The sequence below is a fragment of the Rhodococcus cerastii genome (assembly GCF_033042195.1).
In the GTDB taxonomy this organism is placed as follows: Bacteria; Actinomycetota; Actinomycetes; order Mycobacteriales; family Mycobacteriaceae; genus Rhodococcoides.
Map to the genome: position 1 here is coordinate 1 of NZ_JAWLKF010000012.1, position 57671 is coordinate 57671.

Sequence of the window (57671 nt, forward strand, 5' to 3'; positions counted from 1 at the left end):
ACGACCCTGTGACTGAGATGCCTTTTACGCTTTGAGCTGGATATTCATGACTCAGAACAGCACGGGATCCAGATTAGTACTCTTCCGGCGCTTCCTCGGCGATCTGCTGAATTCTGATCCCTGCCTCGAAGAAGCTGCGTCGGTAACTTTCCGACAGGACCATGCCGGCGTAGTCGGTTGCCGATGCTCCGCATGCGTTCGCTGCGGTGACGTCGGTCAGTGTTCGACGCAGCCGTGCACCGCGGTGTCCACTGGCACCTGACCGGACAAGAACGCCCAGAACACTCGCGGGGTCGTGTGGGAGGTTGTCGATGATCAGCCCCTGCACGATGCCATACAGCTCGCGATAAACGGGATCGTGGAAATCGTTGGCCTGCAATGACGCTGCAATGCGGGCGGCCTCGTCGGTGTCCTGCAACCACATCAGTGCGCAGATGACCAGTGCTTCCGATGCCGTCTCCGGATGGTCCGTCAGATCAGCGTGATCGTCGTCGGTGGGTTCGACTGCTCTCAACGGGGTCATCTGTTCGCCTCGTTTCTCTTTGCGGGTCTGTTGCGGGAGAACTGGATTCGGTACTCCGGTGGCGCTGTGCTTGGTTATGCCGCGTTGGTCGTCATTGCGGAGGTGTGGGTCAGATGTAGAGAAGGTTCGGTGGTGCGGTGCCGTCGAACTGCTCGAGGCTGTCGAGGACGGCGTTGTAGTTCTCGGGCCTGCAGCTTCCGAGTCCGATGATGAGGGCACAGGTTCCGTCGAGTGTGACGAGGTAGGACGGCGGCGTTCCGTTGTCGGACGATGCGTGCTCGCGTGCGTCGAGGAGGGCGACACGGACGGCATCGGCGGCGGCGCGTTTCGCACCTTGGAGATTGGGTTCTGCTCCGGTTGCGGTAAGAATTTCGGGGTTGTCCTCGGGGTGTGTGGTGACGGTCCAGGTGATCATCGTTTGGTTCCTCGTCGCTCGTGCCGGCCAGCTGCTTCTAATCGAGCGTCACACGAGGTCCGTAACAAAGCGTTCGCTGCGGAGGCGGTCAGGCGAGGGTGTGGATAACTGTGGTGTCGAGTCAGCCTGTGGATAAACGACGTTCGGCCCCGGGGTTGGGGCCGAACGTGTGGTACTAGACGTCGTCGAAGACATCGAGGAGTTTGGCGGGGTCGCGACGGTAGCGGCTGCCGTCGAGAAATACTCCGACGGCAGCACGGTGAACGCGTCGGAGTTCGGCCATCAGGGTGTCGTACCCGATGCGGTCGGTGATGCGCCACGTGACAGGTCCCATGTGCAGGTCTACCCAGTGGATGGTGCGACGTTGTTCGGAGCTGTAGCGGTGGTGCGGCACTGCTGTGTGTTCGGGGCTGTCGAGCCACAAGACGGAGATCGCAGCGGCCCCGAATTCTGCGCCTGGTTGGGCGGGGTGGGGGGCTTGTCCATCGGCTCCGGCAAGTGCGGCCCGGACGGTGGCAAATCCGGTGATGACTGCGGATACTGTTTCGGCGCTGCGGAAGGTCATCATGACGTGACCTAGTGCGACGATCATCTGCGCTTCGTCGGTTGCTGCGGAGGTGGCGGTGATAGTGGCCTGTTGGGGTCCTGTGACCAGGACGGTTGTGTGGGTGACAATTCCGGTGGTTCGGGCGTTGTGTGCGGCGGTGGTCCGTCGTCCTGTGCTGGAAGTACTCTGCGGCATGTCGGGCTCTCTTTCTGTTGCGGGACCGGCTCCCCCGGCCCTTTCGCTCTGCCAATTTCTTTTGCCGTCATCTGGCTCGAAGAAGAGAAGGCGGCGCACTGGACCGGCGTCCTGGCCCTGATCCGGAAAGTTTTCAGCCGCAGGCGCTTTGAAAAGTTTTCGGAGCCCATCGGGCCGGAGCAAGGCGGAGTCAGGATTAGGTAAGACGGGTCAGGGTGTTGCATGCTCGACCGGAGCCAGATGTGCGAAGGAAATTGTTCTTTCGCAGTGCGAAGCGCAGCGGAGCTCTATCCGGAGACCGCCGGAGGTGGTCCCGGGGCAGCACACGTTTCGACGCAGACTGAGCCACCCGAGGCGACCACCTCCCAGCCATCGACAGCCTGGGGCGATTGCGCGGGAGCGACGGAGAGCAACAAAGCTCGATATCGCGGCAGCCCTTCTATTCTGCGGACATGCGGTCACGCTCGCTGGCTGGCGTGTCATCGAATTCGGCTTGCCCATCCGGGTGGCCCTCGCGGATCCCCGCGGTGACTTCTTCCCACTTCCGATATCGGCGCATCGCGGTCGATGCAACGGAGCCGTCCGTTTCTTTACCGATTCGTGCCCACGACCATTCGCGGTGTGCGTGTCGGAGCCGCGCTGTTTCCGCAACTTCCGGTGTGAGGTCGTCTACTTGCAGTCGAGGCGAGTCCGCCGTGTCGACGTGTTCTCCCCACGTGCCGTCTTCGCCCTCTGAGTGATCCCGGCTTGGGCTGGGGCCTTCGTGGCTGAAGTCGGTGTCTGTCCAGTCCCGCTCCGCTGTGGCAGCACTTGGAGCGAATTCCACTCTGACGGCTCCGCGAGGCGCACGAAGTATGACGGCCAGCACTTCGGTCATCGCAAGGAGCGCAATAGGTGCGATGGTGGCAATACCCGCCGAGACGACGGCCGGAAGCAAGGTCGCACTCAACACTGCGTGGTACGGGTTACCCGCAATCGACGCCGATGCGGCAACACGCAAGATCGTGACGACGAAGCGACGGCCCTTGATCGTGCGGTTGTCCGTGTGGTTGGACAGCGCTATGGCTGTCACGGTTGTCGAGACGATCGCCCCGTCCAACACGACTGGAATCACCCACGCTTCGCCGGGACCTATCCCAGCCCTCACCGCGAGATCCCGCAACACAGCGAAACTGAGCCAGAAGGACGCCCCGGCGATGCCAACTGTCAACGCAATGGCTGTTGCCAGGGCCCACTGCAAAATCGCTGGATGCAGCGCAACGACATCCGACGGCTTCGTTGTCAACGGGATTGCCGCTGAATGTGATCGGCTCATCGGATTCTCGGTCCTCGTGCGAGAGGGCCGGTTCGTTGCGGGAAGGGCGCACCGTCGTTGAATCTGTGGCGCAACAACTCCAAATACTCTTCGATCGCCGCATTGACGAGATCCGACGGGCCCCGCGGCGCGCCGGGTGTTGCGGACAGTGCTTCGGCTGCGTTGAGAAGATCGTCGACGGTGGACTGGTAGAGGTAGTACGAACGCTTCTGTTTTGCGTTGTCCGGTGACGGTTGCGCACCGGTCTCGGCCGCCGAAACGGTGTCGGGTGCGTGCTGCGTGTGCTCCGGCGGGTCGACCGGGCTCGACCCGGCGAGTGCGCTCTTCATACGTTCGGGGCGGCCCATCACAGGTGTCCCCTCGTGAGCAGCGAAAGTGTGTCGCGGTAGATCGTCGACAGGCTGCGAGATTGTGTTGTCCCCCAGTCGATCAGGCTGGTTTGGGCCTCCATCGAGTCCTTGATGACAACACGTTTGGGTACGGCATCGCCGAGAACGTTGATGCTCGCGGCGATCTCGATCAGTTGTTCTCGACCGCTGATTGTCGCGATCTCGTGAAGGTTGACGATCGCCCCGAGCATGTCGAGGTCCGGGTTGTAGCTGCGCTTGACTGCGTCGATGGTGCGCAGTAGCCGCGCGAGTCCATTCGCTGAGAACAGCGCGGACTGAGTCACGACGACGGCGGCGCGCGCTGCCACAAGGGCGTTGATGGTCAGCAGATCGAGGCTAGGTGGGCAGTCGATCAGGACCACGTCGTAGACGCCTCGCACGACGTCGATTGCGTCGCGAAGCCGCCGCTCTCGGCCGGCACCGGCGACGACCAATTGATCGCGGACATAGGCCAGGGACTCGTTTCCCGGCGACGTGGGTACCAGGTCTACGCCAGGCCAGATGGTGGGGACAACAGCATCGGCGATGGTCGCGTTCGACGACTCGGCGAGTACGTCGGCAACACCGACATCGTCGCTCTCGAGCTCGGTCCTGGTCAGGACTGTGCTGGCGTTGCCTTGCGGATCCACGTCGATAACGAGTGCTCGCTTCCCCGCTTGGGCAACGGCGTAGGCGAGGTGAAAGACGGTGGTGGTCTTACCCACGCCGCCCTTCTGGTTGCAGAACGCAAAGATGTCAGCGGGCATGGTGGGTCTCACTTTCCATGGATGAATGGGACGAACTGGCGGTATTGCGGGTATGGGACGTCATGCACGCCTTGGAACCGAGGGATGAGTCGCACCCTGTAAAAGGGTCGGGTGAATTACAGGTGAGGGGCGCGATGCGTGAGTCGCGTGCCATAGGCGAAAGACGCGCCATAGTGGCATGAGAAGCATTTACCAACAACACATCCCGAGCTTGACTCTCTACCTTTGCAGGCATTGGAGGTATGGCCACTGCGGGATGTATGACGCCCGTCGCCAGCGAGTCATCTGAGGCACTCTTTGCGGGTAATTCAGGTACGTCAGTTTTGCGGAACGCCGCCGCACCGCTAGCGGGAGCGGCCTGCACCGGCGAACTGCCGCGCTCGAGCTGAAGCAGCCAAATATGTTGCTCTGCTTGGATCTTCACGGAATCGACGTTCACAACGGATATGAGTAAGCGAGCGGCGTGGACTGAAAGATCGAGGCCTGCATGACGGTTCGTCATGCAGGATAACTTGGTCATGTCAGCATTGCAGATGGGTCGAGAACTCAATTGGTACCTCCATAGTGGTGACGTATGAAAGACAAGGGACTTCGTTCGTTCCCTCCGGACCCCCCATGGCCCCTGAGCCAATTTCCGCACCCACGTTGTCCGCTCCACGCCCGATAGCCCCGCGCCTCAGTGGGCGCGCGGCTAATCGGTATCGCCACCGGTTCGATGATCAGTCGAGCTGGTGGTGCCTCGGGGCCGGTCTCCGAGGATTTACAAAGGGTGCACAGGCCGGCGGCAGGCTGGTGTTACGTCGGGCTCTGCCAGAAAACGACGCTGCTGCGGCACATCAGGCCTTGCTAGGAAGTCCCGTAGCCAAGGCTTGTGCGGCACGAGCAGAAGAACTCGACCGCGCTGTCGCGGGTCAAAACATGCGTCATCGCCCGCTCGGCCCCTGACCTAAATCGAGGGCGGAGAACGGTGACTCGGCGAAATGTCTTGAATGACTTATCAAGACGCTCTATGATCGGTGGCGAAGCTCCTTCCTCACGGGTTGTGGTTTCGACGCCCTCGGCCTCGGTGCTGGTAACACTGAGATTTTCCGGGGGCGTTTCAGTTTCCTGAGGGACAGTTGGCTCTCGGCCTCACGCGACGCCTGAGCTGGCGTCGGATTGCGCCTCGAGACCTTCGATGTACTCATCGATGGCCGTATCCGGGATCAGCCGGCGCTTGCCGACCTTCACGCTCCGGATTTCTCCGGACGCGATCTTGTTGAAGAAGTTGGAACGTCCAAGTCCCGTGCAAGCCATAGCCTCCGGGACAGACAACAACCGTCTGGGCATCTTCAGCACCTCCACTGAATTGTGTAGTAGAGCCACATTCTGCAGGACATTTCTGGTCAGTCCACGTGGTTCCACCACAGAGTACCAAGTACGTAGCCATCCCACAACGGGGAGACATTCTCCGCTAGACTGCGTAACCATGACGCAGTCGTGGGCGGAATCGATCGTTGCCCGGGTCGCCTCGGAAGTGCGCCGACTTCGAGGTAAAGACCACTCCGCTCTGTCCGCAGCAAAGCTTGCCGACAGGACGGTTGACTTCGGGTGGGGGATCTCGCGATCTGTAGTCGCGGACTTGGAGACCGGACGAAAGAAGAGCTTGGACGTCTCGGAACTCTTGATTTTGGCTGCGGCACTGGGAGTCTCACCAGCACAACTGGTCTATCCGGACCTCCCCAAGGGAAGAGTCGAAGTACTCCCAGGGCTCCAGCAGGAGTCTCACGATGCCCTCCGCTGGTTCAGCGGGGAGGCTGGGCTGATGCGGCCGAGCTCCGAGTGGACCGAGGAGGAATCCGACGCTCCTTTCGAAATGTGGGTACGTGACACCTTCGACCCGAAGAACGATCGCGTTGGGATCACTCGTGAATGGCTTGATGCGTTGAAGGCGATGCGGCGTGCTCGGGTGCAGCTCCGAAGCGGCCTTTCCAAGAATGAATCAGCTGAGCACATCGAGTCGATGCAATATCTGTACGAGGATGCTCGACGGCGTTCGGAAGAGCTCTTTAGACGGATGACCGAACTGGGCATGAACACGCAGGACGAAGAGGATGGCTAGGCAGCAACTGCCGCCACAGATCAAGAAGATCTACGTCACCAATCGGTCTACAGGCAGTACCGAGTTGCGGTATCAAATGACCGTCGACGCTGGTGGTGCCGACGCCACCGGCACCCGGGCGTCGAAGCGAACGCAGTTGCGTCGTCGATTTCTTACGGAGAAGGACGCTCGCGCAGCCCTATCCAAGGTGCTCGAGGAAGTCTCGAAGGGGACATTCGTTCCCTCCTCGACCACCACGGTCGAGGAGGCTTGCGCTGAGTGGCTTGCCGGACGACGCGTACGAGAGTCCACTAAAGCCGCGTACACCCATGCCATTCAACCGCTGCGCGATACTTACGGCGCGCTAGCGGTGCAGAAGTTGACCAAAGGTCACTTGGACGCTCTGGTGAACGATCTGTTGGCCGGCCGCTCGGTCAAGCCCGATGGCCAACTGCGACGTCCGTGGAAGGCCACTTCGATCAATCCGATGCTCAACCTTGTAAGCGCAGTCCTCACCGGGCTGATGCGAGAAGGGCGATTGGTACGAGACGTTGCCGCGCTCGTCGACCGCGCGCCCCGTGTGCACGTCGAGATGCAGACATTCACGGAGGACGAAGTGCAACGCCTCCTGGAAGCATCGACGTGCGATCGGAACGGCCACGCTTGGCTGCTTGCTCTGAGCGGCCTCCGACGCGGTGAGCTGTGCGGGCTTCGATGGAACGATGTCGATCTTCACGCCGGCAGCCTGACAATCAACAACACGCGAGTCTCGGTCAATGGACGTGTCGTAGAGGGCCCTCCGAAGACAGAAAAGTCCAAGCGCACGCTTCCCCTCACACCAGCCCTAAAATCCGCACTCGAAACTGCACACCGCTTGCAGGGTGTGGAACGAAAGAGCTCGACCTACGTCGGCCCTGGCACCTACGTCGTGTCCGACGCTGTTGGGCGACCTTTCCATCCCGATACGGTCAGCGACTATTGGCGCAGGCTATGCACCAACAGCAAGGTGTCCGACATCCGCCTCCACGACGCCCGCCACACGTGTGGGACTCTGCTGCACCTTCAGGGTGTGCCGATTGCCGTCATCTCGGCATGGCTTGGGCACTCGGACAACGCATTCACAATGCGCACCTACGTCCATTCCCAGAACCATGCGCTACTGGGCGCAGCCGACACTTTGCAGTCACTCGTCCAGCGTCGCGACGAGCCATCCGACGATGCGCGTTGACCGGCGTTTGTCCGCAACCGTCCACATAGGAGCAGGCGGTCTCACCAGGCGCTGTTCCGGCGAGTTCTGCGGCACTTGTGACATTCTGTGACACTGAGCTCGCCTAATCGGCAATGAATCTCATTACTAGTAGCTCAAAAAGCCAGTTCAGAACCCTTTTTCAGTGGAGCCTCCTAACGGGATTGAACCGTTGACCGCTCGCTTACAAGGCGAGTGCTCTACCGCTGAGCTAAGGAGGCAGTGAAGCGAAGCCAGCATATCCGTTCATCGGACGCTCAGTAACAACAGGTACCTTGTCCGTGGATCACCCCAGCAACGTGTAAAGACGGTCATGACTTTCCTGCAAGACCTGACGGCTTCGCTGAGCCGTCTCACCGGTGAGCGTCGGGCCACCATCGATACGCCGACCGCAGCACCGTCGCCCCTTCGTCCGATCGATCTGACCGACGATGCGTCGGTTGCGGAGGTGCTGGACCTCGCGGTTCGCGTCGGCGAAGTGCTGTTGGCCTCGGGCACGGCAGCGATGGATACGGCGACTCAGGTGCAGTACATCGCCGCGACGTACGGCCTCGCGCGATGCGATGTCGATGTCACGTACAACTCGATCACCCTCAGTGCTCACCGGGGCCCGACGCGTCCTCCGGCGTCGACGATGCGCATCGTGCATTACCGCTCGATGGACTTCACGCGGCTGGCCGAGGTCGACCGTCTCATTCGCGCTGTGCGCGTGAAGATGGTGCCGCCGAGCGCGGCGCTCGAGCGGCTCGACGAGATCACCAAGGCTCCGCACCCGTACAACCGGTGGATTGCGACGCTGGCGTGGTCGGGCATGGCCGCTGCCATCAGTGTGTTGCTCGGCGGTGGCGCGTTGGTGGCTGTGGTCAGCTTCCTGACGACGATGGTGATCGACCGCATCGGACGCGTCCTCAACCGTGCGGGCCTGCCGTTCTTCTTCCAGCAGGTTGTCGGCGGCTTCGTGGCGGCGACACCGGCGATCACGCTCTACAACTTCCAGGACCAGCTGAACATCAGTATCTCGCCGTCGCAGATCATCGCGGCCGGGGTGATCGTGCTGCTCTCGGGGCTCTCGCTCGTCGGCTCGGTGCAGGATGCGATCACCGGTGCCCCGATCACGGCGGTGTCGAGATTCTTCGAAGTGTTGATGATGACGGGCGGCATCATCGCCGGCGTCGCGACGTCTCTGCGGTTGGCAGCGCTGATCGGCAGCGATCTGCCGCAGATCAGCAACCTGGCCCCACCGGACATCCTGCAGGTCCCCACCAAGGTGATCGCCGGCGCAGCAGCGTCGCTGTTCTATGCACTGGCCTGCTACGCCGAGCGTCGTGCGTTGACGGCTGCCTTCATGGGCGGCTTCGCGGGATCGCTGGTGTATCTGCTCTCGCAGACGCTCAATGTGGGACCGATCATCGCCTCGGCCATCGCTGCCACCGTCGTCGGATTCGCGGGTGGTCTGTTGGCTCGTCGTGCGCTGATTCCGCCGTTGATCGTCGCCGTCGCGGGCATCACTCCCCTGCTCCCCGGCCTGGCGCTGTACCGCGGTCTGTACGCGATCCTCAACGACCAGCTACTGCTCGGCATCAGCTCGTTGTTCGCCGCGTTCGGCGTCGGCTGCGGCCTGGCCGCCGGTGTGACTTTGGGTGAGTGGGGTGCCCGCACCCTGCGTCGACCACGCATCATCGCGCGCACGGAAGAACTACTGCGCCCGACGCTTCGCCGCACAGAAGAACCGCGCCGACCGACTGTTCGTCGGCGGCGCGGTACGAGTCCTTCGTAAGAGGCGGAGCTCAGGCCTCTGTGCTGGGGGTTCCCTCAGCGGATGCGCGTGCAGCAGCGTCGGCCTCCATGGCCTCACGCAGGCTGCGCGGACGCATGTCGGTCCAGTTCTTCTCGACGTACTCCAAGCACGCGGCGCGGGTGTCTTCACCGAAGACGACACGCCATCCCTGAGGGACCTCGGAGAACGTCGGCCACAGCGAATGCTGGTCTTCGTCGTTGACCAGCACGAAGAAGCGTCCGTCTTCGTCATCGAACGGGTTGGTACTCATCTCGCCTCACTCGTCGCGAACGTTTGGTTGGTAAGTCTGCACCGTGAGGTGCCACACGACCCTAGCAACGCAGGTCGAGCCGTGGTGCCGTCAGGCCTTCAAGAAGCCGAGCAGTTCCGCATTGACGGCCTCGGGGCGCTCGAGATATCCGTAGTGCCCGGCGTCCGCTATTTCGACGTACCGAGCACCGGGGATGGCGTCGGCCAGTTCCTTGCCCAAGTACGGCGGGATCATCCGATCGTCGGCGAATCCGACCGACAGGCACGGCACCGACACGCCGCGGTAAGCCGCAGTTCGATCGAAATCGTCCTCCATGCCCAGCTGAGCGCGCACGCCGGCGGACGGCGAGGAGGCGGAGAACTCGAACAGGTCGAGCCAGTCGCGTGCCCCGCGAGAATCACGCAACGTCGCAGGCGACAGGTTCATCACCGCTGTCACCGCAGCCGAATAGGTTCCCGGGAGCTCGACGCGCTTGTCGTACAAGGCTCGCTCGCCGTTGGCGAGAGTCTTCTGAAATTCGTCGACTCGGGCGTGGCCGGCGAGGAAGACCGCTTTGCGAACCAGGTCGGGCCTACTCAGAGCGAGCTCCTGCGCGACGCGTGAGCCCATCGACGTTCCGACGACGTAGGCCTTCTCGTCGCCGTTGCGAACGAGTTCGATCAGGCCGGCAGTATCGGCGACCATGTCCTCCATGGTGATGCCGTGCGTGCTCTCCGACGACGGAGCGATGCCGCGATTGTCGAAAGTGCACACCCGGTAACCCGCTGCTGTGAGAGCGGGCACCTGATGCAGCTCCCACACACGGCCCGGGCTACCGGTGCCCATGATCAGAACTACCAGGTCTCCACTGCCCTTGACCTGGTAGTTCAGGTCGATGCCGTTGATCTTGGCGATAGGCATACGTCTCCTTACTGCTGATTCGTCCGTCGGGGATCGTATCGTCCGACACCGACACGGGGTTACTCGAACAGCCAGTGGGTACCTGGTGTTACATGACTGACGAGAACGTAGCGGGCGAAGCACGCAAGGGATTGCTCGACGGATTCAAGGGCAAGGCCAAAGAGGTCGTGGGCGCGGTGACCGGCAACGACTCGTTGACGGCCGAGGGCCAATTACAGGCTGCTCAGGCTCGTGAACACAAGGAGGCCCAGGCCACGGAGCGGGTCGCCGAAGCGCAGGCCACCGAAGCCGCCGAGGAACTGGCCGACGTTCGCACGTCAGCCGAAAGCCGCCGAGAGGCCGCAGAGGAGAACGCCGCGGTCACCGAGGCGCAGGCAGATCGGGTGCGTGAGACGCAGGTGGTCGCGGCCGAGCAGAACAAGCGCGAGACCATAGCGCAGGAGCGCGCTGCCGCTGAGGTCGACGCGACCGCCGAGCAGATCGAGGCCGAAGAGGACCGGCGCATCGGGCAGGCTGCTGCGGACTCCGACGAAATGGTGGCCGCACAGAAGCACCAGGAGGCGCTTCGTCAGGCCGAGGCCGATCGCAAGAAGGCCGAAGAGCTCCGCAACCAGGCCTGAACCACTACTGCAAAACAGGAGTTTCGTTTCATGAGTGTCCTAGCCATACCGATGACCATTCTTCGCATCCAGTACAAGATCGCTCGAATTCCGTTGCAGCTCATCGAGACCAACGTGGTCGAGAAGATGAATGCGGAATCACCCGCGCGCCTGGTGTACGAGCACACGCTCGGTTCACTGGACCGTGCCGTCGGAAACCTGTTGGGAGACAAGGGACTCGCCGATCGCGGCGAAACCCTGGTCGACAGCACCGAGAACCGTGCCGAAGCAGCGCGCCTCGACGCCGAGGCTCGGGCCAAGAAGGCCGCAGCCAACGACGAACTGAAGGTGGCTCGCGAGACCGCCGAGAAGGATCGCCGCGCAGCCGACGCCGCCGCCCAGGAATCCGCACGTGACGCCCGCCAGGAGGCCGAGCAACGCAAGCGCGAGGCCGCTCAGGATGCCGAGCGTGAAGCCGCCGCCAAGAAGAAGAAGGCCGACGAGCAGGCCGCTGCCACCGCGAAGGCCGCAGAGGATCGCAAGAAGGCGCAGCAGGCTCAGGTCGACAAGCAGGAGAAGCCGGCCGCCGCGCCGTCCGAGGCCGAACTGGCCGAGGCCGCCGAGCGTTCCGACGAGGCCGCCGCCAAGAAGGACGAGGCGGAGCGCATCGAGAAGCTGTTCATCGCAGAGAAGAACAAGGACTGACTTCGGTACTGTCGGCGAATTACCGATCTCCGGCAGGACCTCACACCCTTTTTGCCGACTGCGCGCCCCTACTCGCATCAGAGCATGGGCGCGCAGTCGTCAATTGGGGCGCGCGCTCCCCGCCCACCACTTGATCAATCGAGGACGCGGGCGAGAAACGCAGTAATGTTGTCTTCGACTGCCGCGGTGCGGGTCTCGACATCGAAGTCTTCCTTGAATTGACGGCCCAACGCGGGAGTCTTCTTCTTTCGCGCGTAGAGCGAGCACGCGAGGTCCGAGCAGATGTAGGTACCCACCGTGTTGCCGCGCCTGCCGGATTCGCCTGCTTTCGCGGCAGCCATCAGCGAGACCCCACCATTCGCGTGTGTGGTGAGGCAGATGCTGCACATCTGCGCTGTGCGTGGCCCACCGACTTTGTAGCGCAACGAGATTCCACACAGTCGATCCGCGGAAGGAACGACGATGTAACTCCTCCCGGCAAGCTTGGGATCGACCCAACCGAAGAAGTCGAGATCACTCCACGGCACAGCGTCGAACATCTCGGGAAGGGAGAGCCTTCCAGCGTCCCCCTTGGACGAGTTGACGAACGACGACCTGATGTCGCGCTCGGAGATCGGTTCCATGTCACTGCCTCCAGTGCTGTAAGAGTGTGTCGATTCCGTCGAGGATGCGAGCCCAGGACTGCTGCGAGTCGGGCGCACTGTGACCGAACGAGCCCGACGCATCGAGGCTGGCATAGCCGTGAAACACACTGCCGAGCAATCGAACTGCGTGCACCTGATCCTCTTCACCGAGGTCGTACCCCCGGAGGATCGCTTTCATCATTGCCGAGTGACGCACTCCCGCACTCGCAAGAGCAGTCTCGTGATCGAGTGGAAACTGCGTCGCCGCATAGCGACCGGGGTGCTCCCGCGAATAGTCGAGATACGCGTTGGCGACGGCCACCAACGCGTCCTTGCCCGCTCGGCCTGCCAGCGCCTCGGACACCCGATCGGCCAGTTCCTCCAACGCCAGCAACGCGATCCCGACGTTCAACTCGTGCGCGTTCTTCAGGTGCGAATACAGGCTCGCCACTTTGACGTCGAAGCGTCTGGCCAGCTCACTGGCGGTGACGCGATCGAAGCCGACCTCATCGGCCAGATCCGCTCCTGCTGCCACGATGCGCTGCGCGGTCAATCCTGCGCGTGCCATAACGGCCTCCTCGTTCTTTCGAGGACACCGTATCCAAACCTAATAGCTATAGGCAAATTGCTAAAGCAATCAGCGACCCTGCCACGCCTCCCACAGCTGTGCGTATCGTCCACCGGCCGCGACCAGCTCCTCGTGCGGGCCCTGTTCCAGAATCTTCCCGTGTTCGAGGACCACCACGCGGTCGGCGGCAGCGGCCTGCGTCAGCCGATGCGCGACGATCAACGTGCTGCGCCCCCTGGTCGCTGCCTCGGCCGCAGCTTCGAGATCTCGCGCACCGGAACTGCCGGCCTCTGCGGTGGCCTCGTCCAACACTGCGACGGCCGGGTCGGCGAGAACCAAACGCGCCAAGGCCAATTGCTGCGACTGTGCCGCGGTCAACTGGCGTCCACCCTCGCCGACGGCGGTGTCGAGGCCGTTCTCGAGCGCCTCGACCCACGCCCACGCTCCGACGGTGCGTAGTGCGGCTTCGACGTCGTCACGACCGGCATCCGGGGCGGCAAGCAACACGTCGTCGATCAATCGGCCGGCGAACACGTGCACTTCCTGGCTGACTATCGCGACGTGTCGTCGCAGGCCCTCACTGCCCAGCGCATCGAGTGATGCGCCGCCGACCCGTACCGTCCCCGACGTCGACGCCATCGAGCCTGCCGCAATAGCTGCAATCGTGGATTTGCCTGCGCCGGTGGATCCGACGAGCGCGACGGTCTCCCCTGCGCGGACCCGCAGGTTCACTCCGTGCAGAACCTCGTGGCCGGACTCGTACTCGTGCCGCAGATCGGTGACGTCCAAGGTGGCATCGGACGGCACGGAACCGTCGCCGACGGGTCGCTCGTCGGGGATGTCGATGACGCCGACGAGCCGGGCCAACGAGGCTCCCGCAGACTGGATGTCGTCGAACGTGAACAGCAGGGTGCCGATCGGATTGAACAGTCGGTGGAACAGCAGCGCCGCAGCGGTCGTCTCACCGACGGTGACGTTATCGCCTCGCACCAGCAAGAATCCGGCCAACAGGATCACCGACAGTCCGACGCATTCGGCGCGATTGCTTCGAGATCCGAATCGGGTGAACAAGCGGAACACGTCGACGCCGATGTCGCGGGCCTTCGCGGATGCTCTGTCGATCTCGCTCAGGTGTGCCGACTCGAGTCCGTACGCACGAACGGTTTTCGCGCCCTGCATGCTGCTGACGAACGACTGCGCTCGCTCGCCCATCGCCACGCGCTCGGCCGCGTACTTCGGTGCCGAGCGCGGCAGATACCAGCGCAGCGCGAGGACGTACATCGGCAGCGCGACGAGCCCCGCCAGGCCGAGCCGCCAGTCGATGCCGAGCATCGTGATCATGCTCAGGCATACGAGCAGGAACGCACCGACGAGCTGCGGGATCACCTCACCGATCGACTTGGCCATCACCGCGACGTCGTCGCCCACCCGGGAGAGCAAGTCGCCCTTGCCCACTCGCTCGAGCGTGGCCACCGGCAGATGCAGCGCGCTGCGCACGACGGCCTCGCGCAGCGACGCCAGAATGCCCTCACCCAACGTGCTGATGAGATAGCCGCTGAAACCGGTGACGATGCCGCCGACAACCGCGGCCACCGAGATGACGACGACGACCCCGACGATCGTCGACGAGTCGGCCCCGTCGCGGACGCGGTCGACCAAGACCCCGAAGACATAGACCGGCACCAGCGACATCGCCGCTGCAAGTGCGCCGAGAAGCAGCGTGACCGCCGTGCGCGCCCGTCGTAGTTTCAGCTGTTCCAGCAACCACCGACCGGATCGGGCTCCGGTGGCGATCGGAAGAAGTTCGGGGGTGGTCATCGCAGCACCGCGTCCTTGTACTGCGCGTCCGAGGACGCGAGATCGTGGTGCGTTCCCTCGGCGACGACGCGGCCGTCGTCGACGACGAGAACGCGATGGGTCACCGACAGCAGCGCAGGGCTGGTGGTGATGAGGATCGTTGTCTGCGATGTTCTTTCGGTGTGCCGGAGCTCGGCGATGCCGCGGGCGATGGCGTGCTCGGTGACGGCGTCGACGGCGGTGGTGGGGTCGTGCAGTACCAGGACCGGGGCGTCGACCGACAGCGCTCGCGCCAACGCCACTCGCTGGCGTTGGCCGCCGGACAGGCTGGCTCCGCGGTCGGTGACGGCGTGATCGAGTCCGGCATCGTGCAATTCGACGACGTCGGTGGCCGCGGATGCCTGGAGCACTCGGTCGAGTTCGGCGTCGGGCCGCTCCCGCCCGGCGGTGACGTTGCTGCGGACGGTTCCGGCGAACAGGTCGGTGAGGTGCGGCTCGACGAGAACGGTCTCGCGGGCGCGTCGAAGATCGATCTCTCCCGCCGGAATGCCGCCGACGCGAACAGATCCGGTGTAGTCGGCGTCGGAGATCTGGCCGGACAGCAATGCAGCGAGCGCCTCCCCGTCCTGCGGCCGGTAGGCGACCACGCCGAGCATCTCGCCCGGTTCTGCCCGGAAGGTGAGGCCGTCGAGCGATCGGAACCGAACGCTGTCGACGCCGAGATCGGTCGCCGCGGGCACCGCGGATTCCGACTGCGGCAGAACGTGTTCCGCACCGAGCACCAGGGCCAGTCGGTCGGCCGATCCGCGCACCATCGCCACCACACCGGGAATCCTCGCCAATCCGGTCAGGGGTTCGATGACGAACTGCGCAAGGCCGATGACAGTGATCAACTCACCGACCGAAATTCGGCCCTGTAGCGCGAACCAGCCGGCGGTACCGGCGATCCCGACTGCCAGCAACGCGTTGACCGTTGCCGACAAGCCCTGATAGACGTTGTTCGCGCGAGCCAGCTTCAGAGTCGCCGCCAATGCCGTTCTGCTCGACGTCACGGATCGCTCGGTCGCGGCATTCTCGGCACCGATGCCACGCAGCGGCCGGACACCGCTGACCAGATCGGTGGCCATACCCGACACACCGGCGATCCGGGCCTGCTGGGCGGTGGCTGCGCGGGTGACCAGTGGAGCGAGGCGCTGCAGCGCGATCAAGATGACCGGGGTCCCGATCACGACGGCAAGGCCCAGGGGAACGTCGATGATCAACAACGCCACAGCCGATGCGACGACCGCGACGGCCGACGCGAAGACCCGGGCGATCAGATCGAGGATCCACGACTCCTTCTCGGCGTCGGACGTCGAGACCGTCAGCAACTCCCCCGCCGACAGCTCGGTACGTACACCCCGCGGATCGAGGACACGACCGGCGACCTCCACGCGCACCAGATGCGCCTCCCGCTCGATGGCGACGACGATGATGCGGGCACCGATCCGCCACGCATACGACAGGGTGACGAACAAGGCCGCCAGACCGACCAGCGAGACGATCATCGCCGTCACATCACCGGTGTCGATGGCCCGCGAGACGATGAGTCCGATCGCCACCGGGACCATCGTTTCGCACAGTTGATGCACTCCGAACAGCAGCGACGAGACGATCAGTCGGGTGCGATGGCGTCGGACGGTGCGTCGCAGAATCGCGGAGCCGGTGGCCGGAGAAGGCTCCTCCACCACTGTCCGAGCATGGCGGAGCGGCACAGAATCGGTCATTTGCTGCAGCCTATGGCATCGGCAAGTGGCGATGGGACGCCACATTTACATAGAGTCGGGACCAACGAACACCGTGTAAGCCCAGCAGAGAGTACGGAGAACACCATGCCTGCCAAGACTTCGACCGACAACGACATCGCCGACGAAGACATCGTCCCACTCGAGTACGAGACGGCCAGCCAGGCTCAGCGCGTCGTCGCGGCCTACGCAACCGATGCCGACGAATGCCGCATGTTGCTGTCGATGTTGGGTATAGATCCTGTTGTGAAGGGCGAAAGCGAGTAGCACCTTCGCAGGACTGGCTCCCCCAGAGATCTACAAGCGGATTGGACAGTTGTGGCTGACGCCTCGCAGGGTTCGGATTTTGTCGTCGTAGCCAACCGGTTGCCGGTCGATCTGGAAAAGCTTCCGGACGGAAGCACCCGATGGAAGCGAAGCCCCGGCGGGTTGGTCACCGCTCTCGAACCGATCCTGCGCGCCAACAAGGGTGCCTGGGTGGGGTGGGTCGGTGTCTCGGACGTCGACGTCGAGCCGTTCGTCGAGGACGGCCTGCAACTGCGTCCGGTCACGATCAGCGAGAAGGAATACACCCAGTACTACGAGGGCTTCTCCAACGCGACGCTGTGGCCGCTCTATCACGACGTGATCGTCAAGCCGGAGTACGACCGCGACTGGTGGAACGCCTACGTCGAAGTCAACCGCCGCTTCGCCGAGAAGACCTCCGAGGCTGCAGCACAGGGCGCGACGGTGTGGATCCAGGACTACCAGCTCCAGCTCGTTCCGAAGATGCTGCGGATGCTACGCCCCGACCTGACTATCGGGTTCTTCCTGCACATCCCGTTCCCGCCGATCGAGCTGTTCATGCAGATGCCGTGGCGCACCGAGATCGTCGAAGGACTGCTCGGTGCCGACCTCATCGGTTTCCATCTGTCCGGCGGCGCGCAGAACTTCCTCTACCTCGCCCGACGCCTCGCCGGGGGAACCACGTCCCGCGGAACCGTGGGAGTGCGGTCCAAGTTGGGCGTCGTGCAGGTCGGCTTCCGAACCGTGCGGGTCGGCGCGTTCCCGATCTCCATCGATTCCGGTGATCTCGACACCAAGTCTCGCTCCAAGGCCGTCCGTGATCGCGCGAAGCAACTGCGCAAGGATCTGGGCAACCCGAAGCGCATCATGCTCGGCGTCGATCGACTCGATTACACCAAGGGAATCGACGTTCGGCTCAACGCGTTTCGCGAACTGCTCGAAGAGGGCCGCGTCGATCCCGCCGAGAACGTCATCGTGCAGTTGGCGACACCCAGCCGGGAACGCGTCGAGAGCTACGTCGCCATGCGCGGCGAAATCGAGCAGCAAGTGGGCCGGATCAACGGCGAGTACGGCCAGGTGGGTCATCCCGTGGTGCACTATCTGCACCGGCCGATCCCCCGCGACGACCTGCTGGCCTACTTCGTCGCTGCCGACGTCATGCTGGTCACTCCGCTGCGTGACGGCATGAACCTCGTCGCCAAGGAGTACGTGGCCTGCCGCAGCGACCTCGGTGGCGCGCTGGTGCTCAGCGAATTCACCGGTGCCGCAGCAGAACTGCGCCAGGCGTACCTGTGCAACCCACACGACCTGGACAGCGTGAAGGACGCGATCATCGGCGCACTGGAGCAGGAACCCGAGGCAGGCAAACGCCACATGCGTGCCATGCGCAGGCAGGTGCTCGCGCACGACGTCGATCGCTGGGCCCGCTCCTTCCTGACCGCACTCGCAGCGCCGGCGGAGGGCACCAACCTCAGCCGATAAATCGCTTTCCCGATACCGTCGACGGCTGCTACTTTGCCGTCGACGGTTTTTTCGTGCATCGAGACAGTGAGGAGGTGGCATCGTGGCCACCCGGACATCGACGGACCCGAGCCCCCGTTCCTCCTCCCCCAAGGACCTCGCATGTCTCCACTCGACCACTACGGCCTCGATCAGCACTGGCTGACCGAATTCGAAAAGCTCTCCCAGAAAACAACTCTCGCCCGCGTCGTTCGCGTCGACCGAGGTGAATTCGACGCCGTCACCGACAGCGGCATCGTCCGCTGCACCGGCACCGGTATCTGCACCGGAGATTGGGTGACACTGGACTCGTTCAGGCTCGCCGCTACCCTCCCTCGCCGCACAGCCATCGAACGCGCCTCCGCCGGATCCACCTCCGACACACAGGTTCTCGGAGCCAACGTCGACACCGTCGTCGTCACGGTGGCGTCGGACACCGCCCTCGATCTCGGTCGCGTCGAGCGCTACATCACCCTGGTCTGGGGCAGCGGCGCCGTTCCCGTGGTCGCGATCACCAAGACCGACAGCGGTAGCGTCGCCGAGGAGTTGGTGCTGGCCGCCGCGCCGGGTGTGGAGGTGTGCACCACCAGCGCGGTCGACGGCAGCGGAATCGACTCACTGACAGCACATCTGCGCGGAACGGTCGCGTTGATCGGGCCGTCGGGATCCGGAAAGTCGACGCTCGGTAACGCGCTGCTGGGTGGTTCGGTTCTGGAAACCGGTGCCACTCGGTCGGCCGACGGCAAAGGCAGGCACACGACGGTGCGTCGAGAATTGGTGCCGATCCCGTCCTCTGCCCTGGTGCTGCTGGACACCCCGGGCTTGCGTTCGGTGGGCGTGCAAGGATCGGAAGACGCTGTGGCGAGCGCCTTCTCCGACGTCGACGAACTCGCCGCACTGTGCCGGTTCGGTGACTGCGCGCACGAACACGAACCCGGCTGTGCGGTGCTCGCCGCCGTCGACGCGGGCGAGCTCACCGAACGAAGGTTGGGCAACTACCGAAAACTGTTGCGCGAGAATGCCTGGGCGATGTCGAGGCAGGACGCCCGTGCTCGCAGCCAGAAGTTGCGGGAGTACAAGCAGATCTCGAAGTCGCTGCGCGTCAAGTACGCCATCGACGGCAGAAAGCGGTAGATCAGCTCTCGTCGAACAGTGAGGGACTGTCGGCCTCTGCCTCGGCCTGCCGGGCCGAACTCTCACCGTTCGACGCCTTCCGCACCACCTCGACCGTGGTGGTACGTACCGACAACCGATGACCGTCGTGATGCTCGAGCAACGCCAGACCCTGACGGATCTCGAGCACCTTCCACGGGCCTGCATGCCCGGACGCCTGAACCAGGTCGCCTGGTGCGATCTCGGAAGCCACTGTTGTTCTCCATTCACCGAGCAAGCAATTCGGAGTCGAGCAAGTCTGTGACACACACCCTATCGGGCGCGCCCTGCCCGCATCTCACTTGCTCGTCGAACAATTTAGGAGTACTCATGTAATAGTTATAGAAATACAAGCATTATCGCGGAGGTGAACGTGGCCGAGTTGACTCGACGACACCGGTATCTCGTGCTCGGCATCTGCTGCTTGAGTCTGTTTCTCGTCAGCACCGACAACACGATCGTCAACGTCGCGCTGCCGTCGATGCGCGCAGATCTGAATGCATCGGTATCGGGTCTGCAGTGGATCATCGACGCATACACGCTGGTCGTGGCATCACTGCTGATGCTCGGCGGCTCGATGGCCGACAAGTACGGCCGCAAGCGCTTCTTTCTGATCGGCACCGGAACGTTCGTCCTCGGCTCCCTGCTGTGCAGCGTCGCACCGTCGCTCGGTTGGCTCATCGCCTTCCGCATGCTGCAGGCCGTCGGCGGCTCGATGATGAATCCTGTCGCGATGTCGATCATCACCAACACCTTCACCGATCCGAAAGAACGTGCCGGAGCCATCGGAATGTGGGGTGCCGTCGTCGGAATCTCGATGTCGGCGGGCCCGGCGCTGGGCGGCATCCTCGTCACCGGTGCCGGCTGGCAGTCCATCTTCTGGATCAACGTCCCCGTCGGGATCTTCGCTCTGGCGATGACACTGAAATTCGTCCCGGAATCGAAGGCCGAGCACTCACGCAAGTTCGATCCGGCCGGCCAATTCCTCATCTTCGCGTTCCTCGTGTCCCTGGTGTTCACCATCATCGAAGGTCCCGCGAAGGGGTGGGGATCGCCGCTGATCGTGTTCACCGGTGCCGTCGCCGTCGGCTCTCTCGTCGGGCTGCTGGTGGTCGAGTCGCGAATCGAGGAACCGCTCATCCAACTGAAGTTCTTCCGGAGCGCGCCGTTCAGCGGAGCGACGGTGATCGCGGTGTGCGCGTTCGCTTCTCTCGGCGGATTCCTGTTCCTCAACACCCTCTACCTGCAGGACGTGCGCGGGTACTCACCACTGCACGCCGGTCTGTACACGCTGCCGATGGCGTTGATGACGCTGATCTTCGCGCCGATCTCCGGTCGCATCGTCGGCACCCTCGGAGCGCGTATCCCGCTGCTCATCGCCGGAATCGGCTTCGTGGCCTCGGCGCTGATGCTCACCCGACTGACTCCGACGACGTCGTTCGCGTGGCTTGCGGTGGCGTACGTGATTTTCGGAATATCCTTCGGCATGGTCAACGCCCCGATCACCAACACCGCGGTGTCCGGAATGCCGCGCAGTCAGGCCGGAGTGGCATCCGCCATCGCGTCGACGAGCAGGCAGGTGGGTCAATCACTCGGCGTGGCCGTCGTCGGATCCATCGTCACGGCGAGCATCGTCGGCGAGATCTCCGACGGCTTCACCGCCGCAGCAGTTCCGGCGTGGTTCGTCATCGCGGGTGCGGGCGTGGTCGTCACCGTGCTCGCCGTGGTCACCACCGGCAGGTGGGCCCGCTCGACCGCCGATCGAATCGACCAACCGGTGCTCGTATGACCGACTCGGAGGCAGCCCTCGTCTGGCGCGAGATGCGCGCGCTGATGCTCGAGAAGCACGACACCCGCCGAGCCGTCGCCGACGCCACCGGGATGAGCTTCCTGCGAGCCAAGCTGCTCACCAAGTTGCTCACGGGCGATCGGACGGTGACCGAGTTGGCCGAGATTCTTGCGTCCGATGCGCCGTACATATCCCTCAACGTTCGCGAGCTGGAGAAACGCGACTTGGTGATGCGCACCGAGGATCCCGACGATCGCCGACGCCGCATCATCGGACTCACCGATGCCGGACGCCGGCTCGCCGCGAAGGCCCGAGCGATCGCCGACGCCCCGCCGCCGGAATTCACGACGGTATCCGCCGAAGACCTGGCGCATCTACGACGGATTCTGCAGCTGCCCTGATTGCTGGGCTTCCCGCTTCAGCGGCGGATGGCGTCGAGTGGTGTGCCGATCTCGACGAGCGCGCGCACGGTCGCCGCTTCCATTCCCGGCGAGCCACAGACCAGAATCTGGCGATCCGGGAACGGCCCCTGCGTGGCGACGACGTCGGCCACACTGCCCTCCCAACAATGCTCGGGCTCGAAAAACTTTGCGCTGGAACCGATCTCGGCATGGATGCGGTCGTTCCATCGATCCGACGCCCACGGCTCGTGCAGTTGGTCGACGACAGGTACCACCGTCAACCACCGCAACTCCGCCGCCATCAACCACAGCATGTCACCGGCATACAGATCACGTGGCGACTTGCCGCCCACGAACAGCGTCACGTTCGGCGGCTGTGGGCGGCGAGTGAGGTCGAGCAGAATCGCGCGCAACGGAGCGAGGCCGGTGCCGCCCGCGATCATCACGACGTCGCGCCCCGAATCGTCGACATGCAGACTGCCCCGCGGATCGCTGATCTGCCACACATGACCGGGCCGCGTCTCGTTGACGATCGAACCGCTCACCCAACCGGCCGGAACGGCTCGAACATGGAATTCCAGCTTCCCGTCTCGCGAAGGCGGCAGCGCCGGTGAGTATCGCCGCGTCAGAGCAGCGTTCTGGGGAACCGTGACCGACACCGACTGGCCTGCCTGAAACGGCACAGCATCGCCTTCGAGTCTGATCACCGCAAGATCGTTCCGAAGGCGATGATACTGAACAACCGTCGAACTCCACGCCTGCATGTGAACCAGGATAGGGGCCGACGCGAAATACCTCGCACACACGCGCGGGGGTCGATGCCGTCGCCCCGGTCGAGGCCGGTCGAGGTGCGGGAGGTTCGCCGCCGACGCCGGTGGGAGGCCGGTCGACGCCGGGCGCCCCCGGTCGACGCCGCAAAAGCGCGCGCGTTTGCCGAACGCGCGCGAAATAGCGACCGATCGCCGGCGAATCCGCGCGCACCTGACGAACGCGCGCGCTTTTGCGAACAGTTGGGGGTGAACGGTGAAGGGCGAACCCTCGAATTCAGCGCTGGTGGCGCGGTTTCCAGACCACCAGGGCGTTGCGTTGAATCGGCACCAGGTCGCGGCGATAGCTGGCGTGCACGTTGGCCAGATCCTGAGCCAGCTCGGAGACCCGGGCCTGCAGTGCCTCGACCTGATTGGTCAGTTCGATGATGCGCTTGATGCCGGCGAGGTTGACGCCCTCGTCCTGCGAGAGTCGCTGCACTTCACGAAGCAGCGCGACGTCACGAGGTGAGTAGCGTCGACCGCCGCCGGTGGTGCGATGCGGGGTGACGAGCCCGAGCCGGTCGTAGGTACGCAGCGTCTGCGCGTGCATACCTGCCAACTGTGCCGCGACGGAGATCACGAAGACCTGGGCATCGGGATCAGCTTGCCCGCCACCGGCTTTCGCGGATCCGCCCTCGGGAGGGACCGACATCACACACCTGCCCACCCGGCCCGCGGGTCGAATCCGCTGGCCTTCTCGGCTTCCAGATAGTTCTTCAGAGCGTCGGTAGCAGCATCGTCCAGTTTCTGCGGGACGGCAACTTTGACGGTCACCATCAGGTCGCCGGTGCCGGACTTCTTCGGGATACCGCGGCCACGCACACGTAGCACTCGGCCGTCGACGGTGCCCGGTGGCACCTTCACTCCGACTCGCCCTTCGAGGGTGGGCACCGACAGCGTGGTGCCGAGCACCAGTTCTCCGTAGCTCACCGGAACGGTCACCGTCAGGTCGTCGCCTGTTCGGCCGAACACCTTGTCGGGCTTGACCCGAACGGTGACGAACAGGTCGCCGGACGGTGCTCCGCGCAAGCCGGCTTCGCCCTGACCGGCGAGCCGGACCTTCTGGCCGTCGCTGATGCCGGCCGGGACGCGCACGGTGATGGTGCGGGTGCGGTTCTGCACTCCGGTGCCGCGGCAGTCGACGCACGGGTCGTCGATGATGGATCCGGTACCGCGGCAGTCGTCGCACGGCTCACTGAAGCCGAACGCGCCTTGGTTTCTGTTGACGACACCCTGGCCGTTGCATTTGGGGCACACCCGCGGGCTGGTTCCGGGCTTCGCACCGCTGCCGTGGCAGGTGGTGCACGAGGACGGGCTGGTCAATCGCAGGGGGACCGTAACGCCCTGTGCCGCTTCACGGAACTGCAGCGAGGTCTCGGTTTCGACGTCACTACCGCGTCGGGGTCGATTGTTCTGCGGACGCTGCTGCGCGCCGCGGTTGAACAGGCCACCGAACAGGTCACCGATTCCGCCGTCGCCGCCGCCCTGGCCGAAGATGTCGCCGACGTCGAAGGTCTGTCCACCGCCGCCGAATCCGCCTGCGCCGGGCGAGAATCCACCTCCGCCACGGTTACCGAAACCACCGGAGGCGAACAGCTTTCGTGCTTCGTCGTATTCCTTGCGCTTGGCCGGGTCGGCGAGGACGGCGTGCGCCTCACTGACCGCCTTGAACTTGTTCTCGGCCGAGGCGTTACCGGGGTTGGCGTCGGGATGGTTGTCCCGGGCCAACTTTCGGTACGCCTTCTTGATCTCTTCTGCAGTCGCGCTGGAGGAAACGCCCAGCTCCTTGTAGAAGTCCTTCTCGATCCACTCCCGCTGGCTCACCGGGCGTTTCCTCCTCTCGCGCTATTTCTCTACTGCTCGTCGGACGCGGGTGCATCCGATTCTTGTGTTGCACTGTCCACGACGCCGACCATCGCGGTCCGCAGGACGCGCTCACCGAGCTTGTAGCCCGGACGCATCAGCGTTCCGACGACCGGACTGCTGCCGTCGCCCTCATGGGAGACGGCCTCGTGGATGGCCGGGTCGAAGGCGTCGCCCTCGGCTCCGAAAGTGGTCAGGCCGATGTTCGAGAACACCCCTGCCAACTTGTCTGCCACTGCCTTGAGCGGTCCGGTTTCGAGGTCGCCGTGCTGGCGGGCTCGCTCGAGGTCGTCCAGAACCGGAAGAAGCTGCGAGACGACGGACGCCTTCGCGTTCTCCGCTCCGGTCTGCTTCTCACGATCGGTGCGACGCCGGTAGTTGGCGTACTCCGCCGAGACGCGCTGCAGATCTGCGGTGAGCTCTGCAACCTGCGTGTCACGCGGGTCTTCCACTACGTCGCCGTCGACGGTCCCTTCGTCCACCGAGTCGGGCTGGGGCGCAGCCCCGGTGCCCACCAGGGGCTCCGGAACTGCGTCACCTTCCCGTACTTCACCGGTCTCGGGATCGATCTTTCGCTTGTCCACGAAAGTGACCGGTTCCTGCTCGGTGTTGTCCGACGTCACTTCTTGTCCGTGTCGTCGGCGGGCTCGTCGACAACCTCTGCGTCGACGACACCGTCGTCAGCGGCCTGCGCGCCACCCTCTGCGCCGCCCTGCTCCTTGGCCTGAGCCTCGTAGATGGCGGTGCCGAGAGCCTGCGACTCGGTCGAGAGCTTCTCCACGGCGGTCTTGACTGCCGAGATGTCGCTGCCCGCGAGAGCCGACTTGGCGTCGGCGATGGCGGTTTCGACGCGTCCCTTGAGCTCGGCGTCGACCTTGTCCTCGTTGTCCTTGACGAACTTCTCCGTCTGGTGGACGAGGGACTCGGCCTGGTTGCGGACCTCGGCCTCTTCGCGACGAGCCTTGTCCTCGTCTGCGTGAGCTTCCGCGTCGGCGACCATGCGGTCGATCTCTTCCTTGGACAGACCGGAGCCGTCCTGGATCTTGATCGTGTTTTCCTTGCCGGTGCCCTTGTCCTTGGCCGTGACGTGCACGATGCCGTTGGCGTCGATGTCGAAGGTGACCTCGATCTGCGGGACGCCGCGAGGAGCCGGGGGCAGCTCGGTCAGCTCGAAGGAGCCGAGAAGCTTGTTGTGCGAGGCGATCTCGCGCTCACCCTGGAAGACCTGGATCTGCACCGAAGGCTGATTGTCGTCAGCGGTGGTGAAGGTCTCGGACCGCTTCGTCGGGATGGTGGTGTTGCGCTCGATGAGCTTGGTCATCACGCCACCCTTGGTCTCGATACCGAGGGACAGCGGCGTGACGTCGAGGAGCAGAACGTCCTTGACCTCACCCTTGAGCACACCGGCCTGCAGTGCAGCACCGACGGCCACGACCTCGTCCGGGTTGACGCCCTTGTTGGGCTCGCGTCCACCGGAGAGTTCCTTGACCAGCTCGGAGACGGCGGGCATACGCGTCGAACCACCGACGAGCACGACGTGGTCGATGTCCTTGACGGCGATGCCGGAGTCCTTGACCACTGCCTGGAACGGCGCACGGGTGCGGTCGAGCAGGTCGGAGGTGATCTTCTGGAACTCCGAGCGGCTGAGCTGCTCGTCGAGGAACAGCGGGTTCTTGTCGCCGTCGACCGTGATGTACGGGAGGTTGATCGAGGTGCTCTGCCCGGAGGACAGTTCGATCTTCGCCTTCTCGGCAGCCTCACGCAGACGCTGCAGCGCCATCTTGTCCTTGGTCAGATCGATGCCGTTCTGAGCCTTGAACTTGTCGACGAGCCAGGTCACGATGCGCTCGTCCCAGTCGTCGCCACCGAGGTGGTTGTCGCCGGACGTCGCGCGGACCTCGACGACGCCGTCGCCGATTTCCAGCAGCGAGACGTCGAACGTGCCGCCACCGAGGTCGAACACGAGAATGGTCTGCTCGCTGTCGCCCTTGTCCAGGCCGTATGCGAGAGCTGCCGCGGTGGGCTCGTTGACGATGCGCAGGACGTTGAGGCCGGCGATCTGGCCGGCTTCCTTCGTGGCCTGGCGCTGTGCGTCCTCGAAGTACGCGGGAACGGTGATGACCGCGTCGGTGATTTCCTCGCCCAGGTAGGCCTCGGCGTCGCGCTTGAGCTTCTGCAGCGTGCGCGCGGAGATCTCCTGCGGGGTGTACTTCTTGCCGTCGATCTCCACGGTCCAGTCCGTGCCGACGTGGCGCTTCACGGAGCGAATCGTGCGGTCGACGTTGGTGACCGCCTGGTTCTTCGCGGGCTGGCCGACCAGCACTTCACCGTTCTTGGCGAAAGCGACGATCGACGGGGTGGTGCGTGATCCCTCGGAGTTGGCGACGACAACCGGTTCGCCGCCCTCGAGGACGGACACGACCGAGTTGGTGGTCCCGAGGTCGATACCGACCGCACGAGCCATAATGTTTCCTCCTGTTAGTGCTGGGGTTCAGTCCCTGGGTGAGCGAACTCCGCTCAAGTTTGCACAACGCGTCTTGTCGCGTCAACTTCCAACTTGAGCCTCATCCACTCAAGGCTGCTGACCTGCACAACGGAGGGTGTGGCGACTTTGTTCCCGTGGGAGCGGGTGCGCCGCATGTGAGCGAAAACTCGACCCCTGCTACGAGGTTTCGCGCACGTGGGGCGAAGCCCCTCCACAGCAGTACGCCGCGACGATCACGAGGATCGTCGCGGCGCAGCGGGGAGAAAGTGTTGCGGGGGGAATTACTCGGCAGGCTCCTCGACCGGGGCGGGGATGCAGCTGTGAGTGAGCAGCCCACCGGTGATGTTGTCGAGGAAGTTCGCGTCGAGTGCACTGGCGAAGGCCGCGGCACCGGCGGGGCGGGCCATCCATTCACGATCGACCGACGGCACGGTGTACGTGGCGGCTTCGCCTGCCTCGATGGTCGTCTCGGTGTTCTGACCCTGCACGCCCGGCAGTGCGCCGTAGTTGACGTTGACGTTCGACGCGTCGTCCGCACCGACGTTGTCCACCTTGACCTGAAGTGCGACGACGCCGCCCTCGGGTGCGTCCTTGACCGTGGTGTCGCAGACGGCGGCCATGGTCACCACCAGGTCGGGGCTTTCGAGAACCACCGAGCCGAGCGGGCCGACGGGTTCGGGGGCAGGTTCGGCCGATGCGGCCGGTGCGAGGGCAACCGCACCGATGGCGGCGGCCAGAGCGGCCGTCGAGGCCAGGATCGATGTGCGGGCAAGACGTCGCATGAACAACTCCTGTAGCTGAAGGGGATGTGACTCATGAGTCTGATGTGACAGATGGGTCAGTTGGTACTCAACTCACTATGTCCTATCGGATTCCGACATTCCACACCAGGCGGTCTCGATTCGATGACGTTCGCATATCGAAGGAAAACGCCCCTGACGAATCACATCCATGTAGTTCGGAGTAGGTTTCACCGGTCGGTGAGCCAGGTTTCACCGGTTGCCGATCAGGGGAACCACAACCCTGCGGATCGGCCGCGCCCTACGTAGGGTTGAGGAAAAGCGAGGCTACGGAGGCACATGGATCCCGAAGTGCAGCACGAACCGAGCGAGATCACCTACGACGAGAAGTTCTATCCGGCTCGGCCGAAACCACTTCGACCTTCGGTGCGACGCGCCAACAGGAGCAGCAGCCCCACACCCGACAGCGAACCGGTGGCCTCGAATCCCGAGTACGTGGACTGGCTCACCGAACAGTCGATGCTGCGCGACGCCAAGCTCATTGCCGAGCAACTCTCGGGCAAGGGCAGCATGTGGCAGAACCCGTATGCCGACCCCGATCCTCGCGCCGCCGTCGAGCGCGCACCGGTGTGGTTCACCGCGTATCCCATCTCGGTGATCAACGCCCCGCAGACGAGCTTCCTGAGCACACTCGGTGACGAGAAGCTGTGGCAGGCCTTTTCCGAAATCGGTGTCACCGCAGTGCATACCGGCCCGGTGAAGGTGGCCGGCGGCATCCACGGTTGGCGTCCGACTCCCTCGGTCGACGGCCACTTCGACCGCATCGGCATGCAGATCGACCCCGCGTTCGGATCGGAAGAGGAGTTCCGACGCCTCTGCGTGGTGGCGTCGGCGTACGACGGCATCGTGATCGACGACATCGTGCCCGGACACACCGGTAAAGGTGCGGACTTCCGGCTCGCCGAGATGGCCGTGGCCGACTACCCCGGCATCTACCACATGGTCGAGATCGAACCGCAGGACTGGCATCTGTTGCCACGAGTGCGGGCCGGAGCCGATTCGCAGAACATCGACGCCGAGGCCGAGGCCAATCTCGCCCGTGCCGGATACATCATCGGCCAGCTGCAGCGCGTGATCTTCTACGAGCTCGGTGTGAAGGAAACCAACTGGAGCGCAACACCTCCCGTCGTCGGCATCGACGGCGTCGAGCGTCGCTGGGTGTACCTGCACTACTTCAAGGCCGGTCAGCCGTCGATCAACTGGCTCGATCCCTCCTTCGCCGGAATGCGACTGGTGATCGGCGACGCGTGCCACTCCATCGCCGATCTGGGTGCAGGCGCATTGCGGTTGGACGCCAACGGTTTTCTCGGTGTCGAGCGTCGAGCCGAAGGCCCGGGCTGGTCCGAGGGCCACCCCTTGTCCGAGGCGGCGAACCACCTGATCGCCAGCGTGGTGCGCAAGATGGGCGGGTTCACCTTCCAGGAGTTGAACCTGACGATCGACGACATCAAGGCCATGGGTGAAAACGGTGCCGACCTGTCGTACGACTTCATCAATCGCCCGGCCTATCAGCACGCGCTCGTCATGGGAAACACCGAGTTTCTCAGGCTCACCATGACTCTGGCGCGCGATCACGGCGTCGACACGGCATCTCTGGTGCACGCGTTGCAGAACCACGACGAGATGACGTTCGAGCTCATCCACTTCGCCACCCTGCACGCCGAGGACGAGTTCACCTACGGCGGCGAGGCGGTCAAGGGCAGCGATCTGGGCGACCGGATCCGCGGTGAGCTGACCGATCGACTCACCGGGCGCTGGGCACCGTACAACCGGACGTTCACCACCAACGGAATCGCCTGCACCACAGCAAGTGTGATCACCGCATCGCTCGGGATCCGCGATTTGGACCGGATGGACGAGCGAGACATCGAGACGGTCAAGCGGGCCCATCTGCTGCTCGCGATGTACAACGCGTTGCAACCGGGCGTGTTCGCACTGTCCGGCTGGGATCTTCTGGGCATCCTGCCGATCGATGCCGAGGAGGTCGACGACCTCATCCGCGAAGGCGACACCCGCTGGATCAACCGCGGCGCACACGATCTGATGGGGTACTTCCCCGAGGCCGTGCGCTCCGAATCCGGCATCCCCCGCGGGCGCAGCCTGTACGGTTCGCTCCCGGAGCAGCTGGCGGATCCACAGTCGTTCGCCCGCCAGTTGGCGCGAATCATCGAGTTGCGCAAGAAGTTCGGTATCGCCACCGCCCAGCAGATCGACATCCCGACCGTCTCGCACAAGGGTCTACTGGTGATGGTGCACGAACTCGGGCAGGGAACCATCCAGGCGACGGTGCTCAACTTCTCGTCCGAGGAGATCAGCGCGACCATCCAGTCGAAGCACCTGGTGCCCGGCACCACGGCCGTCGACGTATCGGACGACAACGAGATCGCCACGGTGGACGAACTGAACAGTTTCCCGATGACGCTGCGCCCGTACGAGGGTGTGCCGGTGGTGCTGCGCTGAGACCGCAGGGCTCCCCCACCGACGGATAGACTCCTGCCCGTGGCCGAAGAACAGAACGACCCGACATCGCGGAGGCCCATGCCTCCCCGTCCGCAACCACCGCGGCCCGATGTTGCCGTCGAACCGCTGCGGCCGCGGCAGGAGCCATCTCGGTCGGTCCTACCCAAGGTCGCGACCGTGCTGTGGACTCTGACAGCGGCACTGATCCTCGCGTTGGCCGCCGCCATCGCGCTGAATTGGGAGTCCGTGCTCTCCGGCGTCGAATCTGCGGTGTCACAGCAGGATTCGACGGCAAGCGCCGCCGACGTCCGCAACACCGCCTCGGCCACGCTGCTGTCCAGCGGTGCCGCAGCAGCGGTGCTCGTGTTGCTGGGATTCGTCGCACTCAATCTGCTGCGCAACGCGGCGACGTCGTCGAAGGTCCTGATGGGAGCGGTCGGAATACTGACCATCGGAGCGGCAGTCACGTTCTCGACCTTCGTGTCCGACGCCTCCGCGCTGCTCGGCGGCGTTCTGCAGTGGGGGCCGTTCGTCGTGGCGGGCACGGCTGCGGCCACCACGATCGTGGCCCTCGTGCCCCGAGGGTCCTCACGCCAGTGAGGCGAGTATCCCTTCGGCGCTGCGGGCCGCCGTGGCACACGAGGTCGAGGTGAATCGGTCCAACAGTGGATGCGAGGACAGTGCTCGCCACTTGTGTACCGCCGCCAGCGCGGTGTCTCGCTGTTGGGCGTGACCGGCATCGGGAGGCAGGTCGAGGCGCTCGGTGGCGGCGATGCCGAAGCCGCCGATGATGCGCTGCAGCTCGAGCAGTCCGCCGTCGGGCAGTTTCGGTGTGGTGGAGCGCAATCGGCCGAGCAGACGCAATTCGGCGAAGCCGTGCACATCGGCGAGCATTCGTCCGGCTTCGGTGCGCAGCGCATGCGATTCCGGACGGAACTCCAGAATTCGTTGCAGGGCAACCAGAGCCGAGTGCAACTTGAGTTGGTCGGCGCGTTGACCGAATTGCACGTCGATCACCGACCGAAGTTCGGTCAGCCCGCTGCGCTCGACCAGATCGGCCGCGAGCGTGGGTGAATCGCGTACCCCGAGTCGAATCAACGTCACGGCCATCCGAATACCGAACAGCCCGAAACGGTCGACGATGCTGGCTCGCAGCGCTGCGTCGACCGGTAGCGTGCTTTCTGCACGTACGAATCGATCGGCCGAGAGCATCGCCAACTGCAGATCCTCGGTCGGCACCGTGGCCAACATCTCGAATGCCGAGAACTCGTTCTGCCGCAACGTTTCCGCACCGAGCGCCAGCAGACCCGCGACCGGAACCACCGCCTGGCACAGGCCTGTGGCCTCGAGTTCGGACGCGAATCGCGCAGCGACTTCCTTGGCCGACATCATCGCGTCCATTCGCCCCGACCCCACCTCGTCGGCGCGCGAGACGACACCGATCACACCGAGCGGTCCCGAATCACCGCCCACGTGCGCACCGATCTGCCCGAGAAACGACACGTCGGTCGCATTGAGCGTGCGCAGCAGATAGACGACGGCGTCTGCACCCGAGGACGAGTTCTCGGGCGTGAGCATCGCCAACGTACGCGCCGACACGTCTCGCGAGAGCGACGAGGTACCGGGGGTGTCGATGATCGTCGTCTGCGCCAGAGCACTTGCAGGCCATTCGACGTCCAGTCGGTCGACCTGAGCGGCGGTCAACGACCCGAGATCGAAGGTCAATCGTCCGTCCCGGCGTTGCACCGGCACGTTCGCAGCCCGGTCACCGTCGTACCAGGCCGTGACGGCGGGAGCGACGCCGTTGCGGTACCACGTGACGACCTTCGTGCACTCCGTTGCGTCGGTGGGAGCAATGTCCTGTCCGACAAGAGAATTGAGCAGTGTGGACTTACCGGCCTTGAGCGATCCCGCGAGTGCCACCCGCAGCGGCTCGTCCAAGCGGTACAGGCATTCGTCGAGCATCCAGGATGCCTCGGCATCACCGGAGTACGTCGATCGTGCCGCCGAGATGAGGTCGCGTGCCCTGGCCAGAGCCGCCACGCTCATACCGCGACGTCCTTGACGAGTCCCACTGCCCGAGCATTCAGTTCGGCCACCACGCGCATGTCGTTCTCCAGCGCAGCGATGCGAGCAGCGCGGTCGGTGTTGTCGGCGGCGGCGGCTTCCTGCGCCGAACGCAGCGACTCGTTGAGCGACCGCAGCGTCTGCTCGGCGATGGACGTGAAGTGATCACGCAGCACTCGCTGAATCTGCCGCAGCCGGTCCTTGGACTCCTTGCCCACCTGGAAGCTGACGTCGTCGGTGAAACGTCGGATCGCGATCTTGGCCTCGGAACGCCGTTGTTTGACGCGGTTCTCCTTGTCCTCCTTGTACGCCTTTGTGCCGAGCAGCACACCCGCGCCGATGGAGATCGGATTGAGCAGACTCAACCCGACGAACGTGGTGATCAGGCCGAACATCAACACACCACCGTAGGATCCGCGCATTCCCACCAGCACCTTCTGCGTGATTCCGATACGACCGGATTCCAGATCGGCCAACGACGAGACGGGATCGAGGACGTTGTCCAGATCGCCGACGTCGAGATCGGGTAGTGCTGCCGCCCCGGAGGACGCGAAGTGTTCGGCCACCAGCTCCGAAAGCCACAGTGCCCGTTCGTGAGCCCAGACGAAATTGTCGCCCACCGACGCAGCGATCTGTTCCTCGAGCCACTCGCCGAGCTGCGGCCAGTCCTTGCCCGGATCCCCCTCGTCGACGGTTTCCTCGGCTTCCCTGGTGACGCGTCGCAACCGGTCGCGCAGGTCGTGATCGATATCGGAGGCGAGATCGGCGATACCGTCCCCGAGTGTCTGCTGCCACTGCGACGAGCGCTTGTGCAGCTCCTCGGCGGCGGCCTTGGCGCGCTGCAGCCCCGCGACGGCCGCGGCAGCGCGCTCCGGATCCTTCAGTGCCGCAAGCTCACTGCCGAACGACAGCGTCAGATGCTCGGTGACCGAACGGACGTCGAGCGAGACCGACGAGCGTGCCAGCACATCCGCCCGGGCCACCACGTCGTCACGCAGGAACGCGTAGAGCTGCTGAAAGCCGGACTCGGCGTTGAGCTCCTCGTCGTTCAAACGCAGTGCGTGCGAACGCAACAGAGACGACACCGGCAACATCTGCACGTCGATGCCGGCGCGGTCCAGGTGCCCACGATTGGCCTCGACGATCTGCCGCCAGTGCGGATAGAGATCGATCTTGGTGATCAGCACCGCCACGGCCGGGCACAGCCCCTGTACCTGACGCAGAAACGACAGTTCCGGCTCGGTGAATTCGCGGGAGGCGTCGGACACGACGAGCACCGCGTCGGACGACGGAATGAGCCCCAATGTTCCTGCAGCGTGCGGATTTCCGTGACCACCGACTCCGGGGGTGTCGACCAGCACCAGACCGTCGGCGAGCAGCGGGCTCGCCACCCCGATGTCCAGACGCAACACTTCCCGGCCCTGGGCCAGCGGACTGGCCGGGGTGACCGTCGTGATCTCCTCGGGCGGAACGTCCACTCGGATCGGTTCGTTGCCGGGATCGGCGAGTACGAGCTGCGCGGAAAGGCTCTCGGCGTTGGACACCACCGTCGGGATGGCGGTGGTCTCGTCGTCTCCGACCGAGCACACCGTCAGGTTGAGCAGTGAGTTCACGAACTGGCTCTTGCCCTGCTTGAGCGGTCCGACCACGATGATGCGTCGACGTGGATCCAACACTCTCGAGCGCGCCGCCTGGACTCGATCCACCAGGTCGGATCTTCCCGCCGATGTCGCCACCGCCGCGGTACGGCTCAGTAGCTCGGCCAGCTCCGTAGATTGCCCGTCCATACGCTCGTGTTCACAACCGTTCTCGTCGACTTCCGCAGTACCAGGTCATGCCGCAGGCTCGAAAAAATCCTGCGCGCCCCGAACGAACTCTAGCGACGACTCGGCCCCGAGTGCTGGCGAACACTCGGGGCCGAGTCATGTCGTTGCCTACCCGCAGGCGAACGATCAGGGCTGCATCGGGTCGATGTCGTGATCGACGGTCACATGTCCCAGAGAGTCGGCTGCCGAATCCACCGAACCGTGCAGGCCGGACTCGCTGAACAAGCTCGACTCGGTCTCACCCTGTCCGAAGACGTCCGAGTCGACGCTCGACCAGCCGGTACCGGTCGCGGTAGCCGAGGAATCGAACGAGCTGGAGGAATCGAACGATCCCGACGCCGCCGAGGAGAGGCTGCCGCCGGCGTCTGCCAGTCCCTCGACACCCGACTGCAGGCCACCGGTGAGGCTGCCCGCGGCCTGGCCACCGATGTCGGCAGCGGAATCAAACCCGCCGCCCGCGGAAGCCGCAGCGTCCGCACCAGCATCCAAACCCGCACCCACAGTGGACGCGAAGTCGCCTCCGATCGAGGCACCGGTGTCGAGTCCCGCTCCGACGTTCGATGCGATCTCGCCGCCCACCGAGGTGCCGGCGTCGACGACTCCGCCCGCGGCACCTTCGAGGCCACCGGCAACCGAGCCTGCAGCTCCCGCGGCACCTTCGAGGCCCGCACCTGCGGATGCTGCTGCGTCGAGCCCGGTGCTGATGCCACCGGAGACGGCTCCTTCGAGGCCTGCACCGGCCGAAGCCGCAGCATCCACGCCGCCGGCGACGCCGCCCGCAACTCCGCCTGCGATTCCGCCGCCGAGGCTGCCGAGTCCGGCCAGACCACCGGTCAGGCCTGCACCGGCTTCACCCACACCGGCGAGTCCGCCGGCCACATCTGCACCCACGTTCCCGACGGCCGCCAGGCCACCGGTCAGATCAGCACCAGCGTTTCCGACGGCCGCAAGGCCACCGGTCAGATCAGCACCGACGTTTCCGAGGCCTGCGAGTCCTCCGGTGAGGCCCGCGCCAACTCCGCCGAGTCCGGCCAGGCCGCCCGACAGGTCTGCGCCCACTCCGCCGACTCCGGCGAGTGCTGCTTCGACGGTTCCCGAGAGGTCTGCTCCGGCAGCGACCGCCGTGTCGATCGCGCCGACGAGGCCTGCGCTGACATCTGCTCCAGCTCCGAGTGCGGCTCCGAGGTCGAGTGCGGCGCTGGTGTCGAGTACCGATTCGAGTGCGGTTCCGAGCTGAGCCCCGGCTGCACCGCCGACGCCGAATGCCGTACCGAGGATGCCTTCGAGTCCGCCTGCCACTCCGCCTTCGAGTCCGCCGGCCAGTTCGCCGCCGATGCCTGCTGCTGCTCCGATGGTGCCGTCGAGTGCTGCGTCGAGAGCGGCGGTGAGGCTGCCGACTGCGCTGGTGTCGAGGTCGAGTGCGGTTCCCAGTGCGCCGCCGACCACTGCGCCGACGCTGCCGCCTGCGGCAAGCAGGGCGTCGACGTCGAGGTCGGCGAGTGCACCTGCGTCGAGAACGGCTCCGAGTGCGCTACCGATCGAGCCTGCGATGGCACCGTCTGCCGCGAAGAGCCCGCCGAGGCTCGCGCCGACACCACCGGCGATGTCGCCGACCAACGAGCCACCGGCTCCCAGTGCGCCGTCCAGTGCAGCTCCGATGTCGGTGGTCAGATCGGCTCCGATGGTTCCGAGTCCGCCGAGTGCGCCGCCGATTCCCGCGGTCAGAGCGGCACCGAGGTCACCTGCGATGTCCAGTCCGGCTCCGGCACCGAGTACCGCGTCGAAGACTCCGCCGAGAGCGGCACCGAGATCGGCTCCGACGCTTCCGCCGACTCCGAAGGCCGCACCGAGAGCGCCGGCCAGGCCGCCCTGGATGTCGGCCAGTGCGCCGAGGTCGACGGCACCGGTCGCGCCGATAGCGGCGTCGAGTGCTGCCTGCAGCTGTGCGGCGATGTCTCCACTGATCTCGCCGCCGATGCCTGCGCCTGCTCCGATCAGTCCGGTGAGTGCAGCGCCGAGCCCGACGGTTCCGCCGAGCAGACCGTCGAGGTCCAGATCCAGGCCGCCACCGAGTCCGAGGCCGCCACCGATCCCGGCACCCGCGCCGAGCAGGGCGTCGAATGCGCCGCCGAATGCAGTGCCGAGCTCGAGACCGATCTGGCCTCCGACTGCCAATGCTGCGGCCAGTGCTGCCTGCAGGGATGCCTCGATCTCACCCGCGACGTCGATTCCGCCGGTCAGGCTGCCGCCTGCTGCGAGTCCGCCGCCTGCCACTGCGCCTGCCGCGAGTCCGAGCCCAGCCGACAATCCGCCGCCGAGGCTCGCGCCTCCGGCGAGTGCGCCGTCGAGGCCTGCGGATCCGCCTGCGCCCAGGATCGCCGAGAGCTGGCTGCCTGCACCGGCGAACAGTCCCGACTCGGCGACCAGAGGTGCCACGGCGACGATGTCGGCGTGAGTGACGTCGCCGAGTCCTGCGGCGGCCAGCGTCATCTCGGGGTTGGCGCAGTAGGCGGCTGCAGCCTGGTCGTCGCGCAGCAGGCCGAGAATGAAATCGAGTACGGCGTTGGTAGCCATCGTGGGTCTCCTTGACGAGTGGTGCTTCGTGGTTGATCACAACGCTAGGCACCGAAGAGCCCCAGCCCAACGGGGCGGATCCCCCCACTCCCCCGGGGGTTGCCAGGGGACTTCGGTTAGGGGATCTCGGCGCTTTAGGGGATTTCACTCGTTGTGCGCTCTAACCTGCTGTGAGACGTAACGAATAACCGATCACTGCCGACAGTGCGTGTGACGGCAGTAGTACTGACGGCAGTGCGAGACGAAGGCGGCGACACCACGATGAACGCAGGGCTCGGCATACGTATCGGTTCGGTGACGGCTGTGGCTGCTCTGGACACCGAACCCGTCACCTCGGTGGTCAAGCGTTCGGCACTCGACCTCCGTCCGGGCGAGGCTCCGCGTCTGGCAGAGCTCTGGGACCGTTCGACGCGCAATCTGATCAGCGGATTCGCCGACCGGGTGGGCGATCCGGTGGAACTGATCGACGACGACGGCCGCAGTCACCGCGCCGAGGACCTGTACGCCACCGCTGCTCGCGCACTCGTCGCCGAGGTCTCCGCCGGGACCGATGCCGCTCCTACCGTCGTCGTCACCCACCCCACTCGCTGGACGGCGTACACCGCCGAGGTTCTCGGTGAAGCACTGGAGCGCGCGGGACTCGCCGACGTCACGCTGGTACCGGAGTCCGTCGCCACGATGCGGTGGCTCGAAGTGACGCGCGGCCCACAGGCCGACGGCCTGGCCGTGGTCTACGACCTGGGCGCGACTGCACTCGACGTCACGCTGATGCGCACCGGCTCCGAGGCAGGCACCGTCGGAACCGGGGTGCATTCGGAGGAGTTCGGCGGAGCGCAGTTCGATCACGCGATCATGCAGTACGTCCTCGACACCGTCTCGGGAAGCCAATCCTTCGAGTTCGATCCCTTCGACCCCGATACCGTCGGCGCACTCGTGGAACTGCGGGCCCGCTGCGGCGAGGCGAAGGAACAGCTGTCCTACGACACGTCCACGTCACTGACGGTCGACCTCCCGGGCCTGCACACCGAGGTCCGCCTGGTGCGCTCCGAGGTCGAAGAACTGGTGCGCGCATCACTGCTGGGGTCGATCGGGGTGGTACGCGACGCCGTCACGGCCGCGGGCCTCGACGTCTCCGACATCGACCAGGTGGTACTCGTCGGTGGCAGTTCGGCCATCCCACTGGTCGCCGAGCTCATGTCGTCCGAGCTGCGAGCACCCGTGGTGGCCGGACCGCGACCCGAGCTGACCGTCGCAGTCGGTGCCGCGATACTCGGCAGCGACATCGCCGACGCGACCGCCTCCGACAACGCCGCAGCCTTGGCTGCGATGCCCACCACGGCCGTCGCGTCCGCTGCGGCAGCCGCGCCGATGCCTCGCCCCACTCCCCGGCCCGCACCGGCGCCCACCGCCGTCGAATCGGACTCGGGAATGTCCGGTCGCAAGAAAGCCGGTGTCGTGGCCGGATCCGTCCTCGTTCTCGCGCTTCTCGCCGGCGGAGGCCTGTCGGTGGGCACGGCATTGACTTCCGACAACACCACTCCGGCCGAATCGAACGCGGAAACCTCGATCTCGAGCACCGAGACACCGGGAACCAGCGCTGCGGTGGCCGATGCCGCGACGACGACGCCGGCCACCGGTGAGAACGGTGCTGCCGCACCCGGTTCCGAGGGTGCGCCGACCACGGTGGTCAACGCCGACGGCACGGTGACGCAGATCGATCCGGCCACCGGTGCTCCGGTCGCGGGATCGCCTGCCCCGGCCGACAACGGCGCGGCCACGGTGCCGACCATCCCGTCGGTCGCCGCTCCGACCGTTCCCAACTACCAGCCTCCGGCGGTGCAGATTCCGCAGGCCCCGAGCGTGCAGGTTCCCAGCTACCAGGGTCCCACCCTCGGCGATGTCGGACAGGGTGTCGGCGACGGACTCGGCGGAGTGGTCGGCGGCGTCGGTGACGGGCTCGGCGGTGTCGTCGGCGGCGTGGGTGACGGACTCGGCGGAGCCCTCGGCGGCTTGACCGGCCGATAGGTCGACGGTGACCAGCACTCGATCATCGCTCGTCGGCATCGAGCGCGCCGATCGCTTCGTCCGTGATGCGCTCGTCGCCAACGGATTCCATGTCGTCGTCGGGGTCGACGGCTCCGGTCGATCCGCAGTTCTCGATTCCGTGGCGTCGACGGTGGACGTGTACCCGGGCACCATCGCCGACGCACCGTCCGGCTCGACGGTTCTCGTCGACGACGCGCACCTGCTGTCGGAGCAGCGTCTCGACGAGATCGCAGCGGCTGCAACACGATCGGACATCACCCTGATCGTCGCCACCGCGCCGCGGAGCTTCGATTCCCGCATCGAGAAGCTCGTCGCCTCCGCCGGTTCCAACCGGTTGACTCTGGTTCCGCTGGACAAGGCGGCCATCGCGGCGCGAGCAGCGACCGTTCGACCGATCTCGGCGTCACTCGCCGGTGCCGTCGCCAAGGCGACCGGCGGAATTCTCGCCGCCGTCGATGCGGCTCTCGGCGCACTCGGCGGCGACCGTTCCGATCCGGCTCCACTGCGCGCGGTCGCCGAATCCGTTGCCGAACAACACCGTCGGATGCTGATCGAGACCACCGACGACACGCGGGCACTGCTGCTCGCAGCCCGATTCGGCATCACACCCGATCCTGCGTCGGCCGCGCAGATCGTGGCACGCGCGACCGATGTCGAGTCGATCGTCGACCTGGCCTGCAGCTCCGGACTGCTCGACACCACGGGCACGTTGATTCCGTCCGCGGAAGCCCCGCTGATCGAGATGATCGGAGAGGCGCGCTGCCGAGCCCTGCTCTCGTCCGTCACCGACATCGCCACCCGATCCCGCCTGCTCGACGCCACCACGGCACGTGCGTTGGCAGAGCGAGGCGTCGTCCATCCGGGTCTCGCAGATTTCCTTGCGCAGCAGGCGGATTCGGCTGCTGTCGATGTCGCAGGTGCCCTGTACGACGCGGCGGTCGACGCGGGATTCGACTCGGCGGCGTTGGCTGCGAGGCGGTCCGAGGTAGCGGCTGCCACCGGGAATCCGGACGAGGCGGCGAGATTCGCCGATGTGGTCCTCGACGGCGCTGTCGGGTGCGATGCGACGGATCTGCGGACGGCGGTGCGGGTGTCGGCGTCGATTGCCGCGCAACGTGGAATGGCCTCGCGCAGTGCGCAGTTGTTCGCGTGGCTCGGCGAAGATCGGCTCGGACCCGACGCCGTGTGGGCTGCCCTCTCGGCCGCGGCGGCCGGTGATCGCAGCGCCGCCGACCGTTCGATGGCTGCCGTGACTGCCCTCGCACCGACGTCGAGTATCGCGTCGGGCAGTCTGCTCGTCACCGGGGTGATCGGGTCGATCGATTCGCGGAGCGCAGCCGCGTCGAGTGCCGCTGCCAACGCACTGATGCGGGCAATGACGTTGACGGGCACTACTTCCGATCGTTCGTGCACCCCGGATACTGCCGCTGCCGTCTCGGCGCTGCACGCGGTGCACTGCGGCGACCTACCCCGTGTCGATTCCATCGTGGCGCGAGCACTCCCCGAACACCGTCCGGGAACGGAGGCGCACACCAGACTGAGCCTCGTCGGGGCCTGGGCGTCGATGCTGCGAGGGGATACCGCCGAAGCAGGCATCGCGATCGAGGCACTACGGATTCCGGTGTCACACGTGCGCAATCAATTGTTCCTGCACGCGATTCGGGTGGGCCTGGCTCGCAGGTCCGGTGACGCAGGGTCACTGATCACGGCATGGACCCAGGCCCAGAACGTGATCGCCGAATACTCGACCGACCTGTTCGCGCTGCTGCCCCTGGGCGAATTGCTCTTGGCCGCAACTCGACTCGGCCAGGTGGACCGCGTCGAGCATCTGGTGGCGCAGGCCACCGACCTGCTCGCAGCGCTCGGCGATCCACCCGTGTGGGCGTCGGCGCTGCATTGGTATCAGGTTCAGGCGGCCATCGTGGCACAGACTCCCGACGCGTTGGTCCCGCACGCCAAGGCTCTGGCCGCCGCCGCTCCGACCCATCCGTACAGCGCAGCACTCGCCGCTGCCGGTCGCGCGTGGCTCGGCGTGTTGCAGGGCAGGCCCGACGCGGCCGAGGTGGAGAGTTCAGCACGCACGCTCACCGCCTTCGGACTGCCGTGGGACGGTGCCCGCCTGGCGAGCGAGGCCGCCCTGACCGTCACCGATACTGCGACGGCAACCTCGCTGCTGCACATCGCCAGGTCGTTGCGCCAACCCAGCTCGACGGGTCGCGACAGCCCCAGATCGACCCCGCAGCCGACGGGCTCGTTGAGCGAACGCGAAGCCGAGGTAGCCGAACTGCTGGTACTCGGCGTCACGTATCGCGAGGTCGGCAGCCGGCTCTACATCTCCCCGAAGACCGTCGAGCACCATGTGGCTCGCATTCGGCGCAGGCTCGGGGCGCAGTCGCGGTCGGAGCTGATCTCGATGCTGCGCGCCATGGGGTACGGGGCCTCGACCAGCACAAGTGTGGACACTGTAACTGTGCGGGGACCGGGAGCGACATAACGGCCGAGCACCACTCCCCGATCGAGAACAGGTAGCAGCCCCATGACCGAGCAGCCCGGCAGTGCGAGTGTCGGCACACCGGACGTCGGCCTCTACCTGGACGACGAGCGCGCCGTCGCCGCCGTGTCCCATCCGATCGCGCCCGGACCGTCGCTGCACCTGGCGTCACTGCACCCGACCGTGCTCAACACCCATCCCGAAGGCACCGTCTCGCTCGGAGATGCGACCGACGACGACTCCGAGGCCTACACACACTTTCTCGACTCCCTCGCCGACGGCGTGGGTGTCACCGGCAGCAAGGGAACCGTCTTTCCTGCCGAGCAACTGACGTCGATGGCCCTGTTGTGCCTGCTCACCGAGGTGGCGTCGTCCATCGGTCTGCGGCCGGGTGATCTTGCCGCGGCGGCAACCTATCCCGCCCGGTGGACTGCCGAGCAGGTGTTCGCGCTGCGTTCGGCCATGAATGCGCACGGGCTCGCACACGTCGCGCTGGTCGCCGAGGAAGAAGCGCTCGCCGCGTGGAACGCATCGCTCCTGCCGACCCTGCAGAAGAAGGACACCGCAATCGCCGCGGCCCGCGGTGCTGCGATTCTGGCAGCGCAGTTCCCCGTCGACGCCGTCACCGAGCAGTTCGCGGTGGTGAGCCCGGCGAGATCCGACCGGCGACCACTGTTCGCTGCGGCAGCGTTCGCCGCCGCGTTGACCGTCGGTGCCACGCTCTTCGCGCTGCAACTCGGTACGCCCACCGACACCGACGTCCCCACCATCGACAACGCCCAGCTGGTCCCGAGCACGTCGTCGACCGGCACCGGGTCGGGTGGCCCGATCGACTTCCCCACCGTCGTCGCCGAACCGGCCGCCGAGATCGTTCCTGTCGCTCCGTCGACGGCGACCACCACCACGGAAGAGACGACCCCCACCGAAACCTCCGACCTCCCGCGGAGCGAACCGACCGAGACCGAATCCGGGATCGAGATCGAGACGCGCCCAGCGTTCGAGGCACCCGAGGACGACGACCGCGAGAAGCCTCCCATCGTCGTCGAACCGGTCGATCCGGTCGGACCAGAACTTCCGGTCGAAACAACCCCCGACACCCCTGACACCCCCGACACCGACCCGGACGACGGGCAGTCCGTAACCGAACAGATCGCACCGAACGACCGATCGGCGGAGACCCCATGAGCGATGCCGGTCATCTCGGAATAACCGTGGGCAACACCAGGTCCGTCGCGGCCTATCGCGCATCGACCGAGGACGAACCGACGATCGTCGTCCTCCCGACGACTCTGAGATTCGACGAGGACGGCCGCGCCCACCTCGGTGAACCTGCTGAGTCGGCACCGTTCACTCGGTTCGTCGATCTGGTCGGTCAGCAGGAAAATCTCGAGCCCGACGCCGACGCCTACCGCGCCGAGGACTTGATGGCCAACGCCGCCAACTGCCTCGTCACGATGGTGTCCACGAAGGCCGGCGTATCCAGCGACATGCCCGTCACGACCATGACGTACCCGACGCGGTGGACCCGCGCCGCCGTCGCACTGCTTCGTGACGCCCTCGATCACACCGGCCTCACCGATGTCGCCCTGGTTCCCGACGCGAAAGCCGCCAGCGCGTTCGCGCAGCCGAGCCCGGGAGCAGCGGTCACCGTGGTCGACATGGGGGCCACCGGCACCGATATCTCCACCTTTCCCGGCGGTGGGACGGTACGCACCACCGCCGTCGGCGGAGACGCGTTCACCGACGCCCTCTTCGATCAGGTGGTGACCGATCGCGAGCACATCGACCTGTCCGACGCGGCCGTCCTGGCAGCCCTTGCCGGCGTCGTCGCCTCGTGCGAGGCCGCCAAGCAGACCTTGAGCACGGCCGACGTCGCCACGATCTCGGTCGAACTCCCCGGTGTCTCGCAGTCCGCGACGGTCACCCGAGCCGAGTTCGCAGACCTCGTCGCGCCGTTGCTCCGCCGACTCGACGTTCCGGGGACGGGCACTGTGATCCTCGCCGGCGGCAGCGCCGCACTTCCGTCGGTGGCAACCGACATCACCGAACGCTCGTCGGGCCCGGTGCTCGTCGAGCCGCTCGCTGCCACCCGCGGTGCCCTGCTGCTGGCCGAGGTCGAGGATGTCGACGGCAACTCCATGGTGACCGGTGCCGCGCCGATCGTCACCCGAAACGACGGCACGGAGTCCCTCGACACCGACGCCATCCCGGTCGTCGCGCCCGCGCCGTCCCTCGCGTTCTCCGAGGCGATCCCTGCGGTCGCTCCGGTGTTCGCTCCCTCGGAATTTCGATCCGAGCCGATCGTTCCGGTCGACGAGAACGCCTCGACCACCGCTCACTCTCCGGCCGTCGCCGCTGCGCCGGTAGCGTCGAAGAAGGAACGCAGCGAGCGTTCGCGGACGATCGCCACCATCGTTGCCGGTGCAGCAGCAGGCGTGGTCATCGTTCTCGCGATCGCAGCACTGAGCGGAGTGTTCGGTGACGCTCCCGCCGCGACACCCCCGACCGTCACCGATGCCGGCTCGCCGATCGTCACCTCGACGCGCGCACCCTCGACCACCACCGCCACGTCCGTCGAGCCCGTCTTCGTACCCGAGGTCGTCGAACAGCCGGACGAGCCGTACGTGGCACCCGAACCTGCTCGCCTGCCTGCTCCGGCACCCGCGCCGGTGCCCGCCCCTGCGCCCGTGGTCCCCACCACGACGCCCGTGGTCACCACGATTCCGGTTACGACCACCCCGGTCGAGACGACGACTCCGGCTGAGACCACCACGACCTCAGCTTCGGTGACCACCCCATCCGAAGAGCTCGAAGAACCCTGAGCTGCGCGAACACGGATTCCGAGCCCGATGCCCTAGGGTGGGGCGCTGATGACAAGCACCCGATGAAGGGATTTCATGCGTAACACCGGGGCGCTGCGTGCTGCAGTGCTGTGTTCGACGGCTTTCGTACTTCTTGCTTCGTTCTCCGGAACGGCAGCAGCAGAACCCGTCGTCCAGTCACCCGCCGATCAGCTTCCCCGCGAGCTCGTCGAAGCCGTGCAGCGAGATCTGAAGATCTCTCCGCAGGAGTATCTCGATCGGGCCGCCCGCGCGCAGGAACTCTCCGAATACGCATCGGACTTCCGAGCCAGCCGTCCGGCAGATTTCGCCGGTGCCTGGATCGGACCCGACGGCAATGCCGTCGTCGCCGTCACCTCACCTGCTGCGGCACAGGCCGTCGCCAAGGACGGATACGCCACCGCGCAGTCGCCCGTGTCGGCAGACGGACTCGAGAAGTCGCTGGCAGACCTCAACAGTTGGATTGCCGGCCTTCCCCGCGAGATCTCCGAGCAGATCAACGGAACGGCCATCGACTTCATCGACAACCAGATCGTCATCGATCTGGTGAACAGCCCGATCGGTAGCGCGCTGAATCTGCCCACCCTGCTGGCGAACATCAAGGTCATCCTCTCCCCCGGCGGAAACAAGCCGGTCGACCCGACTCCGATGGGCGGGGACACCTACGTCACCGCCTCGGGACCCATCGCCGACGCTCCGGCCACCGACATCAGCATCTGCTCGTTCGGCTTCAACGCCGTCGACTCCTCCGGTTCGGCCGTCAATCTCAGTGCAGGCCACTGCAACCCGGCCAAGGCCACCGGATCCGGCGGCGCGCCGGTCTACCTGCCCGATCCGGCCGACATCTCGCGCAGCACGCAGATCGGGTCGTTCGATCGGTCCAGCCTGGGCGCAGAGGACGGCCTCGACTGGTCGGTCATCGCCCTGAACGACACCGGCATCGCGTCGGGACTCGACCGCCCCACCGTCCGTGGAGCGAACGGCAGCACCGTCACCGTCACCGGAACCGCATCGCCGGTCATCGGAGCGCCGGTCTGCAAGTCCGGGCAGTCGTCGTCGTTCACCTGTGGAGTGGTTGCGGCCGATCGCGTCGAGACACAGCTCTACATGGAGGACGGCACGTCCCGCACCGTTCGCGGATTCGCCAGCACCGCATGCACTCTCGCAGGTGACAGTGGCGGTGCCATCGTGACCGGAACGCTCGCGTTGGGAATCACCAGCGGATCCAACAGCGGTGGCGCACCCGATTGCAACGAGGCCAACCTCGCTCTGGCGCAATACGGTGGCACGGCAAGCCTGGGCATTCCCATCGATCAGGTCACGCGCGCGACCGGAAGCACACTCCGCACCGAATAGTGGGTACGGCGGGAGCCCTCCACCGCCTATAGTCGTACGACGGGTGAACGGCATCACATCTGCAGATGCCCGGGGGGAGAGGTTTCTATGCGTCGCCGAGCGTTCCGGCTGTCGATGTTCGCTGTGCCGATCGTGGTGACGGCGGCCGTGTTCGCGCCCACCGCTGGGGCGGATCCGGTTGCCGACACCGTGCTGCCTGCGGCGTTGGCCGACGCGGTTGCCCGCGACCTCGGGCTGTCTCCGCAGCAATTTCTCGACCGAGCGGACGCAGCCCGCCGACTGGCCGAGTTCACCGACACCGTCGGTTCCGACGGGGTAGCGAGAGCATGGCTGGACGAGGACGGACGTCCCGTCGTTGCGGTGGCGGACGGACCGGCCTACGCCTACGTGGCAGATGCCGCGTCGGCCAACGGTTTCGGGATCGACGCGTCGCCCATCGAGCTCCCGCCGGCCATTGTCGATGCCGTCCAGCCGCTGTTGGACCTGCTCCCGTTCGATCCGTCACCGACGGCGGGCCCGATCCGTGCGAGTTCGTATCTCGGCGGTGACAGCTTTCTCGCGGGTACACCGGCCGGCCTCGGTCAGCGGTGCTCCCTCGGATTCAATGCCGTCGACCCGACGCGCGGATCGGTCAACATCACTGCGGGCCACTGCAATCCGAACACCACCGACACCGGCTCCGCGGCACTGACGGGCGCGTATCCGATGTACGGCAGTCTCGTGGGCTCGAAATTCGGAACGTTCTACCGAACCAGCCAGTCGCGCAACGATTACGCCTTGATCGACATCGACGACGCCAATGCCGCCGAATTCGAGAGCAACGCCGTGCGAGTCCCCGGAGCAGGCCCACTGCACGTCACCGGGACGGTGGACCCGATCGTGGGAGCACCGGTCTGCAAATCCGGATCCAGAACCGGATTCAGTTGCGGCACAATTCTTTCCACGGGCCAGCACGTCGCACTGGGCGACAACGTTCTGGACCGCGGCTTCTCCACCTCCATCTGCGCGCTACGCGGAGACAGTGGTGGCCCTGTCGTCAGCGGCACCCTCGCGGTCGGCATCGCCAGTGCATCGAACGTGGGCGATCAGCCCTCCTGCGAGGTCGCGACCGTCGTCAGCATGCTGCAGGGTCAGCGGCCCGAGCTGTTCGCCACCCCCATCAACGACGTACTCGCGGAGAACCCGGGCCTGACGATCCGAACGTCCTAGTGCGTGGACGGTCGCAGACGTGACAGCGCCGCGTAGCCGACTCTTCGCGCATGCGCGAACCCGGGCGACAGCTCCCATCGACGCACCAAGCCGACCAGAATCCGAGACCCGACCATGCGTGTGGGGACGCCCACCACGGCCAGCACGTCGTAGCCCGAGGTGGACCAGGACTTCTTGATGTCGTTGACACCGACGCCCAGGTCCAGCACGGTCACGTCGAGCTCGTCGTGGCTCTGGACGAACCATTCCATCATCTGATGCCCGGGTTGGTACTTCGCAACCTCGGGATCGTAATGCGTCAACCAGGCTTCGAGTCGAGCTCCGGTCCGAACACAGATCTGATGCGCACGCCATCGCCCCTCGACGCTCACCCCGGAGAGGGTCAATCTCCCGGCTGCTGCTTCGCGAGCCAGGAAGTCCTTGGCCGACGCCGACGGGTCGGCGGGCGATTCCTCCGCAAGGTAGTCGGTGCGATCGCTGTGGAGCGTCGACGCGGCCGCCAAGCGGGATATGTCCGCCCAGCGTCGCTCGAAGTGCTTCGCATCGCGGATGGTCTCCATCGTGAGGGGACTCCCGGCCCGCTCGGCCTGACGTCTGTACTTCCCGAGCCGCTTCAGCGAACTGTGCCCACGCACGTCCCGAGCGGTACTTCCTTCCGGCACGTCGATCACCGGAACTCGTTCCCGCACGATCGACTCCGAACGCCACCGCGGATGCACACCGAGCGCTTCGACGGCGTTTCGATCGCCGATCATCGAATCCGCGTAGAAGATCAGACCGCAGCGGTCGACGGCATCCCACAGGACACGAGACGACGCGTCGTCCTCGCTGAGCAGTTCCGTCGGAACGCCCTGCCCGGCCCCGAGAATCTTCGCCACTTTCAACGGACCGAGTCGCGTCACGAACATCGGGGCCAAAGCCACCAGACGCGTACCTCGACGCACGTGCACGAAGACCAGCTCACTGCCCGCAGGTCGCGGTGCATTCAACGCATAACTGCGGCGAGAAGAGAAGACCGTTCCGACTCGCTCGGCCAGTGCGTCCCACTCGTCGCGGAGTTCGTCGGACAGCGTTTTGTCCACGGCTCCTATAATGGGTTCGTAGTCGGTTTCCATGCTATTTACTTTACGGAAAGTTTAATAAGCGTGTGAAAGCACTTCTTCGTCGCCCTCGTTCCGTCGGTGCTCGTACGGGTGCGGCGGTGGCCGGAACTCGACGCCGACCCACCCAGAAAGCAGAAAACCCGCACCCTCGACGAGAGTGCGGGTTTTCGGTGAGGACTCGCTTACTTGGCCCAGACCGTGGTGCCCGGTGCCGCATTCAGCGTGTTGATCAGATCGATGCCTGCAACAACAAGGGTGGGTCCGCCGGCGATGATCGTGCCCGCGATGCCGCCGATCGTTGCACCAAGCGGTACCGACGCCAAGCCGACGGGACCGCCGAGGAAGCCGAGTCCACCGACAACAGCACCGATCGCGGTTCCGGTGAAGCCACCGATCGCGGTCGCGATTCCCAGCTGCGACGAGAAGTTCTGCTGCGCCTTGAGGTTCTCCTCAGGCGAGGCGACGGTCGTTGCGCCGATGCTGCGCGAGTTGGCCGAAGCCTTCGTGAAGTCGAGGTCCGGGATCAGACGCAGGGTCTTGCCGTTGTCGTCGACGTTCTGCTCGTACGGGAAGTTGAGTCCGCCGAGGTTGAACGACAGCGGGAGAGTCACGAGGGTGTTGTCGGCGGCGTCGAGGACGTCGACCGTCTTCCCGTCGTCGGCGACCTTGAAGACGCCTGCGTCGATGGTGGTGACGATCGTGCGATCTTCGAGATCGACGGTGTAGTTGGTGTCACCGGGGGCCGTTTCATCGGCGGGCTGTGCGTATGCGGTTCCGCTGGCCAGGCCCATCGCGACTGCGACGAGGGCCGACGTGACGACCAGTTTGCTGAGTTTCATGTGGAGTTCAGTTCCGTTTCTGTGGCGTTGAGTGCTTGGCAGTACCGCTAGGCAGCCGTCAAGCGCAAAGTCACCCCGATGACTCTTTTGCGACTTTTGGTGCGCCCGAATTGTAGCGTAAGAATCGGACCGGTCGTTGTCCTTTTGTGACAGGTTCTCCACCTGTCAGTTACCCACTGTCACAAACATTTTGGATATTCGCAGCACAGCGGCTCGAGTCAAGTCATGCTGGGATCGGAGATGTCGATCGTTCGAACGATCGAGGAAGAACGAGCGCGTGATCCCACCGGCCCCAGACGGCCCGTCGGCGACATCCCGCCACACGAACGGAGTAGGTAAGGACTGCCTTCTCGACAGCACCTCGACGGCCTACGCATACGGTGATCTGCGAGACAACCTACTGACGAGTTCAGCCCACCCGTCGGACGGCCTCACTTCCCCACCCACCAGCACCGCTTCACTCGGTGGTGCTAAGTTACCCGTCAGTACGGCGAAACTGCTACTGGCGAGTAACATAGTCCGTCAGCCGGCTCGACGGGCCGAACCCGCGGTAGCCCCCAGCTGCCACCTGAACGAAAGGCCGCGACATGAACGCCCTGACGATCACGTTGGGCACAGTCGGTGCTCTGCTCAGCCTCGTGTGTTGGTACGTCTTCATTCGCGGGGCTCTGCGGATGTTCAACATCGTGCGACTCGGCCAGCCGGCACCCGACCGCTGGCGACCGATTGTCCCTCGCTTCAAGCAGATGGTCGTCGAGTTCCTGCTGCACACCAAGATGGTCAAGTTCCGCACCGTCGGCTGGTCGCACTGGCTCGTGATGGTCGGCTTCATGTTCGGTTCCATCGTCTGGTTCGAGGCGTACGGCCAGACGTTCAACCCCGAGTTCCATTGGCCGATCTTCGGCGACACTGCGGTTTACCACTTCCTCGAGGAGATCCTCGCTCTCGGCACGGTCATCGGTATCGCCACGCTGATCGTCATTCGCCAGCTCAACCACCCGAGAAAGCCCGAGCGTCAGTCGCGCTTCGCCGGCTCCGGGTTCAAAGCCGCCTACTTCGTCGAGGCCGTTGTGCTCATCGAGGGCCTGGGCATGCTGATGGTGAAGTCCGGCAAGATCGCCACCTACGGCGACGGCAGTCTCATCTACGACTTCGCCACCGTCCACATCGCCACCCTGCTGCCGGCCAGCCCGGAGATGGTGTCGGTGTTCGCGTTCGTCAAGCTGATGTCCGGCATGGTGTGGCTCTACATCGTCGGTACCCGCATCAACTGGGGTATCGCCTGGCACCGCTTCTCGGCGTTCCCCAACATCTACTTCAAGCGCATGGACGACGGCACCGTGGCTCTCGGCCCGGCCAAGCCCATGATGTCCGGCGGCAAGGTCCTCGAGATGGAAGAGGCCGACCCCGACGTCGACGCGTTCGGCGCAGGCAACATCGAGGACTTCAGCTGGAAGGGCTGGCTCGACTTCAGTACCTGCACCGAGTGTGGCCGCTGCCAATCGCAGTGCCCCGCCTGGAACACCGGCAAGCCCCTGTCCCCCAAGCTGCTGATCATGTCGCTGCGCGACCACAGCCACGCCAAGGCCCCGTACCTGCTGGCAGGCGGCAAGAAGGACATGGCGGGCGACGAGGTCGGACTCGTCGACTCCGAGGGCAACGTCGACCAGAAAGCGCTCGACGCCATTCCTCAGAATGCCCGTGACGAAGCCGATCGCAAGCTCGTCGCCGACGCCATCGAGGGCGGCATCATCGATCCCGAGGTGCTGTGGAGCTGCACCACGTGCGGCGCCTGCGTCGAGCAGTGCCCGGTGGACATCGAGCACGTCGACCACATCATCGACATGCGTCGCTACCAGGTGCTCATCGAGTCGGAGTTCCCGTCCGAGCTCGCCGGCCTGTTCAAGAACCTCGAGAACAAGGGCAATCCGTGGGGCCAGAACTCCAAGGACCGCCTCAACTGGATCAACGAGATGGACTTCGACATCCCGGTCTTCGGCCAGGACGCCGATTCGTTCCAGGACTACGAGTACCTGTTCTGGGTCGGATGTGCCGGCGCCTACGAGGATCGCGCCAAGAAGACCACCAAGGCCGTCGCCGAGTTGCTCGCCACCGCAGGCGTGAAGTTCATGGTGCTCGGCGCGGACGAGACCTGCACCGGCGACTCCGCTCGCCGCGCGGGCAACGAGTTCCTGTTCCAGCAGCTCGCCATGCAGAACATCGAGACGCTGAACAGCGTGTTCGACGGTGTCGAGCAGAGCAAGCGCAAGATCGTCGTCACCTGCGCGCACTGCTTCAACGCGCTCGGCAACGAGTACCCGCAGGTCGGCGGTGACTACGAGGTGGTGCACCATACGCAGCTGCTCAACCGCCTCGTGCGCCAGAAGAAGCTGATCCCGGTGGCCTCGGTCAGCCAGGACATCACCTACCACGACCCGTGCTACCTCGGCCGTCACAACAAGGTGTACGACGCTCCGCGTGAGCTCATGGCCGCGTCGGGCTCCAATCTGAAGGAGATGCCGCGCCACGGTGAGCGGTCCATGTGCTGTGGTGCCGGTGGCGCTCGCATGTGGATGGAAGAGAACATCGGCAAGCGCATCAACATCGACCGGGTCGACGAGGCACTGGCGACCAACCCGAAGAAGATCGCCACCGGTTGCCCGTTCTGCCGCGTCATGCTCACCGACGGCGTCACCGCGCGGCAGGAAGGCGGCGCGCACGAGGGCGTCGAGGTCGTCGACGTCGCGCAGCTGATGCTCGAGTCGATCACCCGCGTCGAGTCCTCGGTACTGGGCGAGAACATCAAGGTCATCCCCCGCGAGCGCACTCCGGAGGAGAAGCTCGCGACCGAAAAGGCGATGGAGGTCGAAGAGGCCGAACGCATCGCCCCCGTCGAGGAGCCGGCCGAGGCGAAGTCCGCTCCGGCAGCTCCTGCCCCCAAGGCCGGCGGCGGTCTGAAGATGAAGGGTCTGGCCAAGGCTCCGGGAGCGAAGGCACCCGGTTCCGCCACCAAGGCCGAAGAGCCAACGGAGGAGGCTGCACCCGCGGCCAAGCCCAAGGGTCTCGGATTGGCAGGCGGTAAGGCACCCGGTGGCAAGGGTCTGCAGATGAAGGGCAAGGCACCCGGCGCGAAGGCGGCTGCACCTGCACCTGCCGACACTGCAGCCGAAGCTCCGTCCACCGAGGCCTCGGAATCGACTCCGTCCGTCAAGCCCAAGGGCCTGGCCGTGAAGTCGGGCTTCAAGAAGCCGGGAGCCAAGGCACCGGGTAAGCCGGCCGAGGCCACCGCGGCTCCCGCCGCGGAGCCGTCGACCGCTGACGCACCTGTCGAATCCGCTTCTGCTGCAACCGAATCCAAGCCGACCGTCCAGCCGAAGGGCCTGGCCGTGAAGTCCGGATTCAAGAAGCCGGGAGCCAAGGCACCGGGTAAGCCTGCTGCCGAGGCTCCGGTCTCCGAAGCACCTGCTGCCGAGGCACCTGCTGCTGAGGCACCGGTTGCCGAGGCTACGGCGTCGGAAGCACCCGCCGCCGAGGCTGTCGCAGAATCCAAGCCGACCGTCAAGCCCAAAGGCCTGGCCGTCAAGTCCGGATTCAAGAAGCCGGGCGCACGGACACCGGGTGCGGCAGCGGCAACACCCGCGGAGGCGTCGGACACCACCGAGGCACCAGCCGAGGCGGCCAGCACTGAGGCACCCGCTGAGGCTCCGGCAGAGGCGTCGACCACCGAGGCACCCGCCGAGGCGGCCAGCACCGAGGCACCCGCCGAAGCGTCGGACACCTCGTCCAGTGGTTCCGATGAGCGGACTCCGCCCAAGCCGAAGGCCGGTGGACTCGGATTCGCTCCGGGAGCCAAGGTTCCGGGACGCCGGAAGTAACCTCACACCCCTTTTACCGACTGCGCGCCCTTGCTCACTGCCGAGCAGGGGCGCGCAGTCGCCAGTAGGGGTGTGAGGTCCACTCCCACGAGTTATCCACAGGCAGCGAGTTATCCACAATCGGCCACTGGGGTCTTGTCGAAAGCGATTGCGCCCGAGAGCATTTCTTCATGACCCGCATAGTCTCGCGATCCGACGCACTCTCCCGCGGAATTTCCGACGCAGAGTTGCAGCGCTACTGCCGAACGCGAGCATGGCGTCGACTCCGTCCCGGACGGTTCGTCAGCAGAGACGAATTCGACGCCCTGCCCAGGGAAGACAAGCATCGAGTGATCGCCGAGGCCGTGTTCGACGCGACCATCGCCCCCGATGCCGTGGTCAGCCATGTGAGTGCGGCTGTCTTCCACGGTCTCGCTGTGTGGAATGCCGACCTGAGCCGGGTGCACATCACGCGCAATCGCGCCCGGGGCGGAGGTCGGAGCAGTGCCGTTCGAGCAGTGCACACCTCGCCGTACACCGACGAGGAAGTCGTGGATTTCGACGGCGTTCGGGTCACCGCTCTGGCGCGCACAGTTGCCGATTGCGCTCGCTCACTTCCGTTCGAGACGGCTGTCTGTATCGCGGACTTCGCGGCGAGAGCACGCGGTCTCGCTGCTGAAGATGTTGTCGCAGCACTGGATTCGTGCCCGAACCATCCGGGTAATCGGCTGGCGCGTCGGGTTGCGGAGTTCATGGACGGCCGGTCCGAGAGTGTCGGGGAATCACGCGCCCGCGTAGTGCTGCATCATCTCGGCTACACCCCACAGCTGCAGGTACCGATGACGGATTCCCGTGGCTTCGTCGGGCGCGTGGATTTCGATCTGCCCGACATCGAGACTGTTCTCGAATTCGACGGCAAGGTGAAGTACGGGCGCTATGTGCCCGAGGGGAAGTCCGCGGCCGATGTGTTGTGGGACGAGAAGCGCCGCGAGGATCGCATTCGCGCAACCGGCCGTCAGGTGGTGCGAATTGCCTGGCCGGATCTCGATCGTCCCGAGCTCGTCGACCGGATGATCCGCGATGCTGCCGATAGAGCCGGCCGACGCCACCGAGCGACCTTTCTACCGACCGCGCGCCCGTCCTCGCGTCGAAATGCAGGCGCGCACCCTGCACAAGCGGTGTGAGGTTCCCGCGAACCCCCCTCGGAAGTGGCCGAATCGGACATCGTGAGTATGGTCGGACGCGAAGGCGTACCGACAAGTAGGGAGCAGGCATGACCGACGACGCGGACAAGCTCTTTCGCCGCTACGACGAGTGGTGGACGGCTCTGTCGCCGGACGACCGAGCGCACGTCGAGCAGTGTTGCGAATCCGGCCGCACCGACGAGCGCCTCTGTGCACTCATCCTCGAGAACGACGGTCCGTCGAAGGCAGCGTTCGAGGTGGGCAGCAAGTTGTCCGAGGGCAACAGCAAGTACTGCGCGATCCCCAGTGCACTCCTCGAGTTTCTGGAAGCGAAGCGAGCGCACCCACCACTCAGCTAGAGGGACGCCACAGCTGCAGCTCGGGGATTCCGGGCGGCGTGAACCCCATGACCTGGCCGTAGAAGGACAGTTCGGATTCTCGTGCGTTCACCTGCGTTTCCAGTTTGCGGAACCCGTGTGACTCGCCCGCGTAAGCCAGGTAGGCGTGCGGTATCCCCTTGCTCACCATGGCATCTCGGAATCGTTCGGCCTGCGACGGCGGCACGATCGGATCGTCGAGCCCCTGCAACAACAGCACTGGGCAAGAGAGTCCGTCGACGTTGTTCACCGGTGCCCGGGTTCGGTACAGATCGATGGCCTCGGGCAACGGTCCGATGAGCCCGTCGATGTAGCGCGACTCGAAGTCGTGGGTCTCGGCGACGAACAGCTCCAGCTCTGCGACACCGAAGTACGATGCACCGCAAGCGAACACGTCGGAAGACGTCAGCGCAGCCAAGACCGTCCAACCACCTGCGGAGCCACCTTCGATGGCCAGCCGGCGCGGGTCGGCGAGTCCACTGTCGGCCAGCCCCTGCACCGCGGCGATGGTGTCTTCGACGTCGACCACTCCCCACTGCCCGCGCAGCCGGTTGCGGTATTCGCGGCCGTATCCACTGGAACCGCCGTAGTTCACATCGACGACGCCGATGCCGCGGCTGGTGAAGTAGGCGAACAACGGGTTCAGAGCGGGTGCCACGTGCGCCGTGGGGCCGCCGTGGACGAAGGCGACGTACGGCGGCAATTCACCGTCCAGGCCTTCGTAGTCGGGGTTGCGCGGCGCATAGGTGATGGCGTGCACCTCACGGTTCGGCCCCTGGAACGTCACCTGACGCCCCTCGGGGAGGTACGCACTGTCGGGAACGGACTCGAAACCCGAACGGACAGAGGTCAGTTCACGAGATTCGAGGTCGAGTGCGAACAGCGCGCTTGCCACGTGCGCTCCGCCGCCCTTGATCAGCACGGTCGAGCCGGAGCGCCCACCGAGCCCCACCGAGGTCATACCGTCGAGCGCGATGTCCTCCAGCACTCCGGACGCCGGGTCGAGCACCGCAAGGGTGTCGGTGCCGACAGTCCGCACGGTGAGCAGTGTCCCGTCGTCCAGCACCTCGTACCAACTCGATCCCAACCGCCACAGTGGAGCACCGAAATCCGCGTCGAGCGTCCGCAGCGGCGTGACCGACCCGTCGAGCATCACCGAATACAGGTTCCACCAACCACTTCGGTCACCGATTGCGTACAGCGACTCGTCGTCGATCCATTCCGGTTGCAGCACCGATTCCTCGGTCGAGCCGAGTAGAACCGTCCAGGACGACGGCTCGGCCAGCGAGGCGACGCGCAGTTCCGTTCCGTCCCAGGGCATCTGCGGGTGGTTCCACGCGATCCAAGCGATGTGGGTGCCGTCGGGTGACAGTCTCGGGAACGCCAGAAAGTCCGAACCCGCCACCAGCGAGCGCACCCCGCCGCCGCCGAGATCGATGGCCACGATGTCTCGGGACACCGCGCCTGCGTCGTGCATCTCGCGAACTGCGATCACGTCGGTGCCGACCACCGAGAGGTCCGCGTACCGAATGCTGGACGCCACAGCCGGTTTCGGGGTCAGCGGGACGGGTGCGGCGCCGGGGGTGAGTCGGTAGACGCGTTGATCGGAGAACTCGGCGAACACCAGGTCTCCGTCGGCCGTCGCAGTCCAGGCTCCCCCGCCGTATTCGTGGACGCGGGTGCGGGCGTTGAACGGTGCGGGCAGAACCGGCTGCACTTCTCCGTCGACATACCGGCAGATGGCCGTTCGGCCTTGTTCGGCGGGCCGCAGTTCCGACCACCAGATCTCGCTGCCGACGAAGCGCCCGCCCTCGACGGGGTGGCCCGCCGACGACAGATCTGCTGCGGTGATGGGCGAGGGCCAGGATCCGAAGGCGAGAGCAGTCACGCCGTCCACCTTAGTGAACTGACATGCACGTAACGCGTTGTTCACCGGCCCTTCAACCATGACCCGGATGATGGGGGTCGAGTAGCACTAGGGGGACACCATGCGCCGGACCACTACCCATTCGGTGGACCACGAAATTCTGACCTTCGGCCGAACCTGGCGGGGATACGGCGGAGGCAGCGACGAGGACATCTACGTGGCATTCGGCATCGACGCGCGTACCTACTTCCAGCGATTGCGTCGCATCCTGGACTCGCCGGTCGCCGAGGACCTGTCCCCGGACGAGCGGTCCGCGATCGCCGACATCTGCCGCACGAGACTCGCCTGAGCCACCGCTACACCGGTACCAACAGCTCCGGGCTGTTGTTCTTCACACTGTTGACCGCGGTACTCACCTCGTAGGGCTCGAGCCGCGGCTCAGGGATGGCCGCCAACAGATCCTGCACGTCGCCGAGATCGGTCACAGTGGGGTCGAGCCAGCTCGCGCGCAGCTCCGGCGGAAGCACCACCGGCGAGCGATCGTGAATGTGCCCGAGCGCATCGGCTGCAGGAGAGGTGAGCACGGTGACCGACCAGACCCACCGATCCTCGTCGTCCTCGGCCTTGGTGGGGTCTCGCCACAGCTCGTACAGGCCGGCCATCGCCAATACTCCAGGAGTGGAGCCCGCGGAACGACCACTATCCAAGCCCTCGTGCAGGAAGTACGGCACCTTCGCGCCGTCACGCTTTTCCCACTCGTAGTAGCCGTCTGCGGGCACGATGCATCGTCGACGGCTCGCCGCCTTCTTGAACGACGGCTTCTCGGTGATGGTCTCGGACCTGGCGTTGATCAGTCGAGAACCGATTTTGGCGTCCTTCGCCCACGAGGGGATCAGACCCCAGCGCACCGACCGCAGTTGTCGCACGGCGTCGGCCTCGGGTTCGTCCTTCGGTGCGCGCTCGAGCACCGTCCGGACCGTCTGGGTGGGGGCCACGTTGTACGACGGCGGCACCTCCGCACCGACGGTCTCGGCGATGTCGAACACCGCCTGCAGGTCACTGTCACTCCGGGTACTGGCATACCGTCCGCACATGGAACGAGATTGTTCCACCTGCCACCGACATCTCGGACGAAACAACCTCGTGGAATTACGTGGCACCCACCTGGCACGATGTGACGGGTGACCACTCCGCAGATCCACTCCCAGCCGCGTTACCGCACGTTGCAGCAGTCGACCAAGCTGCAGAACGTGCTGTACGAGATCCGCGGACCGGTACACGCCCATGCCGCGCGGCTCGAGGCGGAGGGGCACCGCATCCTCAAGCTCAACATCGGCAATCCGGCCCCGTTCGGGTTCGAGGCCCCCGATGTGATCGTGCGGGACATGATCGCGGCGCTGCCGGTGGCGCAGGGGTACTCGGAATCGAAAGGCATTCTGTCCGCGCGGCGCGCCATCGTCACCCGATACGAGCTCGAGCCGGGCTTCCCCGAGCTCGACGTCGACGACATCTACCTCGGCAACGGGGTGTCCGAGCTCATCACGATGACGATGCAGGCACTGCTCGACGACGGTGACGAAGTACTGATCCCGGCTCCGGACTACCCGCTGTGGACGGCGATGACGACGCTGTCCGGCGGCAAAGCCGTGCACTACATCTGCGACGAGGAGAACGGCTGGAATCCCGATCTGGCCGACATCGAGTCCAAGATCACTCCGAAGACCGTCGCACTGTTGGTGATCAATCCCAACAATCCGACGGGTGCGGTGTACTCGAAGGAGGTGCTGCAGGGCATCGTCGATCTCGCACGCAAGCACCAGCTGCTGCTGCTCGCAGACGAGATCTACGACCGGATTCTCTACGACGACGCAGAGCACACCTCGCTGGCGAGCCTGGCTCCCGACCTGCTCTGCCTGACGTACAACGGTCTCTCCAAGGCGTATCGAGTGGCCGGCTACCGCGCCGGCTGGCTCGCGATCACCGGACCGAAGGCGCACGCCGCAGGGTTCATCGA

The 57671-nt window shown here is 65.3% G+C and carries 50 protein-coding genes and 1 tRNA gene (1 of these 51 running past the window's edge); 23 read left to right on the plus strand and 28 right to left on the minus strand.

Translation table 11 applies throughout. The features are described from left to right. Nucleotides 1-73: 73 nt before the first annotated feature. From R3P93_RS18670 to R3P93_RS18700, 7 genes are all read right to left on the minus strand, one after another. Entirely contained in the window at nucleotides 74-523 is a 450-nt protein-coding gene (locus R3P93_RS18670; protein ID WP_241260137.1) for a DnaB-like helicase N-terminal domain-containing protein, read from the minus strand. Between the two features lie 109 nt (nucleotides 524-632). Further along, nucleotides 633-938: a hypothetical protein gene (locus R3P93_RS18675; RefSeq protein WP_094650935.1), complete on the minus strand. Its 306-nt coding sequence runs from the start codon at nucleotides 936-938 to the stop codon at nucleotides 633-635. A 175-nt stretch (nucleotides 939-1113) separates the two neighbouring features. Beyond that, nucleotides 1114-1680 carry a hypothetical protein gene (locus R3P93_RS18680; RefSeq protein WP_094650936.1) on the minus strand — a complete coding sequence of 189 codons (567 nt, stop codon included), beginning with the start codon at nucleotides 1678-1680 and terminating at the stop codon, nucleotides 1114-1116. Between the two features lie 439 nt (nucleotides 1681-2119). Next, the gene (locus R3P93_RS18685) at nucleotides 2120-2995 is read right to left on the minus strand and encodes a DUF2637 domain-containing protein (protein WP_094650937.1); all 876 of its coding nucleotides are present in this window, start codon (nucleotides 2993-2995) and stop codon (nucleotides 2120-2122) included. Beyond that, a complete protein-coding gene (locus tag R3P93_RS18690) occupies nucleotides 2992-3342 on the minus strand; it encodes a hypothetical protein (protein WP_094650938.1) in 351 nt (116 codons plus the stop codon). Before R3P93_RS18690 ends, R3P93_RS18685 begins: the two co-directional genes overlap by 4 nt. Next, complete coding sequence (locus R3P93_RS18695; RefSeq protein WP_094650939.1) at nucleotides 3342-4130, minus strand: ParA family protein; 789 nt, start codon at nucleotides 4128-4130, stop codon at nucleotides 3342-3344. Before R3P93_RS18695 ends, R3P93_RS18690 begins: the two co-directional genes overlap by 1 nt. Before the next feature lie 1131 nt (nucleotides 4131-5261). After that, nucleotides 5262-5474, minus strand: coding sequence for a helix-turn-helix transcriptional regulator (locus tag R3P93_RS18700; RefSeq protein ID WP_230074464.1), 213 nt, complete (start codon nucleotides 5472-5474; stop codon nucleotides 5262-5264). Between the two features lie 124 nt (nucleotides 5475-5598). Between R3P93_RS18700 and R3P93_RS18705 the strand changes: the two genes are divergently transcribed. Both R3P93_RS18705 and R3P93_RS18710 read left to right on the plus strand, forming a co-directional pair. After that, entirely contained in the window at nucleotides 5599-6231 is a 633-nt protein-coding gene (locus R3P93_RS18705) for a helix-turn-helix domain-containing protein (RefSeq protein ID WP_094650940.1), read from the plus strand. Next, nucleotides 6224-7438: a tyrosine-type recombinase/integrase gene (locus tag R3P93_RS18710; RefSeq protein ID WP_094650941.1), complete on the plus strand. Its 1215-nt coding sequence runs from the start codon at nucleotides 6224-6226 to the stop codon at nucleotides 7436-7438. Before R3P93_RS18705 ends, R3P93_RS18710 begins: the two co-directional genes overlap by 8 nt. Before the next feature lie 164 nt (nucleotides 7439-7602). Here the strand turns inward: R3P93_RS18710 and R3P93_RS18715 are convergent. Then, nucleotides 7603-7677 (minus strand) — tRNA-Thr (locus R3P93_RS18715). A gap of 92 nt (nucleotides 7678-7769) precedes the next feature. On the opposite strand from R3P93_RS18715, the gene R3P93_RS18720 reads away from it, so the two are divergent. Next, nucleotides 7770-9233: a threonine/serine exporter family protein gene (locus tag R3P93_RS18720; protein WP_094640838.1), complete on the plus strand. Its 1464-nt coding sequence runs from the start codon at nucleotides 7770-7772 to the stop codon at nucleotides 9231-9233. A 10-nt stretch (nucleotides 9234-9243) separates the two neighbouring features. Here the strand turns inward: R3P93_RS18720 and R3P93_RS18725 are convergent, their stop codons facing one another. Both R3P93_RS18725 and R3P93_RS18730 read right to left on the minus strand, forming a co-directional pair. Continuing rightward, nucleotides 9244-9504: an MbtH family protein gene (locus R3P93_RS18725; RefSeq protein ID WP_008710007.1), complete on the minus strand. Its 261-nt coding sequence runs from the start codon at nucleotides 9502-9504 to the stop codon at nucleotides 9244-9246. 90 nt (nucleotides 9505-9594) lie between these two features. Further along, entirely contained in the window at nucleotides 9595-10404 is an 810-nt protein-coding gene (locus R3P93_RS18730; RefSeq protein ID WP_068055951.1) for an alpha/beta fold hydrolase, read from the minus strand. A 92-nt stretch (nucleotides 10405-10496) separates the two neighbouring features. Between R3P93_RS18730 and R3P93_RS18735 the strand changes: the two genes are divergently transcribed. Continuing rightward, nucleotides 10497-11024 (plus strand): general stress protein CsbD, encoded by a 528-nt coding sequence (locus R3P93_RS18735; RefSeq protein WP_317533754.1) that lies wholly within the window; start codon nucleotides 10497-10499, stop codon nucleotides 11022-11024. A 30-nt stretch (nucleotides 11025-11054) separates the two neighbouring features. After that, nucleotides 11055-11708, plus strand: a complete 654-nt coding sequence (locus tag R3P93_RS18740) for a hypothetical protein (RefSeq protein ID WP_317533755.1) — start codon at nucleotides 11055-11057, stop codon at nucleotides 11706-11708. 134 nt (nucleotides 11709-11842) lie between these two features. On the opposite strand, the gene R3P93_RS18745 is transcribed toward R3P93_RS18740, so the two are convergent. From R3P93_RS18745 to R3P93_RS18760, 4 genes are all read right to left on the minus strand, one after another. Then, complete coding sequence (locus R3P93_RS18745; RefSeq protein ID WP_269596695.1) at nucleotides 11843-12331, minus strand: FBP domain-containing protein; 489 nt, start codon at nucleotides 12329-12331, stop codon at nucleotides 11843-11845. Nucleotide 12332: 1 nt separating this feature from the next. After that, nucleotides 12333-12899, minus strand: coding sequence for a TetR/AcrR family transcriptional regulator (locus tag R3P93_RS18750; protein WP_068055939.1), 567 nt, complete (start codon nucleotides 12897-12899; stop codon nucleotides 12333-12335). 69 nt (nucleotides 12900-12968) lie between these two features. Then, entirely contained in the window at nucleotides 12969-14717 is a 1749-nt protein-coding gene (locus tag R3P93_RS18755; protein ID WP_317533756.1) for an ABC transporter ATP-binding protein, read from the minus strand. Continuing rightward, nucleotides 14714-16462, minus strand: a complete 1749-nt coding sequence (locus tag R3P93_RS18760) for an ABC transporter ATP-binding protein (protein ID WP_317533757.1) — start codon at nucleotides 16460-16462, stop codon at nucleotides 14714-14716. The genes R3P93_RS18755 and R3P93_RS18760 overlap by 4 nt, the downstream gene beginning before the upstream one ends. Before the next feature lie 105 nt (nucleotides 16463-16567). Here R3P93_RS18760 and R3P93_RS18765 point away from each other — a divergent pair, with 105 nt between their 5' ends. The 3 genes from R3P93_RS18765 to rsgA all read left to right on the plus strand — a co-directional run bounded on the left by R3P93_RS18765 (nucleotide 16568) and on the right by rsgA (nucleotide 19399). After that, nucleotides 16568-16747: a hypothetical protein gene (locus R3P93_RS18765; RefSeq protein WP_068055931.1), complete on the plus strand. Its 180-nt coding sequence runs from the start codon at nucleotides 16568-16570 to the stop codon at nucleotides 16745-16747. 51 nt (nucleotides 16748-16798) lie between these two features. Further along, nucleotides 16799-18247: an alpha,alpha-trehalose-phosphate synthase (UDP-forming) gene (locus R3P93_RS18770; RefSeq protein ID WP_094686889.1), complete on the plus strand. Its 1449-nt coding sequence runs from the start codon at nucleotides 16799-16801 to the stop codon at nucleotides 18245-18247. Between the two features lie 141 nt (nucleotides 18248-18388). Next, nucleotides 18389-19399, plus strand: a complete 1011-nt coding sequence (rsgA, locus tag R3P93_RS18775; protein WP_269596698.1) for a ribosome small subunit-dependent GTPase A — start codon at nucleotides 18389-18391, stop codon at nucleotides 19397-19399. A gap of 1 nt (nucleotide 19400) precedes the next feature. Here rsgA and R3P93_RS18780 read toward each other — a convergent pair whose 3' ends face one another. Continuing rightward, a complete protein-coding gene (locus R3P93_RS18780; RefSeq protein WP_317533758.1) occupies nucleotides 19401-19631 on the minus strand; it encodes a hypothetical protein in 231 nt (76 codons plus the stop codon). A 159-nt stretch (nucleotides 19632-19790) separates the two neighbouring features. On the opposite strand from R3P93_RS18780, the gene R3P93_RS18785 reads away from it, so the two are divergent. Continuing rightward, nucleotides 19791-21206: an MFS transporter gene (locus tag R3P93_RS18785; protein WP_269596699.1), complete on the plus strand. Its 1416-nt coding sequence runs from the start codon at nucleotides 19791-19793 to the stop codon at nucleotides 21204-21206. Continuing rightward, complete coding sequence (locus tag R3P93_RS18790; protein ID WP_068055912.1) at nucleotides 21203-21607, plus strand: MarR family winged helix-turn-helix transcriptional regulator; 405 nt, start codon at nucleotides 21203-21205, stop codon at nucleotides 21605-21607. The genes R3P93_RS18785 and R3P93_RS18790 overlap by 4 nt, the downstream gene beginning before the upstream one ends. Nucleotides 21608-21624: 17 nt before the next feature. Here R3P93_RS18790 and R3P93_RS18795 read toward each other — a convergent pair whose 3' ends face one another. From R3P93_RS18795 to R3P93_RS18820, 6 genes are all read right to left on the minus strand, one after another. Then, nucleotides 21625-22371: an FAD-binding oxidoreductase gene (locus R3P93_RS18795; RefSeq protein ID WP_149407354.1), complete on the minus strand. Its 747-nt coding sequence runs from the start codon at nucleotides 22369-22371 to the stop codon at nucleotides 21625-21627. 280 nt (nucleotides 22372-22651) lie between these two features. After that, nucleotides 22652-23068, minus strand: coding sequence for a heat shock protein transcriptional repressor HspR (locus R3P93_RS18800; RefSeq protein WP_045196872.1), 417 nt, complete (start codon nucleotides 23066-23068; stop codon nucleotides 22652-22654). Then, nucleotides 23068-24240, minus strand: a complete 1173-nt coding sequence (dnaJ, locus tag R3P93_RS18805) for a molecular chaperone DnaJ (protein WP_068055903.1) — start codon at nucleotides 24238-24240, stop codon at nucleotides 23068-23070. The genes R3P93_RS18800 and dnaJ overlap by 1 nt, the downstream gene beginning before the upstream one ends. 29 nt (nucleotides 24241-24269) lie before the next feature. Beyond that, complete coding sequence (gene grpE / locus R3P93_RS18810) at nucleotides 24270-24902, minus strand: nucleotide exchange factor GrpE (RefSeq protein WP_283347409.1); 633 nt, start codon at nucleotides 24900-24902, stop codon at nucleotides 24270-24272. Beyond that, nucleotides 24899-26743 carry a molecular chaperone DnaK gene (gene dnaK / locus R3P93_RS18815; RefSeq protein WP_269594981.1) on the minus strand — a complete coding sequence of 615 codons (1845 nt, stop codon included), beginning with the start codon at nucleotides 26741-26743 and terminating at the stop codon, nucleotides 24899-24901. The genes grpE and dnaK overlap by 4 nt, the downstream gene beginning before the upstream one ends. Before the next feature lie 302 nt (nucleotides 26744-27045). After that, a complete protein-coding gene (locus tag R3P93_RS18820; protein ID WP_283347410.1) occupies nucleotides 27046-27546 on the minus strand; it encodes a Pro-kumamolisin, activation domain family protein in 501 nt (166 codons plus the stop codon). 297 nt (nucleotides 27547-27843) lie between these two features. Between R3P93_RS18820 and treS the strand changes: the two genes are divergently transcribed. Both treS and R3P93_RS18830 read left to right on the plus strand, forming a co-directional pair. Next, nucleotides 27844-30024, plus strand: a complete 2181-nt coding sequence (gene treS, locus R3P93_RS18825) for a maltose alpha-D-glucosyltransferase (RefSeq protein WP_283347411.1) — start codon at nucleotides 27844-27846, stop codon at nucleotides 30022-30024. A gap of 39 nt (nucleotides 30025-30063) precedes the next feature. Next, nucleotides 30064-30624, plus strand: a complete 561-nt coding sequence (locus R3P93_RS18830) for a hypothetical protein (RefSeq protein ID WP_317533759.1) — start codon at nucleotides 30064-30066, stop codon at nucleotides 30622-30624. Here the strand turns inward: R3P93_RS18830 and R3P93_RS18835 are convergent. The 3 genes from R3P93_RS18835 to R3P93_RS18845 all read right to left on the minus strand — a co-directional run bounded on the left by R3P93_RS18835 (nucleotide 30613) and on the right by R3P93_RS18845 (nucleotide 36491). Continuing rightward, entirely contained in the window at nucleotides 30613-32073 is a 1461-nt protein-coding gene (locus R3P93_RS18835; protein WP_094669503.1) for a dynamin family protein, read from the minus strand. The two genes, R3P93_RS18830 and R3P93_RS18835, sit on opposite strands and share 12 nt — an antisense overlap. Further along, nucleotides 32070-33878 (minus strand): dynamin family protein, encoded by a 1809-nt coding sequence (locus R3P93_RS18840; protein WP_094640824.1) that lies wholly within the window; start codon nucleotides 33876-33878, stop codon nucleotides 32070-32072. Before R3P93_RS18840 ends, R3P93_RS18835 begins: the two co-directional genes overlap by 4 nt. 165 nt (nucleotides 33879-34043) lie before the next feature. Further along, the gene (locus R3P93_RS18845) at nucleotides 34044-36491 is read right to left on the minus strand and encodes an IniB N-terminal domain-containing protein (protein WP_317533760.1); all 2448 of its coding nucleotides are present in this window, start codon (nucleotides 36489-36491) and stop codon (nucleotides 34044-34046) included. 210 nt (nucleotides 36492-36701) lie between these two features. Between R3P93_RS18845 and R3P93_RS18850 the strand changes: the two genes are divergently transcribed. The 6 genes from R3P93_RS18850 (at nucleotide 36702) to R3P93_RS18875 (ending at nucleotide 46433) form a co-directional block, all read left to right on the plus strand. After that, on the plus strand, nucleotides 36702-38516 hold the full coding sequence (locus tag R3P93_RS18850) for an Hsp70 family protein (RefSeq protein ID WP_317533761.1): 1815 nt from the start codon (nucleotides 36702-36704) through the stop codon (nucleotides 38514-38516). Nucleotides 38517-38523: 7 nt separating this feature from the next. Then, complete coding sequence (locus R3P93_RS18855) at nucleotides 38524-41031, plus strand: helix-turn-helix transcriptional regulator (protein WP_317533762.1); 2508 nt, start codon at nucleotides 38524-38526, stop codon at nucleotides 41029-41031. A gap of 42 nt (nucleotides 41032-41073) precedes the next feature. Further along, a complete protein-coding gene (locus R3P93_RS18860; RefSeq protein ID WP_317533763.1) occupies nucleotides 41074-42213 on the plus strand; it encodes a hypothetical protein in 1140 nt (379 codons plus the stop codon). Next, complete coding sequence (locus R3P93_RS18865; protein WP_317533764.1) at nucleotides 42210-43850, plus strand: Hsp70 family protein; 1641 nt, start codon at nucleotides 42210-42212, stop codon at nucleotides 43848-43850. Before R3P93_RS18860 ends, R3P93_RS18865 begins: the two co-directional genes overlap by 4 nt. Before the next feature lie 75 nt (nucleotides 43851-43925). Beyond that, the gene (locus tag R3P93_RS18870; RefSeq protein ID WP_317533765.1) at nucleotides 43926-45224 is read left to right on the plus strand and encodes a S1 family peptidase; all 1299 of its coding nucleotides are present in this window, start codon (nucleotides 43926-43928) and stop codon (nucleotides 45222-45224) included. An 87-nt stretch (nucleotides 45225-45311) separates the two neighbouring features. Then, entirely contained in the window at nucleotides 45312-46433 is a 1122-nt protein-coding gene (locus R3P93_RS18875) for a S1 family peptidase (RefSeq protein ID WP_317533766.1), read from the plus strand. Here the strand turns inward: R3P93_RS18875 and R3P93_RS18880 are convergent. Next, on the minus strand, nucleotides 46430-47548 hold the full coding sequence (locus R3P93_RS18880) for a GNAT family N-acetyltransferase (RefSeq protein ID WP_317533767.1): 1119 nt from the start codon (nucleotides 47546-47548) through the stop codon (nucleotides 46430-46432). The two genes, R3P93_RS18875 and R3P93_RS18880, sit on opposite strands and share 4 nt — an antisense overlap. Nucleotides 47549-47718: 170 nt before the next feature. After that, on the minus strand, nucleotides 47719-48375 hold the full coding sequence (locus R3P93_RS18885; protein ID WP_094669495.1) for a hypothetical protein: 657 nt from the start codon (nucleotides 48373-48375) through the stop codon (nucleotides 47719-47721). Nucleotides 48376-48962: 587 nt separating this feature from the next. Between R3P93_RS18885 and R3P93_RS18890 the strand changes: the two genes are divergently transcribed. The 3 genes from R3P93_RS18890 (at nucleotide 48963) to R3P93_RS18900 (ending at nucleotide 53772) form a co-directional block, all read left to right on the plus strand. After that, on the plus strand, nucleotides 48963-52250 hold the full coding sequence (locus R3P93_RS18890; RefSeq protein ID WP_317533768.1) for a (Fe-S)-binding protein: 3288 nt from the start codon (nucleotides 48963-48965) through the stop codon (nucleotides 52248-52250). A gap of 170 nt (nucleotides 52251-52420) precedes the next feature. Beyond that, nucleotides 52421-53413, plus strand: a complete 993-nt coding sequence (locus tag R3P93_RS18895) for a type IV toxin-antitoxin system AbiEi family antitoxin domain-containing protein (RefSeq protein ID WP_317533769.1) — start codon at nucleotides 52421-52423, stop codon at nucleotides 53411-53413. A gap of 89 nt (nucleotides 53414-53502) precedes the next feature. Then, a complete protein-coding gene (locus R3P93_RS18900) occupies nucleotides 53503-53772 on the plus strand; it encodes a hypothetical protein (protein WP_068055411.1) in 270 nt (89 codons plus the stop codon). Here the strand turns inward: R3P93_RS18900 and R3P93_RS18905 are convergent. Continuing rightward, nucleotides 53765-55678 (minus strand): dipeptidyl-peptidase 5, encoded by a 1914-nt coding sequence (locus R3P93_RS18905; protein ID WP_317533770.1) that lies wholly within the window; start codon nucleotides 55676-55678, stop codon nucleotides 53765-53767. The genes R3P93_RS18900 and R3P93_RS18905 overlap by 8 nt on opposite strands. Nucleotides 55679-55778: 100 nt before the next feature. Between R3P93_RS18905 and R3P93_RS18910 the strand changes: the two genes are divergently transcribed. Continuing rightward, nucleotides 55779-56006, plus strand: a complete 228-nt coding sequence (locus R3P93_RS18910) for a DUF3263 domain-containing protein (protein WP_068055415.1) — start codon at nucleotides 55779-55781, stop codon at nucleotides 56004-56006. Between the two features lie 7 nt (nucleotides 56007-56013). Here the strand turns inward: R3P93_RS18910 and R3P93_RS18915 are convergent, their stop codons facing one another. After that, nucleotides 56014-56751: an SOS response-associated peptidase gene (locus R3P93_RS18915; RefSeq protein WP_068055418.1), complete on the minus strand. Its 738-nt coding sequence runs from the start codon at nucleotides 56749-56751 to the stop codon at nucleotides 56014-56016. Nucleotides 56752-56838: 87 nt separating this feature from the next. Here R3P93_RS18915 and R3P93_RS18920 point away from each other — a divergent pair, with 87 nt between their 5' ends. Next, on the plus strand, nucleotides 56839-57671 hold the 5' portion of the coding sequence (locus tag R3P93_RS18920) for a pyridoxal phosphate-dependent aminotransferase (protein WP_094640813.1). It continues 418 nt past the right edge of the window; only the first 833 of its 1251 coding nucleotides appear in the window; its start codon is at nucleotides 56839-56841; the stop codon falls past the right edge of the window.

What these genes read in the sequence shown, in the direction of transcription:
- R3P93_RS18670 (WP_241260137.1), bottom strand. Translation starts at nt 523, where the DNA reads ATGACCCCGTTGAGAGCAGTCGAACCCACCGACGACGATCACGCTGAT.
- R3P93_RS18675 (WP_094650935.1), bottom strand. Translation starts at nt 938, where the DNA reads ATGATCACCTGGACCGTCACCACACACCCCGAGGACAACCCCGAAATT.
- R3P93_RS18680 (WP_094650936.1), bottom strand. Translation starts at nt 1,680, where the DNA reads ATGCCGCAGAGTACTTCCAGCACAGGACGACGGACCACCGCCGCACAC.
- R3P93_RS18685 (WP_094650937.1), bottom strand. Translation starts at nt 2,995, where the DNA reads ATGAGCCGATCACATTCAGCGGCAATCCCGTTGACAACGAAGCCGTCG.
- R3P93_RS18690 (WP_094650938.1), bottom strand. Translation starts at nt 3,342, where the DNA reads ATGGGCCGCCCCGAACGTATGAAGAGCGCACTCGCCGGGTCGAGCCCG.
- R3P93_RS18695 (WP_094650939.1), bottom strand. Translation starts at nt 4,130, where the DNA reads ATGCCCGCTGACATCTTTGCGTTCTGCAACCAGAAGGGCGGCGTGGGT.
- R3P93_RS18705 (WP_094650940.1), top strand. Translation starts at nt 5,599, where the DNA reads ATGACGCAGTCGTGGGCGGAATCGATCGTTGCCCGGGTCGCCTCGGAA.
- R3P93_RS18710 (WP_094650941.1), top strand. Translation starts at nt 6,224, where the DNA reads ATGGCTAGGCAGCAACTGCCGCCACAGATCAAGAAGATCTACGTCACC.
- R3P93_RS18720 (WP_094640838.1), top strand. Translation starts at nt 7,770, where the DNA reads ATGACTTTCCTGCAAGACCTGACGGCTTCGCTGAGCCGTCTCACCGGT.
- R3P93_RS18725 (WP_008710007.1), bottom strand. Translation starts at nt 9,504, where the DNA reads ATGAGTACCAACCCGTTCGATGACGAAGACGGACGCTTCTTCGTGCTG.
- R3P93_RS18730 (WP_068055951.1), bottom strand. Translation starts at nt 10,404, where the DNA reads ATGCCTATCGCCAAGATCAACGGCATCGACCTGAACTACCAGGTCAAG.
- R3P93_RS18735 (WP_317533754.1), top strand. Translation starts at nt 10,497, where the DNA reads ATGACTGACGAGAACGTAGCGGGCGAAGCACGCAAGGGATTGCTCGAC.
- R3P93_RS18740 (WP_317533755.1), top strand. Translation starts at nt 11,055, where the DNA reads ATGAGTGTCCTAGCCATACCGATGACCATTCTTCGCATCCAGTACAAG.
- R3P93_RS18745 (WP_269596695.1), bottom strand. Translation starts at nt 12,331, where the DNA reads ATGGAACCGATCTCCGAGCGCGACATCAGGTCGTCGTTCGTCAACTCG.
- R3P93_RS18750 (WP_068055939.1), bottom strand. Translation starts at nt 12,899, where the DNA reads ATGGCACGCGCAGGATTGACCGCGCAGCGCATCGTGGCAGCAGGAGCG.
- R3P93_RS18755 (WP_317533756.1), bottom strand. Translation starts at nt 14,717, where the DNA reads ATGACCACCCCCGAACTTCTTCCGATCGCCACCGGAGCCCGATCCGGT.
- R3P93_RS18760 (WP_317533757.1), bottom strand. Translation starts at nt 16,462, where the DNA reads ATGACCGATTCTGTGCCGCTCCGCCATGCTCGGACAGTGGTGGAGGAG.
- R3P93_RS18765 (WP_068055931.1), top strand. Translation starts at nt 16,568, where the DNA reads ATGCCTGCCAAGACTTCGACCGACAACGACATCGCCGACGAAGACATC.
- rsgA (WP_269596698.1), top strand. Translation starts at nt 18,389, where the DNA reads ATGTCTCCACTCGACCACTACGGCCTCGATCAGCACTGGCTGACCGAA.
- R3P93_RS18790 (WP_068055912.1), top strand. Translation starts at nt 21,203, where the DNA reads ATGACCGACTCGGAGGCAGCCCTCGTCTGGCGCGAGATGCGCGCGCTG.
- R3P93_RS18795 (WP_149407354.1), bottom strand. Translation starts at nt 22,371, where the DNA reads ATGCAGGCGTGGAGTTCGACGGTTGTTCAGTATCATCGCCTTCGGAAC.
- R3P93_RS18800 (WP_045196872.1), bottom strand. Translation starts at nt 23,068, where the DNA reads ATGTCGGTCCCTCCCGAGGGCGGATCCGCGAAAGCCGGTGGCGGGCAA.
- dnaK (WP_269594981.1), bottom strand. Translation starts at nt 26,743, where the DNA reads ATGGCTCGTGCGGTCGGTATCGACCTCGGGACCACCAACTCGGTCGTG.
- R3P93_RS18820 (WP_283347410.1), bottom strand. Translation starts at nt 27,546, where the DNA reads ATGCGACGTCTTGCCCGCACATCGATCCTGGCCTCGACGGCCGCTCTG.
- treS (WP_283347411.1), top strand. Translation starts at nt 27,844, where the DNA reads ATGGATCCCGAAGTGCAGCACGAACCGAGCGAGATCACCTACGACGAG.
- R3P93_RS18835 (WP_094669503.1), bottom strand. Translation starts at nt 32,073, where the DNA reads ATGAGCGTGGCGGCTCTGGCCAGGGCACGCGACCTCATCTCGGCGGCA.
- R3P93_RS18840 (WP_094640824.1), bottom strand. Translation starts at nt 33,878, where the DNA reads ATGGACGGGCAATCTACGGAGCTGGCCGAGCTACTGAGCCGTACCGCG.
- R3P93_RS18845 (WP_317533760.1), bottom strand. Translation starts at nt 36,491, where the DNA reads ATGGCTACCAACGCCGTACTCGATTTCATTCTCGGCCTGCTGCGCGAC.
- R3P93_RS18860 (WP_317533763.1), top strand. Translation starts at nt 41,074, where the DNA reads ATGACCGAGCAGCCCGGCAGTGCGAGTGTCGGCACACCGGACGTCGGC.
- R3P93_RS18865 (WP_317533764.1), top strand. Translation starts at nt 42,210, where the DNA reads ATGAGCGATGCCGGTCATCTCGGAATAACCGTGGGCAACACCAGGTCC.
- R3P93_RS18870 (WP_317533765.1), top strand. Translation starts at nt 43,926, where the DNA reads ATGCGTAACACCGGGGCGCTGCGTGCTGCAGTGCTGTGTTCGACGGCT.
- R3P93_RS18875 (WP_317533766.1), top strand. Translation starts at nt 45,312, where the DNA reads ATGCGTCGCCGAGCGTTCCGGCTGTCGATGTTCGCTGTGCCGATCGTG.
- R3P93_RS18880 (WP_317533767.1), bottom strand. Translation starts at nt 47,548, where the DNA reads ATGGAAACCGACTACGAACCCATTATAGGAGCCGTGGACAAAACGCTG.
- R3P93_RS18885 (WP_094669495.1), bottom strand. Translation starts at nt 48,375, where the DNA reads ATGAAACTCAGCAAACTGGTCGTCACGTCGGCCCTCGTCGCAGTCGCG.
- R3P93_RS18890 (WP_317533768.1), top strand. Translation starts at nt 48,963, where the DNA reads ATGAACGCCCTGACGATCACGTTGGGCACAGTCGGTGCTCTGCTCAGC.
- R3P93_RS18895 (WP_317533769.1), top strand. Translation starts at nt 52,421, where the DNA reads ATGACCCGCATAGTCTCGCGATCCGACGCACTCTCCCGCGGAATTTCC.
- R3P93_RS18900 (WP_068055411.1), top strand. Translation starts at nt 53,503, where the DNA reads ATGACCGACGACGCGGACAAGCTCTTTCGCCGCTACGACGAGTGGTGG.
- R3P93_RS18910 (WP_068055415.1), top strand. Translation starts at nt 55,779, where the DNA reads ATGCGCCGGACCACTACCCATTCGGTGGACCACGAAATTCTGACCTTC.
- R3P93_RS18915 (WP_068055418.1), bottom strand. Translation starts at nt 56,751, where the DNA reads ATGTGCGGACGGTATGCCAGTACCCGGAGTGACAGTGACCTGCAGGCG.